This window comes from Mucilaginibacter sp. P4_A11, assembly GCF_056402535.1.
On record NZ_JBFUHE010000005.1, the window covers coordinates 115,343 to 173,013 of the forward strand.

General features: G+C 41.6%; 46 protein-coding genes and 1 other RNA gene (1 of these 47 cut by a window edge). 29 read left to right on the plus strand and 18 right to left on the minus strand.

Annotation, left to right across the window (positions count from 1 at the left end):
* On the minus strand, nt 1-1,456 hold the 5' portion of the coding sequence (locus tag AC1DUD_RS11715; protein WP_477374806.1) for a Na+/H+ antiporter. The gene continues 158 nt to the left of window position 1, outside the view; 1,456 of the gene's 1,614 nt are visible here — the first part of the coding sequence; its start codon is at nt 1,454-1,456; the stop codon falls past the left edge of the window.
* Between the two features lie 248 nt (nt 1,457-1,704).
* Here AC1DUD_RS11715 and AC1DUD_RS11720 point away from each other — a divergent pair, with 248 nt between their 5' ends.
* From AC1DUD_RS11720 to AC1DUD_RS11745, 6 genes are all read left to right on the plus strand, one after another.
* Nucleotides 1,705-2,106, plus strand: coding sequence for a hypothetical protein (locus tag AC1DUD_RS11720; RefSeq protein ID WP_477374809.1), 402 nt, complete (start codon nt 1,705-1,707; stop codon nt 2,104-2,106).
* Between the two features lie 115 nt (nt 2,107-2,221).
* A complete protein-coding gene (locus tag AC1DUD_RS11725) occupies nt 2,222-3,364 on the plus strand; it encodes an efflux RND transporter periplasmic adaptor subunit (protein WP_477374811.1) in 1,143 nt (380 codons plus the stop codon).
* A 76-nt stretch (nt 3,365-3,440) separates the two neighbouring features.
* Nucleotides 3,441-6,605, plus strand: a complete 3,165-nt coding sequence (locus AC1DUD_RS11730; RefSeq protein WP_477374813.1) for an efflux RND transporter permease subunit — start codon at nt 3,441-3,443, stop codon at nt 6,603-6,605.
* 12 nt (nt 6,606-6,617) lie between these two features.
* Nucleotides 6,618-8,063 carry a TolC family protein gene (locus AC1DUD_RS11735; protein ID WP_477374815.1) on the plus strand — a complete coding sequence of 482 codons (1,446 nt, stop codon included), beginning with the start codon at nt 6,618-6,620 and terminating at the stop codon, nt 8,061-8,063.
* 319 nt (nt 8,064-8,382) lie between these two features.
* Nucleotides 8,383-11,241, plus strand: coding sequence for a M16 family metallopeptidase (locus AC1DUD_RS11740; protein WP_477374817.1), 2,859 nt, complete (start codon nt 8,383-8,385; stop codon nt 11,239-11,241).
* A gap of 271 nt (nt 11,242-11,512) precedes the next feature.
* Entirely contained in the window at nt 11,513-12,106 is a 594-nt protein-coding gene (locus AC1DUD_RS11745) for an RNA polymerase sigma-70 factor (protein WP_477374819.1), read from the plus strand.
* Nucleotides 12,107-12,139: 33 nt separating this feature from the next.
* Here AC1DUD_RS11745 and AC1DUD_RS11750 read toward each other — a convergent pair whose 3' ends face one another.
* The 4 genes from AC1DUD_RS11750 to AC1DUD_RS11765 form a co-directional block, all read right to left on the minus strand.
* Nucleotides 12,140-13,480, minus strand: coding sequence for a PhoH family protein (locus tag AC1DUD_RS11750; protein ID WP_477374821.1), 1,341 nt, complete (start codon nt 13,478-13,480; stop codon nt 12,140-12,142).
* 651 nt (nt 13,481-14,131) lie between these two features.
* A complete protein-coding gene (locus tag AC1DUD_RS11755) occupies nt 14,132-14,890 on the minus strand; it encodes a TIGR03915 family putative DNA repair protein (protein ID WP_477374823.1) in 759 nt (252 codons plus the stop codon).
* Between the two features lie 2 nt (nt 14,891-14,892).
* Complete coding sequence (locus tag AC1DUD_RS11760; protein WP_477374825.1) at nt 14,893-16,149, minus strand: putative DNA modification/repair radical SAM protein; 1,257 nt, start codon at nt 16,147-16,149, stop codon at nt 14,893-14,895.
* 151 nt (nt 16,150-16,300) lie between these two features.
* Nucleotides 16,301-16,741, minus strand: a complete 441-nt coding sequence (locus AC1DUD_RS11765; protein WP_477374827.1) for an Hsp20/alpha crystallin family protein — start codon at nt 16,739-16,741, stop codon at nt 16,301-16,303.
* Between the two features lie 136 nt (nt 16,742-16,877).
* Between AC1DUD_RS11765 and AC1DUD_RS11770 the strand changes: the two genes are divergently transcribed.
* Complete coding sequence (locus tag AC1DUD_RS11770) at nt 16,878-17,324, plus strand: acyl-CoA thioesterase (protein ID WP_477374829.1); 447 nt, start codon at nt 16,878-16,880, stop codon at nt 17,322-17,324.
* A gap of 112 nt (nt 17,325-17,436) precedes the next feature.
* Here the strand turns inward: AC1DUD_RS11770 and AC1DUD_RS11775 are convergent, their stop codons facing one another.
* Both AC1DUD_RS11775 and folB read right to left on the minus strand, forming a co-directional pair.
* Nucleotides 17,437-18,834: an FAD-binding oxidoreductase gene (locus tag AC1DUD_RS11775; RefSeq protein WP_477374831.1), complete on the minus strand. Its 1,398-nt coding sequence runs from the start codon at nt 18,832-18,834 to the stop codon at nt 17,437-17,439.
* Between the two features lie 2 nt (nt 18,835-18,836).
* On the minus strand, nt 18,837-19,196 hold the full coding sequence (gene folB / locus AC1DUD_RS11780) for a dihydroneopterin aldolase (RefSeq protein ID WP_477374833.1): 360 nt from the start codon (nt 19,194-19,196) through the stop codon (nt 18,837-18,839).
* A 237-nt stretch (nt 19,197-19,433) separates the two neighbouring features.
* On the opposite strand from folB, the gene AC1DUD_RS11785 reads away from it, so the two are divergent.
* The 3 genes from AC1DUD_RS11785 to AC1DUD_RS11795 all read left to right on the plus strand — a co-directional run bounded on the left by AC1DUD_RS11785 (nt 19,434) and on the right by AC1DUD_RS11795 (nt 25,065).
* Nucleotides 19,434-20,615: an acyl-CoA dehydrogenase family protein gene (locus AC1DUD_RS11785; RefSeq protein WP_477374835.1), complete on the plus strand. Its 1,182-nt coding sequence runs from the start codon at nt 19,434-19,436 to the stop codon at nt 20,613-20,615.
* A gap of 104 nt (nt 20,616-20,719) precedes the next feature.
* On the plus strand, nt 20,720-22,816 hold the full coding sequence (locus tag AC1DUD_RS11790; protein WP_477374837.1) for an ATP-binding protein: 2,097 nt from the start codon (nt 20,720-20,722) through the stop codon (nt 22,814-22,816).
* Between the two features lie 473 nt (nt 22,817-23,289).
* Nucleotides 23,290-25,065: a tetratricopeptide repeat-containing sensor histidine kinase gene (locus AC1DUD_RS11795; RefSeq protein ID WP_477374839.1), complete on the plus strand. Its 1,776-nt coding sequence runs from the start codon at nt 23,290-23,292 to the stop codon at nt 25,063-25,065.
* 4 nt (nt 25,066-25,069) lie between these two features.
* Here the strand turns inward: AC1DUD_RS11795 and AC1DUD_RS11800 are convergent, their stop codons facing one another.
* A complete protein-coding gene (locus tag AC1DUD_RS11800; protein WP_477374841.1) occupies nt 25,070-26,428 on the minus strand; it encodes a GH1 family beta-glucosidase in 1,359 nt (452 codons plus the stop codon).
* 315 nt (nt 26,429-26,743) lie between these two features.
* Here AC1DUD_RS11800 and AC1DUD_RS11805 point away from each other — a divergent pair, with 315 nt between their 5' ends.
* From AC1DUD_RS11805 to AC1DUD_RS11840, 8 genes are all read left to right on the plus strand, one after another.
* A complete protein-coding gene (locus AC1DUD_RS11805) occupies nt 26,744-27,190 on the plus strand; it encodes a DinB family protein (RefSeq protein WP_477374843.1) in 447 nt (148 codons plus the stop codon).
* Nucleotides 27,191-27,233: 43 nt separating this feature from the next.
* Complete coding sequence (locus AC1DUD_RS11810) at nt 27,234-27,647, plus strand: hypothetical protein (RefSeq protein ID WP_477374845.1); 414 nt, start codon at nt 27,234-27,236, stop codon at nt 27,645-27,647.
* Nucleotides 27,644-28,291 (plus strand): SCO family protein, encoded by a 648-nt coding sequence (locus tag AC1DUD_RS11815; protein ID WP_477374847.1) that lies wholly within the window; start codon nt 27,644-27,646, stop codon nt 28,289-28,291. The genes AC1DUD_RS11810 and AC1DUD_RS11815 overlap by 4 nt, the downstream gene beginning before the upstream one ends.
* Nucleotides 28,288-28,704: a c-type cytochrome gene (locus AC1DUD_RS11820; RefSeq protein WP_477374849.1), complete on the plus strand. Its 417-nt coding sequence runs from the start codon at nt 28,288-28,290 to the stop codon at nt 28,702-28,704. Before AC1DUD_RS11815 ends, AC1DUD_RS11820 begins: the two co-directional genes overlap by 4 nt.
* Before the next feature lie 125 nt (nt 28,705-28,829).
* Nucleotides 28,830-29,215: RNase P RNA component class A (rnpB, locus tag AC1DUD_RS11825), an RNA gene on the plus strand.
* Nucleotides 29,216-29,395: 180 nt separating this feature from the next.
* Nucleotides 29,396-30,778, plus strand: a complete 1,383-nt coding sequence (locus AC1DUD_RS11830) for a sigma-54-dependent transcriptional regulator (protein WP_477374851.1) — start codon at nt 29,396-29,398, stop codon at nt 30,776-30,778.
* 97 nt (nt 30,779-30,875) lie between these two features.
* A complete protein-coding gene (locus tag AC1DUD_RS11835; protein WP_477374853.1) occupies nt 30,876-31,343 on the plus strand; it encodes a hypothetical protein in 468 nt (155 codons plus the stop codon).
* Nucleotides 31,344-31,628: 285 nt separating this feature from the next.
* Entirely contained in the window at nt 31,629-33,401 is a 1,773-nt protein-coding gene (locus tag AC1DUD_RS11840) for a hypothetical protein (protein WP_477374855.1), read from the plus strand.
* On the opposite strand, the gene AC1DUD_RS11845 is transcribed toward AC1DUD_RS11840, so the two are convergent.
* Nucleotides 33,398-34,264, minus strand: a complete 867-nt coding sequence (locus AC1DUD_RS11845; protein WP_477374857.1) for a fructosamine kinase family protein — start codon at nt 34,262-34,264, stop codon at nt 33,398-33,400. The genes AC1DUD_RS11840 and AC1DUD_RS11845 overlap by 4 nt on opposite strands.
* 93 nt (nt 34,265-34,357) lie before the next feature.
* Between AC1DUD_RS11845 and lepA the strand changes: the two genes are divergently transcribed.
* Both lepA and AC1DUD_RS11855 read left to right on the plus strand, forming a co-directional pair.
* Nucleotides 34,358-36,145 carry a translation elongation factor 4 gene (gene lepA / locus AC1DUD_RS11850; protein WP_477374859.1) on the plus strand — a complete coding sequence of 596 codons (1,788 nt, stop codon included), beginning with the start codon at nt 34,358-34,360 and terminating at the stop codon, nt 36,143-36,145.
* A 385-nt stretch (nt 36,146-36,530) separates the two neighbouring features.
* A complete protein-coding gene (locus tag AC1DUD_RS11855; RefSeq protein ID WP_477374861.1) occupies nt 36,531-37,412 on the plus strand; it encodes a tetrahydrofolate dehydrogenase/cyclohydrolase catalytic domain-containing protein in 882 nt (293 codons plus the stop codon).
* Between the two features lie 73 nt (nt 37,413-37,485).
* Here AC1DUD_RS11855 and AC1DUD_RS11860 read toward each other — a convergent pair whose 3' ends face one another.
* The 3 genes from AC1DUD_RS11860 to AC1DUD_RS11870 all read right to left on the minus strand — a co-directional run bounded on the left by AC1DUD_RS11860 (nt 37,486) and on the right by AC1DUD_RS11870 (nt 39,382).
* A complete protein-coding gene (locus AC1DUD_RS11860; protein ID WP_477374863.1) occupies nt 37,486-37,818 on the minus strand; it encodes a Rieske (2Fe-2S) protein in 333 nt (110 codons plus the stop codon).
* Nucleotides 37,815-38,537, minus strand: a complete 723-nt coding sequence (locus AC1DUD_RS11865; RefSeq protein ID WP_477374865.1) for a hypothetical protein — start codon at nt 38,535-38,537, stop codon at nt 37,815-37,817. Before AC1DUD_RS11865 ends, AC1DUD_RS11860 begins: the two co-directional genes overlap by 4 nt.
* Before the next feature lie 80 nt (nt 38,538-38,617).
* On the minus strand, nt 38,618-39,382 hold the full coding sequence (locus AC1DUD_RS11870; protein ID WP_477374867.1) for a hypothetical protein: 765 nt from the start codon (nt 39,380-39,382) through the stop codon (nt 38,618-38,620).
* A 309-nt stretch (nt 39,383-39,691) separates the two neighbouring features.
* On the opposite strand from AC1DUD_RS11870, the gene AC1DUD_RS11875 reads away from it, so the two are divergent.
* The 3 genes from AC1DUD_RS11875 to AC1DUD_RS11885 all read left to right on the plus strand — a co-directional run bounded on the left by AC1DUD_RS11875 (nt 39,692) and on the right by AC1DUD_RS11885 (nt 42,975).
* On the plus strand, nt 39,692-40,315 hold the full coding sequence (locus AC1DUD_RS11875) for a 7-carboxy-7-deazaguanine synthase QueE (RefSeq protein WP_091206038.1): 624 nt from the start codon (nt 39,692-39,694) through the stop codon (nt 40,313-40,315).
* Between the two features lie 38 nt (nt 40,316-40,353).
* Nucleotides 40,354-42,258: an OmpA family protein gene (locus AC1DUD_RS11880; RefSeq protein WP_477374870.1), complete on the plus strand. Its 1,905-nt coding sequence runs from the start codon at nt 40,354-40,356 to the stop codon at nt 42,256-42,258.
* 63 nt (nt 42,259-42,321) lie between these two features.
* Entirely contained in the window at nt 42,322-42,975 is a 654-nt protein-coding gene (locus AC1DUD_RS11885; RefSeq protein ID WP_477374872.1) for a carbohydrate-binding protein, read from the plus strand.
* A 53-nt stretch (nt 42,976-43,028) separates the two neighbouring features.
* On the opposite strand, the gene recQ is transcribed toward AC1DUD_RS11885, so the two are convergent.
* The gene (gene recQ / locus AC1DUD_RS11890) at nt 43,029-45,221 is read right to left on the minus strand and encodes a DNA helicase RecQ (RefSeq protein WP_477375112.1); all 2,193 of its coding nucleotides are present in this window, start codon (nt 45,219-45,221) and stop codon (nt 43,029-43,031) included.
* 261 nt (nt 45,222-45,482) lie between these two features.
* On the opposite strand from recQ, the gene AC1DUD_RS11895 reads away from it, so the two are divergent.
* The gene (locus tag AC1DUD_RS11895; RefSeq protein WP_477374874.1) at nt 45,483-46,568 is read left to right on the plus strand and encodes a mannose-1-phosphate guanylyltransferase; all 1,086 of its coding nucleotides are present in this window, start codon (nt 45,483-45,485) and stop codon (nt 46,566-46,568) included.
* Nucleotides 46,569-46,678: 110 nt separating this feature from the next.
* On the opposite strand, the gene rlmB is transcribed toward AC1DUD_RS11895, so the two are convergent.
* Entirely contained in the window at nt 46,679-47,452 is a 774-nt protein-coding gene (gene rlmB / locus AC1DUD_RS11900; protein ID WP_477374876.1) for a 23S rRNA (guanosine(2251)-2'-O)-methyltransferase RlmB, read from the minus strand.
* Nucleotides 47,453-47,757: 305 nt separating this feature from the next.
* Between rlmB and dnaB the strand changes: the two genes are divergently transcribed.
* Nucleotides 47,758-49,326 carry a replicative DNA helicase gene (gene dnaB, locus AC1DUD_RS11905; protein WP_477374878.1) on the plus strand — a complete coding sequence of 523 codons (1,569 nt, stop codon included), beginning with the start codon at nt 47,758-47,760 and terminating at the stop codon, nt 49,324-49,326.
* Nucleotides 49,327-49,405: 79 nt separating this feature from the next.
* On the opposite strand, the gene chrA is transcribed toward dnaB, so the two are convergent.
* Together chrA and AC1DUD_RS11915 are read right to left on the minus strand one after the other, a co-directional pair.
* The gene (chrA, locus tag AC1DUD_RS11910; RefSeq protein ID WP_477374880.1) at nt 49,406-50,605 is read right to left on the minus strand and encodes a chromate efflux transporter; all 1,200 of its coding nucleotides are present in this window, start codon (nt 50,603-50,605) and stop codon (nt 49,406-49,408) included.
* A 99-nt stretch (nt 50,606-50,704) separates the two neighbouring features.
* Complete coding sequence (locus AC1DUD_RS11915; protein WP_477374882.1) at nt 50,705-51,046, minus strand: tetratricopeptide repeat protein; 342 nt, start codon at nt 51,044-51,046, stop codon at nt 50,705-50,707.
* Between the two features lie 45 nt (nt 51,047-51,091).
* On the opposite strand from AC1DUD_RS11915, the gene AC1DUD_RS11920 reads away from it, so the two are divergent.
* The 4 genes from AC1DUD_RS11920 (at nt 51,092) to AC1DUD_RS11935 (ending at nt 54,935) form a co-directional block, all read left to right on the plus strand.
* Nucleotides 51,092-51,829, plus strand: a complete 738-nt coding sequence (locus AC1DUD_RS11920; protein WP_477374884.1) for an electron transfer flavoprotein subunit beta/FixA family protein — start codon at nt 51,092-51,094, stop codon at nt 51,827-51,829.
* 29 nt (nt 51,830-51,858) lie between these two features.
* Nucleotides 51,859-52,836 carry an electron transfer flavoprotein subunit alpha/FixB family protein gene (locus AC1DUD_RS11925; RefSeq protein ID WP_477374886.1) on the plus strand — a complete coding sequence of 326 codons (978 nt, stop codon included), beginning with the start codon at nt 51,859-51,861 and terminating at the stop codon, nt 52,834-52,836.
* Nucleotides 52,837-52,858: 22 nt separating this feature from the next.
* Entirely contained in the window at nt 52,859-53,458 is a 600-nt protein-coding gene (locus AC1DUD_RS11930) for a bifunctional nuclease family protein (RefSeq protein ID WP_477374888.1), read from the plus strand.
* A gap of 217 nt (nt 53,459-53,675) precedes the next feature.
* A complete protein-coding gene (locus tag AC1DUD_RS11935) occupies nt 53,676-54,935 on the plus strand; it encodes a nucleoside permease (protein ID WP_477374890.1) in 1,260 nt (419 codons plus the stop codon).
* Between the two features lie 132 nt (nt 54,936-55,067).
* Here AC1DUD_RS11935 and AC1DUD_RS11940 read toward each other — a convergent pair whose 3' ends face one another.
* Both AC1DUD_RS11940 and AC1DUD_RS11945 read right to left on the minus strand, forming a co-directional pair.
* Entirely contained in the window at nt 55,068-55,787 is a 720-nt protein-coding gene (locus tag AC1DUD_RS11940) for a ThuA domain-containing protein (protein ID WP_477374892.1), read from the minus strand.
* Nucleotides 55,788-55,931: 144 nt separating this feature from the next.
* Nucleotides 55,932-57,641 (minus strand): GMC oxidoreductase, encoded by a 1,710-nt coding sequence (locus AC1DUD_RS11945; protein ID WP_477374894.1) that lies wholly within the window; start codon nt 57,639-57,641, stop codon nt 55,932-55,934.
* Nucleotides 57,642-57,671 lie beyond the last annotated feature (30 nt).

The window sequence follows — 57,671 nt, forward strand, 5'->3', positions numbered from 1 at the left end:
CATGGTAAAAAGTATCGGCACGCTGCTCGCTATTGTCCTGTTCCCAATCCTTCAGGAGCTCCATATCAGCGCTCAGCCTCAGCTTAAAGGCCTTAACCATATCATTGCCGGCCAAATGATCGGCATATTTATCTTCAAGTATTTGTAAAGCCAATTTCGATAACTTCTTCCTAACAAGTTGTTTTTGTTGCTCAGGTGAACCTATATAATCATGATCGGGGATATTTACGAGCTTAACCAATATAGGTAAAGTGAGGCCCTGCACAACCAGGGTAAACATGATCACCACAAATGTGACAAACAGGATAAGGTTCCGCTGTGGAAAGGCAGCGCCGGAAGGTAAAAGTTCAGGAATGCTCAGGGCAGCAGCAAGCGAAACCACGCCGCGCATACCTGCCCATCCAAACAACAAAGGGGTTTTCCAGCCGGGATTCGGGTCGGCAGTGGTAATGTACCGGCTGATAAACATCGTAAATATTGTAGCCCCATACGTACTGGCTAAACGGGCTATTATCAATACACCTGTTATGATCAGGCTATAGTTTATTGCCGGTTTAAGGCCTTCGGGGCCAAGTGCTTTTATAACAACCGGAAATTCTAACCCTATTAGTATAAATACAAACCCATTTAAAACAAAAGCAACAGTTTCCCAAACATTAATTCCTTGCAACCTGCTCCTGTAATTTAATATCACCTGTCTTTGCGACGATAAGAACAATCCTCCGCTTACCACAGCTAATACACCTGAAAAGTGAAATTCTTCAGCTGCCATGTACATGGCATATGGTGTAATAAACGTAAGGATAATATCAATATTGGCCGTAGTTGGCAGCCATCGGTGTGTAGCGTAAAATATCAGTGCAACGGCCAGCCCGATAACAATACCCATCACGATAACCAATACAAAACTTAAGGCAGCCTGCCCCATGGCAAATTTACCGGTAATAACTGCCGCAAGTGCAAACCTGAATATCACCAGGCTCGATGCATCATTCATGAGGCTTTCGCCCTCAATAATCGCTATAAACCGTTTGGGTACTTTTATATTTTTCAGTACAGTGCTGGCCGATACGGCATCGGGGGGCGAAATGATCCCCCCAAGCAGGAAGCCCAGCGGCAAGGTAAAACCCGCTATAAGGCTATTTGATACAATGGCTATCAGGCATGATGTTAAAATTACGATCAAAAACGCAAAGCTGGAGATGACCCTGCGCCATTTCCAGAAGTCTTTCCAGGAAGTATTCCAGGCCGACTCATACAGCAAAGGAGGCAAAAAGATCACGAAGATCAGGTCGGGTTGGATTTCGATACCTTTTAAAAAAGGAACAAAGCCAAGCGGCAGGCCAACCAAAACCAGTAATATGGGATAGGCTATTTTGATTTTTTGCGCCAGCATTACCACAAAGAGGATAACTACTAAAAGGCAGGCACATTGAATAATAACATGATGCAGCATATAGCTAAAATACAATTATTCGTTGAGTAAAGGTTATTTGCAATTATTAAGCACACATTAATAAAACATGAACAAATAATCGTTTTGGCCGTTATAAAAACGTTAAAAAGAGCGATTAAAGTAAAAATGAGGTTTAAAAAGATAACATCTTAACAAACAAGGATAAAAAATAAAAATAAAACCATTTTATATCAAAAAAAATACAAAGTCATTTGAATAGCTTCAAATATTTTGGTAAATTCGCAAACATGGCGTCGACGATAAAAAAAATATTCTTTGCATTATTTTTTTTCCAGCTTGCAATAGCTGTTGCCCCTGCTGGCGCCGAATCAGTTTTAACTCACTATAAAAAATCAGGCCCTGCAGCTGATGTTATTTCCCTTACGCATCAAAGGATTATAGGGCAAATCCAGCAGCAGGAAGTACAAGATGATGCGTCTGATTCGGATGGTAACGAAGCCAGCCACACACGCCACATCATCCGTTTTCTACCTGGCCGTGTTAGTTACTCTTCAGCACTATTGCCCGGACAACAGCTTTTACTGGAAGATGTTATTTCAATAGTCGAAAAACAACAAAACCAGAATAAATCCACCAAAGGCTTTCTGCCTGCGTATTACAATTTCCTCTTCAGGCTCAGCCCGTTCTGATCCATTTTCGCTTTAGATGTCCCTTGCGGGAAATCCCTGTTTTACAAAATCAAATTTTAACATTGGCTAATAGTACGTGATATGTACTGCTATGCCCTATTTATCTATCCGAAAAATGAAAAAGATCATCATTTATATCCCCCTGCTGGTCATGGCTGCCGGCATACTTGTCACGGGCTGCTCAACGAAAGCTAAAACCAATAGTGAAGCTGCAGCTTCTGATACACTGCAACTCCCGGTACTTACTTTAAATACACGGGATACAGTTCTGCAAAAATCATACGTCGCCGATATCCAGGCGCAAAAGAATATTGAGATCCGTTCACGCGTTCGCGGGTTTCTCGAAAAAATATACATTGACGAAGGCAAGCAGGTTAAGAAAGGTCAGCTTTTGTTTAAACTTAATGACCAGGAATTTAAAGTAAGCCTGTCAAAAGCCAAAGCTGCTTTAAGCAACGCCATGGCCGATGCCAAGGCAACCGAACTTGAAGTAACACGGGTTAAACTACTGGTTGATAAGAAAGTAATCTCGAAATCAGAACTGGAAGTAGCTGAATCAAAGATGAATGCTGATAAGGCAACTATTGAAGAAGCACGCTCCATGGTGCAAAGCGCCGAAGACCAACTGGCCTACACTTACATCCATGCGCCATTCGATGGTATCGTCGACAGGATCCCACTTAAATCGGGCAGTTTGATTGATGAAGGCACTTTACTTACCAGTCTGTCTGATATCAGCTCGATGTATGCTTATTTCAGTTTCCCTGAAAATGAATACCTGCAATATATCCGCAAAAAAGAATCGGCTCCCGGACAAACAAGTGATAAGGTTAAACTGGTATTAGCCGATGGACTGGATTTCCCCTACCAGGGCGAAATAGAAACTGTGGAGGCGGAAATTGAGCAGAAAACAGGTTCTATTAACTTCAGGGCAAAGTTCCCTAATCCGCAAAAACTGTTAAGGCATGGTGCTACCGGTAAGCTTTTCATCTCGACTAAAGCTGATAGCGTGATCATGGTGCCACAGCAATCGGTGTTTGATATCCAGGATAAAAGTTACGTATACATAGTTGACAAGAACAACAAACTGCATATGCAGGCCTTTTCGCCGCAAACCCGTTTTTCAACCTATTACATTGTAAAGGATGGTTTAAAAGCGGGCGACAGGATCTTGTACCAGGGAGCACAGAACGTACGTGATGGCATGATCATTAAACCAAGGAAACTGGCCAAGGACTCGTTGCTGGCGATGAAGTAACCGGTTGCACATGTTTCCATTTCCGGCTGCATAAAATGTGCGGCACAGGTTTATTGTACACTTACCCTAACAAACTATGTTCGAAACTTTTATAAAGCGGCCTGTGCTGTCGCTTGTTATCTCATTGATAATTACCATGCTGGGTGTGCTGGCGTTGATAACGCTGCCGGTTACCCAGTTCCCTGACATTGTACCGCCATCGGTAACCGTAACCGCCAACTATACAGGTGCAAATGCCGAGGTGTGTGCCAAAGCCGTAGCCACCCCGCTGGAACGCGCCATCAACGGCGTACCAGGCATGACCTACATGTCTACCGTTTGCAGTAATGACGGTTTAACGGTGATCCAGATCTATTTTAATGTGGGCATTGACCCCGACCAGGCGGCGGTGAACGTTCAAAACCGTGTAGCCACAATTATTGACGAAATGCCGGAAGAGGTAATCAAAGCCGGCGTTACTACCGAAAAAGAAGTGAACAGTATGCTGATGTACCTGAATATCATGAGCCAGGACACCAGCATGGACGAAAAATTCATTTATAACTTTACCGATATCAACGTTTTACAGGAGCTTAAACGAATTGATGGTGTAGGCAGGGCCGAGATCATGGGCGCTAAGGAATACTCCATGCGTGTATGGCTAAAACCCGACAGGATGATGGCTTACAAGGTATCAACCGATGAGGTGATAGATGCCATTCGCGCCCAAAACGTTGAAGCTGCACCAGGTAAAACCGGCCAAAGCTCAGATAAAACCCCGCAGATGCTGCAATATGTATTGCGCTATCCGGGCAAGTTTTTTGAGCCCAAGCAATACGAAAATATTGTGATCCGCGCCGAAGAAGACGGTTCGGTATTAAGATTGAAACAAATTGCCGATGTTGAATTTGGTTCATTAACCTACAGTATGGTATCCAATACCGACGGCAAACCCTCAGCATCAATCATGATAAAACAGCGTCCGGGTTCTAATGCCCGCGAGGTGATAAATAACATCAGAACCCGTATGACCGAGCTCAAGGAAAGCTCCTTCCCTGCCGGGATGACCTTCAACGTAAACTATGACGTATCACGCTTTTTAGATGCGTCAATACATGAAGTGTTACGTACGCTGGTGGAGGCTTTTATATTGGTTTTCATCGTAGTATTTATTTTCCTGCAGGATTTCCGGTCTACATTGATCCCGGCTTTGGCTGTACCCGTAGCCCTCATCGGTTCGCTGTTTTTTATGCAAATGCTGGGCTTTTCTATCAACCTGCTCACACTCTTTGCATTGGTGTTAGCTATCGGTATTGTGGTAGATAACGCGATAGTGGTAGTGGAAGCCGTGCACGTAAAAATGACCGAAAACCACATGAACGCTATGGATGCCACTGTAAGCGCTATGCGCGAGATCAGCGGGGCTATTGTGGCTATTACACTGGTTATGTCGGCGGTATTTGTACCGGTGGCCTTTATGTCGGGGCCGGTTGGTGTGTTTTACCGGCAGTTTTCGCTTACGCTGGCTATCTCTATTGTGATATCCGGCGTTAACGCGTTAACCCTCACCCCTGCCCTTTGTGCTATTATGCTTAAGCATGATCCCGCGCCTAAAAAGAAAAACCTGGTGCAGCGTTTTTTTGGTGGCTTTAATAAAAGGTACGATGGGTTACAGAACAAGTATTCTACCTTCATGACTTACCTGTCGCCGCGTAAGGGCATTACGTTGATATTGCTGGGCGGCTTCTTTGTGCTTACGTGGGGTACAAGCGCCATTTTACCAACAGGTTTTATCCCTACTGAAGACCAGGGTATGCTTTACGTTAATGTGACCACCCCTGCAGGCGCGACCGTTGAACGTACAGAACAGGTATTGAAAGAGATTGAAGCCAAAACCAAATCGATGAAATCTATCGAATCGGTTTCAACCCTTTCCGGATATAGTTTGGTGAATGAGATTGCCGGCGCTTCATATGGTATGGCCATGATCAACCTTAAACCATGGGACGAGCGCAGCGAATCATTAGATGATATCATTGCCGAGCTGACTGAAAAAACAAAGAATATAGGTGATGCCTCCATCCAGTTCTTTCCTCCGCCTACTGTACCGGGCTTTGGTAATGCCAGCGGTTTTGAGATCCGTGTACTTGATAAAAGTGGCCAGGGCGATCTGCAAAAAGCCGCAGAGGTTACCAAAAGCTTTGTTGACGCGCTTAATGCTTCGCCCGAGATTGCGGGAGCATTTACCAGTTTTGACCCTAACTTTCCGCAGTATATGATCTCTGTTGATCAGCAAACGGCGGCGCAAAAGGGTATCACTGTTGACAAAGCCATGTCGACCCTGCAAACGCTGATGGGCAGCTTTTACGCATCCAATTTTATCCGATTTGGGCAGATGTATAAGGTAATGGTGCAAGCCTCGCCCGAATACAGGTCGCGCCCTGAAGATGTGTTAAACCTACAGGTTAAGAATGATAAAGGCGAAATGGTACCATTCTCCACATTCATTAAAATGGAAAAGGTATTCGGGCCGGAGCAGCTTACCCGGTATAATATGTATACATCGGCCATGGTTACTGGCGATGCTGATAAAGGTTTTAGCAGCGGCGACGCCATTAAGGCAATTGAACGTATCGCTGCCGAAAAACTACCCAAAGGTTATGCCTTTGAATGGTCGGGTATGACCCGCGAGCAAATCCTGTCGGGAAACCAGGCCATTTATATTTTTGTGATCTGTTTGATATTTGTTTACCTGTTGCTGGCCGCCCAGTATGAAAGTTTCCTATTACCACTTTCAGTTATCCTTTCACTGCCTACCGGTATTTTCGGTGCATTCTTCTTTTTAAAGATCACAGGGCTCGAAAACAATATTTATGCGCAAGTTGCATTGGTAATGCTTATTGGCTTGTTGGGCAAAAACGCCATCCTCATAGTAGAGTTTGCTATCCAACGGCAAAAAGACGGCCTCAGCATTGTAAAAGCGGCTATTGAAGGCGCAGTTTCCCGGTTACGGCCGATCCTCATGACATCGTTGGCATTCATTGCAGGCTTGATCCCGCTTTGCGTAGCCAGCGGTGCTGGCGCTATGGGGAACCGCTCTATTGGCACTGCCGCCGCCGGAGGTATGTTAATGGGCACCATATTCGGACTGGTACTAATTCCAGGACTGTATGTAATCTTTGCGGGATTGGCCGAGCGGAACAAAAAGAAAAAGCCCACAGAAGAGGCGGTTCATCATGAACTGGATATCGTTAATAATTAATCAAGATCAACAATGCTAAAAAAAGCAATTTTCTATATACTTAATACGGCTCTTTTGATGGTAGTTATGGCCGGCTGTAAAAGTTACAAGCCGGTCGCGGGCCAGGATGTGGCCGCCAATCTGCCGTCAACATTTAATAATAGCACAGATACCACAACTATCGCCGCCCTACCTATAAGCCAGTTCTTTGCCGATCAAAGGCTCGTTAACCTGATCGATACAGCACTTAAAGCAAATCCTGATCTGCTGAGCGCCCTGCAAAGGGTTGAGGCAGCCAGGGCCAATTTACGGTTCAACACGTCAAAGCTGCTGCCAACCATAAATCTTGCTGCTAACGCAGGAGTCGAAAAGTATGGTGACTACACACAAAACGGCGTAGGTAATTACGATACCAATTTTTCAAACAACATTAACAGCGATCAGCATATTCCTAACCCGGTGCCTAATTATTTCCTGGGTTTTCAAAGTTCATGGGAAGTTGATTTGTGGGGCAAGCTAAACAACCAGAAAAAAGCTGCATTTGCCCGCTTCCTGGCCAGCCAAAGCGGCTACCGTTTGGTAACTACCGCTCTCACAGCCCAAATTGCCGGGCTCTATTACCAGTTACTGGCTTATGATACCGAATCAGGCATCATTAAAAAGAACATCAAGCTTCAGGAGCATGCATTGGAGATAGTTAAAATTCAGAAGCTTGGCGGTCGTGCCACCGAGCTGGCCGTACAGCAGTTTGAAGCCCAGTTAGCGCGTACCAAAGGCTTAGCGTACACTACCCGTCAGCAAATTACCGAAACTGAAAATCAGCTTCATTTTTTAACCGGAAGCTATTTGGGTACCATAACACGGGATACTTCTATCATGAAAACCAAGCTACCTGTGGTGGTTGGTACAGGTGTCCCCTCACAAATGTTGTTGAATCGGCCTGACATCCGTGGCGCTGAATTGGAACTTACCGCCATGAATGCCGACATTAAAGCAGCAAGGGCAAACTTCTTTCCAACTTTAACTTTAACCCCGTACGTAGGTTACAACAGCTTCAGGGCAAACCTTTTATTTGATCCGGCTTCGTTTACTTATGGTATTTTAGGAGGCATTACTGCCCCCATCTTTAACCGCAAAGCTATCAAGGCCGAATATGAACGTACTATAGCAGAGCAGAAAATAGCGGTGTACAACTATCAAAAAAGTATCCTCTCTGGTTTCCAGGAAGTAAAAAATAATTTGAGCGGGATAGAGAATTTCAATCATGCTTTTGAATTTAAACAACAGGAACTGCAATCGCTCAACAACGCCTTATCCGTAGCTAATGACTTATACCTTGTTGGGCGGGCTAATTACCTCGAAATCATCACGGCCCAGCGCAGCGTACTTGATGCCGAGCTTGAGCTTGCCGGGATTAAACGTAATATATTTTTAAGTTCGGTTAATTTGTACCAAGCCGTAGGCGGCGGCTGGAGATAAGCAGTTGTTCAATCAAAGCTTTTAAATTAAAGTCGTCATTGCGAGGTACGAAGACAACCGACCGGAGGCTTATTAATACCTATAAAAAACAATTATAATTATTAATAAGCCCCTATAAACAGAGCTGCTCTGTGTAGTTCGCGATTGCTTCGTACCTCGCAATGACGTTTTTTAATCATCAGTCACAAATTCGTTACAAAAATCAAATTACATTGCAACAATATTAACCAGCAGGATAAATTGCTTAATATAGTAACTTTCGGTGCTTACTGAATGAAGCACCAGTTGACTGACTCATTACTTAAACTAATTAACACAAATGATCAAACTTTTAAAGCATGCATTGATCACCCCATCAATTGCTGTAATGGCGCTTAACGCCGCTGCGCAAACAGGCACACAGCCCAAACTTATTGAAAAGGTTACCCGTAAGGGAAGCGAGCTGGTGATCCCCTACGAAAAGTACGTACTCCCTAATGGACTTACAGTTATTTTGGCCGAGGATCATTCCGATCCGCTGGTTCACGTAGATATCACCTATCACGTAGGTTCGGCCCGTGAGGAGATAGGTAAATCGGGTTTCGCGCATTTCTTTGAACACATGATGTTCCAGGGCTCAGACCATGTAGAAAATGGTGATCATTTTAAAATCATTACTGAAGCCGGCGGTACCCTGAACGGCTCAACCAACCGCGACCGTACCAATTACTATGAAACTGTGCCTGCCAATCAACTGGAAAAAATGTTGTGGCTGGAGTCGGATAGGATGGGTTTTCTGCTTGATGCGGTTACTCAGAAAAAATTTGAAGTACAGCGCGCAACCGTAAAAAACGAACGCGGGCAAAACTACGATAACCGTCCGTATGGTTTAGCTGGGCAATACGCTTCAAAAACGCTTTACCCATACGGCCACCCCTGTTCATGGCTTACTATCGGCTACATTGAAGAGCTGAATAAAGTAGGTGTAAATGATCTTAAAAACTTTTTCCTGAGATGGTACGGTCCTAACAACGCTACACTTACCATTGGTGGCGATCTTAACGCTAAGCAAACGCTGGCGTGGGTAAGCAAATATTTTGGCAGCATCCCAAGAGGCCCAGTTGTAAAAAACATGTCGCTACCAGCACCAGTATTAAAGGCCGACAGGTATGTATCTTACACGGACAACTATGCCAAATTCCCGTTATTGTCGATAAGCTATCCGGGAGTTAAGATCTATGATAAGGATATGTCGCCACTTGATGCTTTATCAGCTATCATTGGTCAGGGCCGCAATTCTATCTTTTATAAAAACTTTGTAAAAACCCGCAAGGCAGCACAAGCCACTATGGGTTCATCAAATACAGAGCTGGCCGGAGAGATCAGTATGCGGGTTGTGCCTTTCCCGGGTCAAACTTTGGCTGATGCCAAGAAACTGGTGGATGAATCATTAGCCGAGTTTGAGAAAAAAGGTGTAAGCGACGATGATTTGGCTCGTTTCAAAGCAAGTTCAGAAGCCGATTACATCAACAGCTTATCGAGCGTGAGCGGTAAAGTATCCGAACTGGCACAGGCACAAACCTTTACCGGCAATCCTAACCAGATCGGCCGCGAACTGGATGCCATCCGTGCAGTTACCAAAGAGGATGTGATGCGCGTTTATAACCAATACATTAAAGGTAAGCCTGCCGTAATATTAAGCGTACTACCTAAAGATGGTAACCTGCAGCCTGTTGCGCCTGATAATTTCACTGTTGATACCACTGGCTACAAAGCGCCCGATTATGGCTACAATGGCTTAACCTATCACAAACCCAAAGACAATTTTGACCGTGCTGTAAAACCCGGCGTAGGCCCTAACCCGGCTATCAAAGTTCCTGCTATCTGGTCAACCAATACGCCTAATGGTATCAATATCATTGGCACGCAAAACAGTGAAATACCTGCCGTATCTATTTCTATGTCGGTAAAAGGTGGTGGTTTATTTGCTATTAACAATCCTGCTAAAGCCGGTGTGGCTGGCATAGTAGGCCGCATGCTGAATGAGGATACTCAAAATCATACCAGCGAACAGTTTACGTCCGAATTGGATAAACTGGGCAGCAGCATAAACATTTTTGCAAGTTTTGATGAGATCTCTGTTGAGGTATCATCTCTTACAAAAAACCTGACCAAAACGATGTCGCTCCTTGAAGAGAGATTGTACCATCCTAAATTTACCCAGGACGCACTCGACAGGATCAAGAAACAAACCCTTGAAGGTTTTAAACAAGCTAAAACCCAGCCCGCCGGTGTAGCATCAACTGTTTACAACAAAATACTTTACGGAACAGACAACGTACGCACTTATGCAGCGGGCGGCAACGAAGAAACCGTAGCGGGTATTACGTTACAGGATGTTCAGGATTACTATGACAGCAACTTTGCACCATCGGTAACTAAAATTGTGGTGGTTGGCGATCTTAATGAGGCTTCAGCAAAAAGTGCGCTTTCTTTCCTTAATACCTGGAAAGATAAAAAAGTAACTATCCCTGCTCCTGTTGAAGGTAAATCATTTGATAAAACCACATTGTACCTTGTTGATATCCCGGGTGCGGCTCAATCCGAGATCCGTATTGGCTATTTAGATAAGCTGAACTATGATGTAACCGGCGATTATTATAAACTGAACATTGGCAACTACATTTTAGGCGGCGCGTTCAACAGCCACATCAACCTCAATTTAAGAGAGAAAAAAGGCTGGACTTACGGTGCACGTTCAACTTTCAGCTCGGGCAAATATGGTGGCGACTTTACTGCCTCTGCAGGTGTATTAGCTACCGCTACCGACAGCTCTGTAGTTGAATTTATGAAAGAGATCACCAATTATCAAAAAACCGGCATCACTCCGGAGGAATTGAAATTCACTCAAACTTCCATTGGCCAAAGTGATGCACGCCGTTATGAAACCAATGCACAAAAAGCGGCATTTTTATCACGAATCCAGGAGTATGGTCTTAAGCCCACTTTTGTTGACGAGCAAAACAAGATCTTATCGACTATCACTCCTGCCGAGATCAATAGCCTGGCTTCAAAATACCTTAATCCCGATAACATGATCATTCTGGTTGTTGGCGATAAGGCAAGGATCTATCCCGGCTTACAAAAACTGGGGTACCCTATTGTTGAACTTGATGCCGATGGCAAGCCGAAGCAATAAGTTAACATAGCATCAAATTATAAAAGCCCTTATGCCTATATTGGTATAAGGGCTTTTACGTTTGAAAGTCAACATCTTTGGTCAGAAGCTAAAAACCTATAATTCAATTTTCACTGTTGTTCTGCAACTGAAAAGTTACCATTAAAATCTCATTTATTAACGCCAATTTAACCTAAATTAAACACGTAAAATCCAACTTTGGATCAGGTTTTTATCGGCACAAATGGTGCTGTTTCGTTGGGTTCAGGTTTTATTTCTGCCAGAAAAATAAATGAGTATTGTAAAGGGAATTTTTGGGCAAAAAAATAACGCTACCACTTCAGCAGAAAATGTTGATCTGGATGTTCTCTTCAAAGAATATTACGACCGGCTGGTATACTTCTCCCTCCAGCTTATTAAAGATAAAGACCAAGCCGAAGATATTGTACAGGACGCATTCATCAAATACTGGAACCAGCGCGAAGCCGTAATGCAGGACAAGACCGCGATAAAAAATTTCCTGTACAGCACCGTTCGCAATGCAAGCTTAAATACGATAAGGCATGGCAAAGTTGTTGAAGCCTATATAGGATATTTAGGCAATACCGAGCCTGAAGAACCACCCATAATTGAAGCCATTATCACTGCAGAAGCGGTAGCCGAAATTCACGCTGCATTACATTCCCTGCCCGAAAGTCATCGCGCTATATCCATCATGGGGTATTTTGATGGCAAAAAGAACCAGGAAATTGCTGATGAGCTTGATATGTCGGTAAATACAGTAAAAAAGCAAAAACAACGCGCGCTTGAACTGATGCGCGTAAAACTCTCGCCCGAAATGTTTACTGCGTTCATCATGCTTGGAATTGGCTTTTTTAAAAGGTAAACACTCCGGTATACCTAAAACAAAAAAGTATAATTACAGCAACTCCGTAGCCAGATTAGCCAGCTCACTCCTTTCCCCTTTTTGCAGCGTGATGTGTGCGTAAAGCGGATGTCCTTTTGCTTTATCTATTAAGTACGACAGTCCGTTACTTTCTGCATCAAGATATGGGGTATCTATCTGGTAAATATCACCGGTAAATACAAATTTGCTATTTTCACCTGCCCTTGATATGATGGTTTTTACTTCGTGGGGGGTTAGGTTTTGCGCTTCATCTACAATAAAGAAGATCTTGCTGAGCGTACGCCCGCGGATAAAGGCCAGCGGCGCTATCGAGATCTTGTCGTTATTGACCAGCTCATCAATTTTTGCCTGCATTTTTTCGTCATCACCAAACTGATCTTTTATGAATTTCAGGTTATCCCATATCGGGGCCATATACGGATCTATCTTTGATTTAATATCACCGGGCAAAAAGCCGATGTCTTTATTACTCAAAGGCACTATAGGGCGGGTAACAAAGATCTGGCGGTAGTATTTACGCTGTTCAAGGGCACTTGCGAGTGCTAATAGTGTTTTACCCGTGCCTGCGTTGCCTTGTATGGTTACGAGCTTAATATCAGGATGCAATAAGGCATGGATGGCAAACGACTGCTCCATGTTGCGCGGAAAAATATTAAGCACTGGCTGCTCGGTAACTTTTTCAAGCTGTTTACTTTGCGAATTATAAAAACCTACTGTATCGCCCTTTTTACCTTTTAATACATAGAAATGATTATTGGTATAGGACGCGATCTTTAAATTTTCGGCCGGTACATTCTCGTTTTTATTAAGGTGGGTAATAAATTTTTCGGTGACCTTATCTATATCTGTTTTGCCTGTATAAAGCTCTTCCAGGTTTTTGATCTTACCTGTTTCATAGTCTTCAGCGTGCAGGTTGAGGGCTTTTGCTTTGAGGCGAAGGCAGATGTCTTTTGATACCAACACTACCTTTTTGCCCGGATTTTCTTCCTGCAAGCCGAGGGCTGCGTTCAAGATGCGGTGATCTGTTTTATCAGAACCAAAAATCTGCTCGGCATCCAGTCCTGTAGTTTTAGTGTCCATGGCAACTTTAAAGCTGCCTTTAGTTTTGCCGTTAAGCGGGATCCATTCATTGATCAGCCCATTGTGCGATAATTCATCCATAAGCCGGATAAAGCTCCGGGCTTCGAAGTTGCGGGTATCATTACCGTTCTTTTTATTGTCAAGCTCCTCCAATACCTGGATGGGTATGGCTACATCGTGCTCCTGAAAGTTTTGAAATGCGTTGTGATCATACAGGATCACAGAAGTATCTAAAACAAATATTTTCTTCTGGTTACGCTGGCCGTCCTTCATATCCGCCTAAAATAACGATTTTAAGGTTTGAAGAAAAATTTCTCCCCAAACAAAAAACCTGTAAAAGCGAAAACGGGAGTCATCTCTTGCGATTTGAACTCCCGTTTCCAAACTGTTGCTTAACCGTAGTTGCCCAACAGCATCAAGTTTTGTGTATCCTTAACCGACATGATCTTCGTCAGTTGCTCTCACGAGCGGTCGACTATTCTCAATATCTCCGGTTTCTGTTGTTTCCCTCCGTAGAGTTCTTCTTCTTAATTCCGGCACCTCCTTTAATCACTTTCTTTTTTCAAAAGACTTTCGCCTTCTTCGTTTTTCATGCGACTCAGGGACTTCTTTCGATCTTTAGTTCCCCCGAAGGTTCACCCGATTCAATTTCTGTTTTCCTGAAAGGTTGTCAAAGTACGTCGTTCTTGATGATTTCAATATCGGGACATTATCATGATTTGGCAAATATTTTTGATTGTTTTTATTAACAGGTTATTAACAATAATCCCGCACTTATCAACATTGATTTTCAAGCCATTTCAAGTACGAATAGTCCTAATTCATTGAATTACAGCCATCATTATTAACATTGCTCTATATTAACAAACAACGTGAAAACTGCTCGCTCTTAAAAATAAAAAAATGCGTAAAATCTCAAAAACGTTAAATTTTCTCTGTTAAATGCCGCCAATATCGCTTGGGAATATGGCGTATATGGAGCTTGGTATTTTTACGTGAAGCAATGTTTACGCTGTCAAAATAGTTTTTCCAAAGGTTTTGATAAATACTCTCGTCCTCACTATAAGCAGCAATTACGTCAACTGGTTTATTTAACTCATCAAAATCCATTTCTATAAATTGAGTATCGTGAAGGTCGTAATATATGCCATAACCTCTTTTAATATCATAGATCATCCATTTTTGATCAGCATATCTACTTTTGAAATGTTTGATCAATAACGGTAGTACATTAAAATCAGGTTCGATGACTGCATAAAACGTACCATCATTCAGTTTTTGAAAACGGACAAAGGCTTCCATCCTGTGCTTTTCGCGCCTAACCATTTTCAAAATCTCCGACAGGCGCATCACATACCTGTTGCTATAATCTTCCTCTATATTTTGCTCGCTGTCAAAAACATAACGAATAAATCCAAGCACATTACAATCCTCACCGGCAATTTCAGCCATGTGGCTGATGTAAAGGCGCTGTACTCCAGCCGCCGAAAGCTTTTTACGCAATCCGCTTAGTACCCGGTTGGCGCGGGCCTCATCGGTAACAATAGGAATTACCTCTTCAAAAAGGGCGCTATTGCGCCACTCCCCTTTTAATAACTTTACAGGGTACAGTTTACGCTCATAAATCTCAAACACAGCGGTAAGCAGCCCCTCAAACGTTCCGTCGTAAACCAGTGTATTCATTGTTAAAACAGGTTAAGTTGGGTTTGTGTATTCCTGACGTATTTACTTTGCGATTGGGCCATGATAAATTGTTTTATGTTTTGCCCGGTTAAGTCACGCCGTTCAAATTCATTGCTTTTGCAGGTTACAAAATATCGAGCCCTGTTAACGGCCACTCCTATTTTTTTTAGTTGATCCCAACCCAGTTTGGCAAACTTGCGGGCTGCTACAATTTTTTGTGCCGATAATAAACCAATACCCGGCACCCGGAGGATCAATTGCAGATCTGCCTTATTTATATCAATAGGAAAAGCCTGCATATTGCGGATAGCCCAGCTTAATTTTGGGTCGATATCCAGATCAAGCAAAGGGTTTTGATTATTAACGATCTCATTTACATGAAAACCATAAAAACGCATGAGCCAGTCGGCCTGGTAAAGGCGATTTTCGCGTACCAGTGGTACAGCGGTATTCAAGGCTGGCAGGCGTTGATCGGCAAGTACAGGAACATAGCCAGAATAGTAAACCCGTTTTAAATTGAAATTTTTATAAAAATAATTGGCGGATTGAAGCACCTGCTGATCACTTTCGGGCGTAGCACCAACAATTACCTGTGTACTTTGCCCGGCGGGCGCAAACATAGGTACGTTTTTGAAAAGCTTTTTTTCTTCCGTATTCTTGATGATCTCATTTTTCAGAAAATGCATTGGATCTATCATGTCCTGCCGGTTTTTATCCGGTGCCAGCAGCTTCAGCCCGGCTTCGGTAGGCATTTCTAAGTTCACACTAAGCCTGTCGGCATATAAACCGGCTTCCCGCATCAGTTCTGCACTTGCCCCGGGGATAGATTTCAGATGGATATACCCATTGAAATTATGCTCTATCCGCAACTTTTTAGCTACACGCACCAGGCGCTCCATGGTATAATCGGCATCTTTAAAAATGCCCGAGCTTAAAAACAAACCCTCGATATAATTGCGGCGATAAAAGTTAATGGTAAGGTCAACCACTTCCTGTACCGTAAAGGCAGCCCGCTTGATGTCGTTATTTTTTCGCGATACGCAATAAGCGCAATCAAAAATGCAATGATTGGTAAGCAGAATCTTCAACAACGAAACACATCGCCCATCTTCCGTATAGCTATGACAAATGCCATTGCTGGCATTCCCCAAACCTTTGTTCTTATTTTTCCTGTTGCTCCCGCTCGATGCGCACGATACATCATATTTGGCCGCATCCGCCAGTATATTGAGCTTTTCCGTTATCCTTTCCACATCCATATTAAATCAAAAATACTAATATTTTTAGTATTAATTAAAATGCGGATAGATTTATTTTACAACCATAGCTTGGTTAAGTGCATAAAAAAAGACCGCCCCAAACAGGGCGGCCTTCAAACCAAACTAACTACTTTATGAAAACAGTCTTTAATTATTTTACAGCTATTTCTCTTGTTTGAAATTTAGCTTCTTCTTTTTTTGCTATTGTTAGTCTCAAAATACCATCAACATAATCGGCAGCGATTTTTGACTGATCGGCACTTTCAGGTAGTGTGAACGACCTTACAAATGAATTGTAGCTATACTCGCGTTTGCTGAATTTTTTACCTTCTTCAACATTTTCGGCTTTCTTTTCGGCAGATACGCTTAATACATTTTTGTCAAGATTGATCTTGAAATCTTCTTTCTTTAAACCAGGTACAGCCAGTTCAACATGAAATTCGTTTTCGGTTTCTGCAATGTTTACGGCAGGTACACGGGCAATTAATTTATCGCTTATAAACGAATCATTGATCAGTGAATCAAACACATCGCTAAAGAATGGGTTAGCTGAAGTATTTTTAAGGCCGTTGTTAAATTTTACTAATGTCATTTTTATATCCTCCTAAAGTTTTGTTTTTTGTTAACTTCGTAACCTATTGATCAACTGCTGTACCAACAGCAAAAACGCCTAAAACAAGCGACAAAAAGTCATCAATAAATACTTTAGGCAGACAAAATGACTGAAAATGGCTGAAAAACTTGCTGATTACAAATATAGAACCCCTATCCCTATCCGTTTTTCGGATATCGATTCATTTGGACACGTAAATAACGCAGTATATTTAACTTATTTTGAGATAGCCCGGATCGGCTACTGGAAAGAAATCATCAATTGGGACTGGAGCAATACCGGCATTATCCTGGGCCGGTCAGAGATCAACTATCTGAAACCCATTACCGTTCAGGATAATATTGCCTGTTATGTACGCACCATCCGTATAGGTAACAGCAGCTTTGATATGATGCATGTATTGGTGAAGACAACCCCCAACGGTGAAGAAATTGTAACAACCGGCAAAACCGTTTGCATCAGCTATGATTATTCGGCTAATAAATCTGTATCTATTCCCACACCCGAAAGGCATAGGATGATCAATTATGATGAGCCGAGGCTGATTTTGAATACGAATTGATTTGTAGATGTGATTCTTAAATCGTCATTGAGAGGAACGAAGCTGATTAACAGAGCCGCGCTGTATAGTTAGCGATTGCTTCGTTCCTCGCAATGGCGATTTGTATTTTTAACTAAAATATCTTCCCCGGATTCAATATCCCTTTGGGATCAAACACTTGTTTTATCCCCTTCCACAATGCAAAATGTACATCCGAATATTTTATCGGCATAAATTCCTTTTGCACGAGGCCAATGCCGTGTTCTCCCGATAACGTACCACCAAGCGATACTGTCAATTCAAATATTTCCTGGATGCCAAATTTCAGCTTGTTATTCCAGTCTTCATCACTCATATTGGCTTTGATGATATTGACATGCAGGTTACCATCCCCGGCATGGCCATAACAAACCGACTCAAAGCCGTATTTAGCCCCGGTTTCTTTTATTCCTTTAATCAATTGAGGTAAGGCGGCGCGCGGCACAACGGTATCTTCCTCTTTGTAAATCGAGTTTGATTTTACGGATACCGCCATGGTGCGCCTTAAACGCCAAAGCTCTTCTTTTTGAGCAGTAGAGTCAGCAAACAATACATCGCGGCAATCAAACGCTTCAAGTACAGTATTTATCTTTTCGCAATCGGCAAATATTACATCCTGGTTAGTTCCGTCAACCTCAATCAACAGGAAAGCTTCAATACCATCCTGCAAATCAAAAGCAATATCATCATGCTCCTTAACCCACTCTACCCCTCTCCGTTCCATAAACTCCAGTGCGGATGGAATAATCCCGGCCCTGAATATAGCAGAAACAGCCGCGCAGGCCATTTCATTGCTGGGGAATGAAGCGAGGAGTAAAGCATCCCGTGTTGGCGCTGGAACGAGTTTTACCACTATTTTGGTAACAATACCAAGCGTACCTTCCGAACCGATCATCAATTGGGTCAAATTATAGCCCGATGCATACTTAAGGGTGTTTGCACCTGTCCATATAATCTCGCCCGAGGTTAAAACTACCTGGAGATTTAACACATACTCTCGTATCGTTCCATATTTAACAACCCTTGGCCCTCCCGAACCATGTGATACATTACCCCCAATAAAGCAACTACCCTTACTGGCTGGATCGACAGGATATAGCAACCCTTTTTCAGCCACCGCGTTCATAAACTCTTCGGTTATCACGCCTGGCTCAACAGTGGCCTGCAAGTTTTGCTCATCTATCGCAAGCACTTTATTAAAACGCTCCATCGCTATCAGCAAGCCACCCTTAATAGGCAAAGCGCCACCACTTAAACCCGTACCGGCACCTCGCGGAGTTACCGGAATAAAGTTTTCGTTGCAGATCTTTAATAAAGCCGAAACCTCTTCAGGTGTTTGCGGACGGACTACAACTTCCGGATAATAAACCAGGTCTTCGGTTTCGTCGTGACTATATTTTTCCAGGCTGTCATGGCTCGTCAAAACATTATCAGCACCAACAACCGCGGTGATAGCTTCTAATACTTGAACCGATATTTTATTGAATTCCATGATCAGGATTTCTTATAGTTAATAATAACAGCCGAATGGGCCACTTTACCGCTCAATGGCGGGGTAAGTTTCTTAATAGTAACCTCAATGCTTTCCAAAAATGCATATTTCTTTTTAATACGGTCAATAATTGACTGACCAACGGTTTCTATCAGTTTGCGCGGATGTTTCATCTCTTCACAGGCTATGATATACACACGTTCATAATCAACTGTTTTATTGAGGTTATCTTCCAGCAGATCTCCGGGAGGTACAAAACCTACATTTACATCAACTAAAAAGCGGCAACCTATTTTTTGTTCTTCGGGATAAAATCCGTGGTACGCGAAAAACTCCGCGCCTTGCAAGGCTATATTGATCATGTTCAAAAGTAAAAAAAAGCCCTATCTAAATCTCATCCTTAGCATAAAGACTTTTCAAGATATTTGTATTTCGCCTAATCTTCAATGCATCAAAAAATATTTTTCAGCCAAAAACATGCTTTAAACCGTTTAAACCTACTTTTTGTAATAAAGTGGCCTCACATATAAAAAAACAGCGTTTTTGGCTTGCTTTTACCGGTAATAAATGCTTTATATTTGCCCACCAACTATAATGTTATGGCCAAAACAGATCTGTACGAAGCCCCTGATTATTATTTATTAGATGAGTTGCTAACCGACGAACATAAGCTGATCCGCTCATCCGTTCGCGATTGGGTAAAGAAGGAATTAAGCCCCGTTATTGAGGATTACGCTCAAAAAGCCGAATTCCCTTCACAGCTGTTAAAGGGGCTTGCAGAAATTGGCGCATTTGGCCCAACTATACCGGTTGAATATGGCGGCGCGGGTTTGGACTATACCGCATATGGCATTATTATGCAGGAGTTGGAACGCGGCGATTCGGGCATCCGTTCAACAGCATCTGTTCAGGGATCACTGGTGATGTACCCTATTTATGCCTACGGCAGTGAAGAACAACGAAAAAAATATCTCCCCAAGCTGGCCAGCGGCGAATTAATGGGTTGCTTTGGCCTTACCGAGCCTGACCATGGCTCAAATCCTGGGGGCATGACCACCAACATTAAAGAAGCAGGCGATCATTATATCCTTAATGGTGCCAAAATGTGGATCTCCAACTCTCCTTTTGCTGATATTGCCGTTGTTTGGGCTAAGGATGAAGAAGGTAAAATTCGCGGGCTGATAGTTGAGCGCGGCATGGAAGGTTTCACAACACCTGCAACCCATAACAAATGGTCGTTAAGGGCATCGGCAACCGGTGAGCTTGTTTTTGATCATGTTAAAGTACCAAAAGAAAACCTGCTGCCTAATGTAGCCGGCATAAAAGGTCCACTGGGTTGTTTAAACCAGGCCCGCTACGGTATTGCCTGGGGTGCCCTGGGTGCGGCTATGGATTGTTACGATACCGCCCTCCGTTATACTAAAGAACGTGAGCAGTTTGGCAGACCGATAGCAGGTTTTCAGCTTCAACAAAAAAAACTGGCCGAAATGATAACCGAAATTACCAAAGGGCAGTTATTAGTTTGGCGTTTAGGCACACTTAAAAACGAGAACAGAGCGACCCCTGCTCAAATATCAATGGCTAAACGAAACAGTGTTGAAACAGCTATTACTATAGCCCGCGAAGCTCGGCAAATGCTTGGCGGCATGGGTATTACCGGCGAATACCCTATTATGCGGCATATGATGAACCTTGAATCGGTAATAACCTATGAGGGTACACACGATATCCATCTGCTTATTACCGGTATGGATGTTACCGGACTTGATGCTTTTAAGTAGCAGATAATCAATATGCTTTAACTTTTAGTAACATGCGTGTTATTCGTACGCAAAAATATTGTTCGTTATAATTATGAGCATTATATTTGTTGCGTAACCGCTTAATGTTGGCAACCCCTGATAGCCCTATTAGTTTAAACAAATTACTGACTAACCATTCAATTTGGCTGGCCCTGTGTATTCTATTGCTACTTAATTCCTGCACAAGCAACATTAAGGATACAGGCGAATATTCAGAACAATTTAAACCGATATTTGATACAGTAAACCTATACAATGGTGAAAGATCCCAGCCGCAGAAAGGCCTCGAATATCTTGATTCGGCCTATAAAACTATAAAAGCCCCTTTTGTAAACGACAGGTTCCGTTTTTACGCTTTCCATTTTCTTTATCATCTAAAAGCATTACATGACCCTAAAAAGGCCATGCCTTATGCTGATACTATGCAGGCCATAGCTGCTGAAAGTGTTACGCCTGACCAACACATTAAATTAGCTTCAGAAGCGGATTTTGCCACCGGAGATGCTTATTCAGACATGGTGAAGTATGACCAGGCCTACCGGTATTTTTACAAAGGCTATTCTATTGGTAAAAATGCTATCAACGATGCCATACTTGCCGAATACACTTACCGTATGGGCATGATCATGTTTAAACAAGGTCATTTTAGGGAGGCTGCTAATTACTTTAAGATCAGTCATGTTCAAAGCTATGCATATACCGATGATTTTCGTGCTTTTTACCAGCGACAGGAGCTTTTAGGTAATATCGGCGAAAGCTATAAAAATAGCGGTGATATCGACAGTTCTAAGCTCTACTTAAATAAAGCACTTGCTTATATCGATGAAAACAGCGTAAGGTTCGCCGAGCGGGCAAACCTGCTTGAAGTTGCCCGGGGTGTTGTTTACGGTAACCAGGGCGATCTGGCATTGTTAACCCATAATTATAACGAGGCAAACGAACTGCTGAAAAAAAGTATCGCCATTAATTTAAAACCCGGTAATGATAACCGCGATGCCGAATTAACCGAAATAAAGCTTGCCCGCTTATATTCAATTACCAATAAACAAAACGAGCTTTTTGAATTACTGAACAGATTGCGCGCTCAGCTCGATACCATCAAAAATGATGATGCTGAAACCAACTGGAACAATTTAATGAGTGCTTATTATCTGCAGAAAAATGACTACCAAAATAGCCTGTTGTATTTAAAAAACTATTCAGCGTTAAAAGATTCAGCATTAAAAAGAACATCTTCATTAAAACGCACGGATGTTAACCAGCAACAGGCCAGTTTTGACAAAGAAAATCAGATAGAAAACCTTAAAGGCCATAATACGCTACAATTGATCTACATCTCTCTTGCTGTGCTTTTTTCAGTAATGGCAGTGATCATTATCTTCCTTGTTTTCCGTAATCTCAGGAGGTCGAAACGGGATATCGTAGCAATAAAGAAGCTTAACGATCAGATCCAACAGCAAAAAACGGAATTGGAAAACACCCTTGAAGAGGTAAACCAGGGAAGCCGCGAGAAAGACAGAATCCTGCGGGCTGTTGCCCATGACCTTCGTAATCCGCTTGGGGGCATTGCATCATTATCCGCAGCGATGGTTGAGGATGCAATGGATGAGGAGCAAACAGATCTGATCAACCTCATTAAGGAAACCTCTTATAATTCCCTCGAGCTTATCAATGAAATTTTAGAAGCGGCAAATACTGCTAACGTTGCCTTCAATAAAGAATGGATTGAAATTAACAGCCTAATTAATAACAGTGTCGATCTGCTGCGGTTTAAAGCGGCCGAAAAAGACCAGGATATCATGCTTAGCTTATTGGAAGCCCCTACCGAGCTATTGATAAACAGGGAAAAGATATGGAGGGTTATCAGTAACCTGATCAGTAATGCCATAAAGTTTAGCCCCAGAGGTGCCGTTATTTATGTTATCGTGAACCGAAAGCAGCTGGGGGTTGAGATATGTGTGAAAGATTATGGCATAGGTATTCCTGACAAATTACAACAACAGGTGTTTAACATGTTCACTGAAGCTAAAAGACCTGGTACCGACGGCGAAAAATCATTTGGCCTCGGACTTTCTATATGTCGGCAAATAATTGAAAAACATAGCGGCAGGATCTGGTTAAAAAGCGACTTAAATAACGGGTCGAGTTTCTACGTTTATCTTCCAGCCCAGGCATCATAATATAACGGTTACCTCAACAGTCGGATTTAGCTTTTATGCAGATCAAAAAAATTTCATTATAAATAATTAATTAAAAAAATTAGCAAAAGCAGTATGGTCTTTTTGAAATTTTTCATAGTTTACCCTTGTTTTACAACCAACTCTAAACCTGGCATAATTTCATATTGATGTTTACATACAAAGGCATTAAACAAATATGGCTATCCGGTAATATTCGGACGTGTTTGTTTTTTGCGTGTTTTTTGCTGATAATCAGTTCATGCCGGCAACAGCCAAAAGGCTTTCTTTCCTCCTCCGCATATAATAAGGCAGTTGATACTGCTACCATAATGTATGACAATGGGCGCCATAAGGCAGCTGTAGATTATCTTGATTCAGCCTTCCGTCGTTCAGATGATCTAGGCTTTAAACAGGTGTATAATTACTATTTCTTCATCTATAACTATGCATCTCATGTAAAAAACGATCGCAAAATGGCTTTGCTATATGCAGATAGTATGCTTTACATTTTCGATACCCCCGAGAAGAAACTAAAATTCACCAGCGAGTATGGGCAAGCGCATCTTTCAAAAGGTGATGTATTGTTTGATGATCATCGTTACAACGAAGCTTATGGCTATTTCTATGAAGGGAAAGTAATCGCCAATAACAATCTTGACGATTGTACAATGGGTGATTATAGCTACCGCATGGGTATGATCCTGTACAAACAGGAACATTACAGCCGTGCCGCTGAATATTTTAAGAAAAGCTTTGATGAAACCAGTTCGTGCGAGGGTAGCTTCAACTATTTTTACCGCAGGCAGGAGTTGTTAAACAATATAGGTTTAAGCTACAGTAAAATGCTGATGAATGATAGTGCCATGTATTTTTACAACAATGCCCTTGATTACATTAACACCAATGCTGTAAGATTTAAAGACCGCCCGCAAATGGGCGAGGTTTCTAAAGGAGTAGTGTATGGCAATATGGCTGATATCAGTATCAGGCAAAAAGATTACAACAAAGCCAAAAATCTGCTCAAAAAAAGTATAGCTATCAATCTGCGTAAAGGAAACGATAATAATGATGCGCAATACTCCGAATTGAAACTTGCATCGATATACGACAGGCAGAATGCCAATGATTCTTTAATAAACCTTCTGGATGTTATCAGGCTCCAGTTTGACAGCGTTAAAAGCCCTGAAACAAGGCAGGACTGGCACTTATTAATGTCAAACTACTTTGAGAAACAAAATGATCACCAGCAGGCCATGATGCATTATAAACAATATGATGAGCTTAAGGATACTATAACAAGTGAAAACAGAAAACTGAAAGAGGCTGATGTTGCCGAGCAGGTTAAAAGCCTTGAAAAAGATAATGAGTTTAACAACCTGAAGAAAAACAATGAATTGCAACATGTTTATCTGAGGGTAACCATTGTTTTCGCCCTGATGCTCATTATTATTATTTCACTGGTATTTTTAAACTGGCAGAAATCAAAAAAGAATATTAAAACGCTTGGAAATCTTAATGATCAGATAAACCATCAAAACCATCATTTGGAAAACGCTCTCAGCGATTTAAAGCTTAATAACCAGGAAAAAGACCGTATTCTGCGTACTGTAGCACATGATCTGCGTAACCCAATAGGTGGCATTGCTTCGCTTACAAGCGTAATGACTGAGGAAAATTACAGCGAGGAGCAAAAAGAGCTTTTAAACATCATAAGGGAAACTTCGTTTAACTCCATTGAACTGATCAACGAAATACTGGAAGCCACCGAATCCGCTTCGGCTGTATTGAACAAAGAGTCGGTTGAGATTAATTCCTTATTAAACAATAGCGTTGAATTGATGCGCTTTAAGGCTGCTGAAAAACGACAGGTTATCAATCTTGCCCTATTAAGTTCGCCACTTGAGCTCTATATCAGTCGCGAAAAAATATGGCGGGTGATCAGTAATCTGATTAGTAACGCCATTAAATTCAGTCCGGAAGGATCGGCTATTTTAGTTATGGCAGTTGAACAGGAAAACGAGATCCAGGTTTCTGTTAAGGATCATGGCATTGGGATCCCCGATAAACTCAAAAACCAGGTATTCAACATGTTCACAGATGCCAAACGCCCAGGAACCTCGGGCGAAAAATCATTTGGTCTCGGTCTTTCTATCTGCAGGCAAATTATTGAGGATCATGATGGTCGCATCTGGTTTGAGAGCGATACCGAAAATGGCACGTCCTTCAACTTCACGTTGCCTAAAAATTAACAGCTTATTTTAAAAATTCAGCATACCATCTACCTGAAGCTTTAACCGTACGTTGCTGGGTAGAATGATCAACATGGATCAATCCAAAACGAGGATGATAGCCTTCGGCCCATTCAAAATTATCGGTGAGGGTCCATACAAAATAGCCGTTAACTTTGCAGCCTTCGTTTTTTGCCGTTAAGACCTGGCTTATGTAATCCTTCAGGTATTTCAATCTTTTGGGATCATTTACTTCACCATCAGTAACCTCATCCGGAAAAGCCGATCCATTTTCGGTAACGATGATCTTTTTAACGTTAGGATAGGCATCAAATTTTTTGATCATATGATAAATAGAAGGCGGATAAACCTCCCAACGCATAGCGGTGAGATCCACGCTCCTATTTTCGGCTTTGACCATGCTGGCGTGGATATAGGGCGTAAAAAAAGAGTATTTTACAATTTCGCGGGTGTAATTCTGAATACCGATGAAGTCAAAATCAAAACTTAGCTTATCCTCGTCGCCGGGGTAAAAATACTTTTTGAGATCTTTAAGTGCGGGAAGGTCATTTATCGGGTACCCCATGCCCAGCAGCGGTTCAATATACAAGCGATTGATCAAAGCATCGGCACGAACAGCCGCGGCCACATCTCTCGGCTTACTGGAAAAAGGCTCTATTTGCGAGCAAGAAAATGTTGTACCGATTTGTGCTGTTGATGGCAATAATTTCCGCAAGATCCTTCCACCTTCGGCAATACTCATGGTAACGTGATGAATGGCGGGAACAAAATTTTTCATACCGCTACGGCCCGGTGCATGAATGCCGAAGAAATACCCTGCGCCTGTAAACACAACAGGCTCATTCATTACCATCCAGTGCTTTACCCTGTCACCAAAATTCTGAGCGCAAATAGTGATAAACTCGCTAAACCAGCTTATTGCATCGCGATTTGTCCAGCCGCCTTTAACTTCAAGCACATGAGGCAAATCCCAATGATAAACAGTTAACCATGGTTCCACGCCTTGTTTAATGCAATAATTAATTACACGGTTATAATAATCGATGCCTGCCTGGTTGATTTTGCCAGTACCTTCGGGCAATATACGGGTCCAGGATATGGAGAAGCGAAAATTGGGAATATGAAGTTCTTTGATGAGGTCGATGTCGCGCTCATAAAGGTTATAAAAATCACAAGCAGTTTGTGCGTGATCGCCGTTCAGGATCTTGCCCTTTTTGGCGGTAAAGGTGTCCCAAACAGACAATCCTTTTCCATCGGCGTCGTGTGATCCTTCAATCTGAAAAGCAGCAGTCGAAACGCCCCATTCAAAGTCGTTGCCAAAAAGATCTTTGCTTAAATGTATTTCCCGGTCAGTAAGTTCCATTAATTTGAGCTACAAAAGCCCAAAAGTGCAATTATATTTATAAATGAAAAATTATATGTGATAACTTAATGTATGAACGACGAACGCATACTTTTAAGCATCATCCACTGACGGAAATTTGTAAGCAACCTTGAAATATTGATAATGAATTTCATAACCTTGTGTTTTAGCTATAAAATAAAGGTAACAAGCAGATGTTTGCTGAATATGACAACTATGTTATTTAATTGTTAACCAGCATCTTTACCAAGATACTAAATTGCTTTGATACATTAGCCGATAACTCTGTGCATCGTGAAAAATTACTTCATAAAAATGTTTGCCTACAATCGTTTTGCCAATCAGCAATTGATACAGGCTATGGAAAGCGGCGGTGTGCCAGGTATAACCCTGAAACTGATGGGGCACCTGCTTGCTGCCGAGCAAGCCTGGCTTGAAAGGTGCAAACTCATCCCTCCTTCCATGCCGAACGCATGGCCCGAAAATATTACAATTGAGCAATGCAAACAACAGACATCTGAACGTTACAATGCATGGATAACGTTTTTAAATGAAACAAATGAAGAGGACCTTGATAAGATGATCCCCTATCATAGCTTTACCGGCGACTATTTTGAAACCCAACTGAGCGATATCGTGACGCATGTACTTAATCACGGCACACATACCCGGGCGCAAATTGGGCAGCAATTGAAATTTGCCGGTACAAAAACTTTACCTGTAACAGACTATAGTTATTATTTAAGACTATTAAACAGCTAAACATTTAGCATATTTGCCAAGTTTTATCACGCTATCAAAAACCATGAAAAAATATCTATTTATAGCCCTCGGAGCAACTTTGATACTGGGTTGTACAGACACAAAAAAACAGGAAAAAGATCTTTTAAACCAGGTAATTGCCGTACATGATAAAGTGATGGCCAATGATGAGCAATTGATGAAAAACAAGATGCTGCTCGATAGCCTGGTAAAACATAATGCTCCTAATATCAATAAAGATACAGCCGAGGTATATTTAAAACTGGTTGATGATGCTGATAATGCCATGAGCGATTGGATGCATAAGTTTGACGCCGAAACAAAAGGTAAATCGCACCAGGAAATCATGGATTACTTTGAAGTTCAAAAAAAGCTCATCAGTAAGATAGATACGCAAATCAATGTGGCTGTTACAGGCTCAACTAAATACATTACCCAAATACCGGTAAAACAATGAGGAAACTTTGGATAGGCGTTGTAATATTAACGCTTTTTAATGCATGCAAATCAAATACAAAAACCGCTCTTCCTATATTAGGTTATAAAACACCGGTAACTAAAACGGTTGATGGTAAAACCGTAACTGATACCGAGTATGCCACCATCCCTCCTTTCAAGTTTGTAAACCAATACGCTGATACAATTACGCAGAAAAACCTGGATGGGAAAATTTATGTGGCCGACTTCTTTTTCACCACCTGCCCTTCCATTTGTCCGGTGATGCACCGCAATATGCTCAACGTGTATAAAGAGTTTAAGGCCGATGATAATTTCAGGATCATTTCGCACACTATTGATCCTAAATATGATACTATTCCTGTACTAAAACGTTATGCCGATAAATTAAGTATTGCCGGCAATACCTGGTGGCTGTTACACGGTGAAAAGGGCGATACTTATAAAATTGCCAAAAGCTATCTGCAAAGTGTATCCGAAAAAAATCCAAAAGGTGAATATATTCACGATGGTTTCTTTATCCTGATAGATAAGCAAAAACGACTTCGCGGCACTTATGAAGGGACTGATCCGGCAGAGGTAACCAAACTTATAGCCGATATCAAAACCCTGAAAGCCGAACCGGATCAAATTGCTGTTAAATGAGGATCAAAGTAATTGGCGCTATAGCTGTTTTGTTAGTTGTAATTGGTGCATCATGCCAAAGTGACGAGCAGATTGAGTTTAAACGTTATTACTCTGCAGGTAGCCTTGTTTATCAACAGCATTGCCAAAATTGCCATGGCGACAAAGGACAAGGCCTGTCTGCGCTTATCCCTCCTTTAACAGATTCTACCTATTTAAAAAACAATAAAACAGTACTTGCTTGCTTCATCAAAAATGGTCTAAAAGGCAAGATCACTGTAGCAGGCCGCACATTTGATGATGAAATGCAGGCTGATGATATAGCTCCCCTTGAGATTGCTAAAGTGCTTACCTACGTTACCAATTCCTTCGGTAACAAAATGGGGACTATTACATTGCAGCAGGTTCAGGATGATTTGAGAAATTGCAGATAGTTTTTTGTTCGTAGATCATAGTTCATCGCAAGAAGATAGTGATCGGCTGTTGTTCTACGATGATCTATTTTACTATGATCTATGAACCATCAACTATGAACTAAAGTAATTTCCCTATCTTTACAACCGCAAAACGTTCTATCGCTGCTAATTTTTAGCGGAGGAAAGTCCGGGCAACATAGAGCATCCTGCTTCCTAACGGGAAGGCGCCGGCAGCCGGCGACAGCAAAGTGCCACAGAGAAAATACCGCCCGCTTAGGTGGGTAAGGGTGAAAACGTGAGGTAAGAGCTCACGGCATAACCGGGCGACCGGCTATGACGGTAAACCTCAGGAGTTGAAAAACCAAATAGGTCCTGAAAGCGGAGTTGCTCGCTCCCGTATCTGCCGCAAGGCAGGTCGTTAGGATGGGTAGGTTGTTTAAACCTGTTAGTGATAACAGGGCCAGATAAATGATAGAAGTTGCCCTTTAACAAGGCAAAACAGAACCCGGCTTACAGGTTTGCTGCTGTATAACCCCTTGCTGTAAAGTGAGGGGTTTTTTATTTGCATCCATCTATTTTCAATAATTTTCAAAAACCTGCAAACATTTACCAAACTTAAACCTTTATATGCACATTAAAAGTGTTTGTTTTTCTATACAAACTCATATATTAGCAAACAACAATTACTATCGGTACATAACTATAAAACATGGCTAAGATTTTAATAATTGATGATGAGCGGTCGATCAGGAATACGCTTCGCGAGATTTTAGAGTATGAAGATTACGAGGTTGAAGACATAGATAACGGGGTTGACGGCTTACAGTTAATTGAAAAAAAAGACTATGACCTGGTACTGTGCGACATTAAAATGAACCGCATGGATGGTATGGAGGTGCTTACCGAGGGCCTCGCCATTAAACCCGATCTCCCTTTCATCATGATATCAGGCCACGGCACGGTTGAAACCGCTGTGGAGGCCAGCAAGAAAGGCGCATTTGATTTTATATCAAAACCACCTGATCTGAACCGTTTGCTTATTACCGTTCGCAACGCGCTTGACAGGGGAAGTTTAGTTGTTGAAGCCAAGGTACTTAAACGTAAAGTATCAAAGGTACGCCCCATTTTAGGCGAATCGCAGGCTATTATTAAGATCAAAGAAACCATTGACCGAGTTGCCCCTACCGATGCACGCGTGTTGGTTACAGGCGCCAACGGTAGCGGTAAGGAATTGGTAGCACGCTGGCTGCACGAAAAATCAAACCGCTCGGGTGCGCCTATTATTGAAGTTAACTGCGCTGCCATCCCGTCAGAGTTAATTGAAAGTGAATTATTCGGTCACGAAAAAGGCTCGTTTACATCAGCCATAAAACAACGCATTGGCAAGTTTGAATCGGCAAATGGCGGAACCCTGTTCCTGGACGAGATCGGTGATATGAGCCAATCGGCGCAGGCGAAAGTATTGCGTGCCTTACAGGAAAACAAAATCACCCGCGTAGGCGGCGAGAAGGAAATTGATGTTGATGTACGCGTAGTAGCGGCAACCAACAAAGACCTGCTTAAAGAAATTGAAGCAGGCAATTTCCGTATGGACTTGTACCACCGTTTAAGCGTAATATTGATCCATGTACCACCACTTATCGAACGCAAGGACGATATCACTTTGTTAACTCAAAGCTTTTTGGATGAGATCTGCAATGAATACGGCATGCCGGTTAAAAAGATTTCTGACGCTGCTCTGGAGGCACTTAAAGCCCTTCCGTGGACAGGCAATATCCGTGAGCTACGTAACATGGTGGAGCGTTTGATCATCCTAAGTGATAAAGTTATCACTGATAACGATGTAAGGGCGTTTGCCAATCCTTCGGCACCCGTTGCCATTACTGCGGGTACAGCGGCTCCTGCCCCGCAAACAGATTTTGATCAGTTCAATAACTTTCAGGAGTATAAAGATTTTGCTGAGCGCGAGTATATCAAATTTAAGCTGGAGAAAAACAACTGGAACGTTTCAAAAACAGCAGACGATATCGATATCCAACGTAGCCACCTTTACAGTAAAATTGAAAAGTTTGGACTGAAGCGCGGCGAATAGCATAAACTTTTGAAATTATTTTAAAAAGCATCGGCAAATATGATTGTCGGTGCTTTTTTTATGCTATTATTGTATATCAATAACCTTTATTAACACCATGAAAACCTATTACTTAGCATCTATTGTATTGCTTGTGCTATCCTCGTGCAGCAATCCTCCAAAACAAACTACAGAAGCTACTCAACCTGGCGATAAGCTCGACGGAACCTGGCACCTGATATCAAGCAAAAGTATCGCGAAGGGAGATACGACAGTAACTACACCGCCGAAAGATCAGGAAATGTTTAAGATGTTTAACGCCACCAACTTCGCCTTCTTTACGCATGACCTGGTACGTGGTAAAACAGCCAAGCCAGTTTATTCGTCGGGAGCGGGCACTTATACCCTATCTGGCGACGATTATACCGAACACCTGGCCTATTGCGACGCCCGCGATTGGGAAAACAAGGATTTCAAATTTAAGCTCACTATCAAAAATGACACTTTAATTCAAAAAGGAATTGAGAAAATAGATAGCCTCAAGGTAGATCATGAGATTATTGAAACTTATGTAAAAGTTAAATAAGTTATAAAACTATATTTTTAAAATGAGGCTGCAGCATCAATGATCAGCCTCATTTTTTTTGACTTATTCAGCTACTTAGCGATATATAGTTTGGGATTGACTCTACTAATAAAAGGGGGTTAACAGGGTTAACACAATCCAGGGTTAACACTTACATAAATAGCTAATAATCAATTAATTGTGTGTTTTTCATGCAAAGAACATGTAAACCCCCTTTTTGCATACATATTATCGGCTAAATTTCAATTCATAGGTAACAAAATACCAAGGAGGGCAATTGAATTTATGACACATCCCCCCTTGGCATTTTATCTCATCGGCTATATCGAAATCCATAATTATACTTCACACTTTTGGCAGCAACTGCGCTTTGATGTAATAGTTTTTATAAATCTTAATTATATTGTAGCTTATGAGCTCAAATCAAAAGGCGATATGACTATTTTATTGCATTGTAAAACACTGATAACCTTATCATTATTCACCTTATCGCTCAATCGCTGCCACACAAATAAAACAGATAGTCTCAAAAAAAGCGCAGAAACAGTAACAACAAAGAAGTCAAATACACAGCAAGCAAAAATACCCTTAAAAAACATGTTCGGGATAAATGCTTATGAATGGAACTTTTTACAGGATCCTGCAAACCCCAACCTCAAGAGCACCATTTACGAAAAAAACATGTTGCTCATAAAATCTTTTAGTGGCATAAGGCATTATCTTAACTGGGGGCGTATGGAAGGTACAAAAGGTAGCTATACTTTTAGCCCTGCCCATGAAGGCGGCTGGGATTATGATCTTATCTATACACGCTGTAAGCGGGATGGCATTTTTGTTTTGGCAGATATAAAAACATGCCCACCATGGTTAATTGAAACCTATCCTAAAGATTTGCGGGATAATGAGAATGCTCCGCTCCCATACGGTTCAAGCAAAGCCGATCCGGCAAGTTACGTTGACCAGGCGTATATGGCTTTTCAGTTTGCAGCAAGGTATGGTTATAATGCTAATATTGACAGATCATTAATTAAAGTCGACACAAGTACAAGATGGACAAACGATCCGCCGAACAAAATAAAGGCGGGAATGGGGCTTATAAAATATGTTGAATGTGATAATGAGCGCGATAAATGGTGGAAAGGCCCGGCAACAAAGCAAACCGCCGAAGAATATGCGGCCAACATGTCGGCCTTTTACGATGGAGATAAAGGCAAGCTGGGCAAAAATGCCGGTGTAAAAAACGCAGATCCTAACATGCAGGTTGTAATGGGTGGATTAGCTACGGATGATGTTAATTTTGTAAAGAAAATGGTTGAGTGGTGCCGTGTAAACCGCGGTTACCATACCGATGGTAGTATTGACCTTTGTTTCGACATCATTAACTATCACTATTACAATAATAACGGAAACATTTTGACACATCAATCGGCCACCTTCGGTCTCCCTCCTGAACTTTCTATGGCTGGCCAGATTGCCGATTCATTTGTTCAATATGCAAATTCTTTGGTTAAACCTATTCCTGTGTGGGTAACAGAATCGGGATATGATATTAACCAGGGAAGTTATCAGAAAGCGTTGCAAGTAGGTCGCAAATCACCAAAAGACACCCAGGGAGATTGGATTTTAAGGACATCCCTGCTCTATATCAGGCATGGCATACAGCGGGTGTTCTACTATCAGCTTTTGGATGATACCCCAAATGCTGATGTTCAGTATGCTACATCCGGTTTAGCTGAAAATGGTAAGCGCCGGCCAGCTGCCGATTTTATATTACAAACATCAAAATTAATGGGTGCCTATACATATGCCGGAACTATCAACGCTGATCCGCTGGTTGATAAGTATATATCAGGAACACAAACCACATATGCACTTACCATACCCGACTTTAGGGCCCGTATCACTACATACACCCTTGATCTCGGCACTCCCAAAGCAAATATCTACACTTTAAAAACAGGCGCAGACGAAGCTGTGAAAATCCAGGTAAATACAGTTGACGGTAAGTTAACTGTAAATGTATCTGAAACGCCAACCTTTGTACAGGGTACAAACTAAACAAATACCGAAAGGTTTTCCCTCACCTGTTTGGCGTACATACCGCCAAACAGGTTTACATGAATCAACAAGGGATACAGGTTCCAAAGCTTAAGTCGCTGCTGCCAACCCGGTAGCAAAGGAAATTCCTGGCTATAAGCTTCGTAAAAGACATGATCAAAAGCACCGAAAAGCGTGGTCATTGCCATATCAAACTCTCGGTTGCCATAACTAACCGCCGGATCGATGAGGTAAGGTTTACCTTCGGTGCTAATTAAATAGTTGCCGCCCCAAAGGTCGCCGTGAAGTAATGCCGGTGGTTCTTCTGTAAACAGATCGGGGAGTTTCTTACAGAGCTCGTTAAACTGATGCATATCGCTTTTAACAAGTTCTCTTTTATCCACCGCTATTTTAACCATTGGTTGCAACCTTTCTTCAATAAAAAATTGCGCCCAGCTATCATGCTGCCTATTGCTTTGATGGAGCGATCCCATATAATTATCGGCCTCAAACCCAAATCGCGCCGATGTAGTACGATGCATTTGAGCAAGCAGACGTCCCAACTGTTGCGATGATGTTCTGCTGCTTTGTCCCACTTCAATCCATTGCAATATGAGATAACTTTCGCAGTCGGTATCACCCTGTAAAATAATCTCTGGTACAGCTATTACATTTGTATTACGGATAGCAGCCAAACCTCTTTCCTCGCTTTCAAACATACCCGGAAATTTATGGCGACTATTTTTTTTAACAAAGAAATTGCCCAATGTGGTTTGTAAACGATAGGCCTGGTTAATATCGCCTCCGGCAACGGGGGTTATTCTCTTAATTTTGGCATTCAACCTAAGTTCAATATCATTTATTACATCTGCCGATACAGTCATTTCGCCTGGATATTATTTAAATTAAACATTTCAAAATAGTTAATTTATTAGCCGATACAAATTATCGGTTTAAAAAGTTATTTTTGCGGTTCAATGGAGCACATTCGTAATTTTTGTATCATAGCACACATCGACCACGGCAAAAGCACACTTGCTGATAGGTTATTAGAATATACTAACACCATAACGCAGCGCGAGTCGCAGGCACAATTGCTTGACGATATGGATCTGGAGCGCGAGCGCGGTATTACCATTAAAAGCCATGCCATACAAATGGACTATGAGCTTGATGGGCAAAAATATGTGCTCAACCTGATTGATACCCCCGGTCACGTAGATTTTTCATATGAAGTATCTCGTTCTATCGCGGCCTGCGAGGGTGCTTTACTAATAGTTGATGCAGCACAGGGCATACAGGCTCAAACTATTTCAAACTTATACCTTGCTTTAGAGAACGACCTGGAAATTATCCCGATCCTTAACAAAATGGACCTTCCCGGCGCTATGCCCGAGGAAGTAAAAGACCAGATTGTTGACCTTATTGGCTGCAAACGCGAGGAGATCCTTGCCGCGTCAGGTAAAACAGGTATGGGGGTACACGATATTCTTCGTGCTATTGTTGAACGTGTTCCTGCTCCGGTAGGTGATCCCAAAGCTCCGCTGCAGGCCTTGATATTCGATTCGGTATTTAACTCATTCCGTGGTATCATTGCTTACTTTAAAGTAGTTAACGGAGAGATTCGTAAGGGCGATAAAGTAAAATTTGTTGCTACCGAGAAACAATATCTTGCTGATGAAGTTGGCACGTTGAAATTACGTCCGCTGGCTAAAGATGTGATCAAAACGGGCGACGTAGGTTACATCATATCAGGCATAAAAGAAGCAAAAGAGGTTAAAGTAGGTGATACAATTACCCAGGTTGACCGTCCTTGCGAAGTTGGGATCCAGGGTTTTGAAGAGGTAAAGCCAATGGTATTTGCCGGTATTTACCCTGTTGATACCGAGGACTATGAAGAGCTGCGCGAATCAATGGCCAAACTGCAGTTAAATGATGCTTCATTGGTATTTGAACCGGAATCATCTGCGGCATTAGGCTTCGGCTTCCGTTGCGGCTTCCTGGGCATGCTTCACATGGAGATTATCCAGGAGCGTTTGGAGCGTGAGTTTAACATGACGGTAATTACTACCGTACCCAACGTATCATACGTAGCTCATAACACCAAAGGCGATGAGTTTATCGTAAATAACCCATCCGACCTTCCTGATCCAAGTAAAATTGATTTTGTTGAGGAGCCATATATCAAAGCAACGATCATTACTAAATCTGAATTTGTTGGCCCGGTAATGTCGCTTTGTATCCAAAAACGCGGTACCATTACCAATCAATCATACCTGACATCTGAACGTGTTGAGCTGATCTTCGAGATGCCAATGGGCGAGATCGTATTTGATTTTTATGATAAATTAAAGACCATTTCAAAAGGCTATGCTTCTTTCGATTATCATCAGATTGGTTACCGTCAATCTGACCTGGTAAGACTGGACATCCGCTTAAACAGCGAACCTGTTGACGCATTGTCATCACTTATCTTCCGCGGTAACTCATACGATTTTGGTAAAAAGATCTGTGAAAAGTTGAAAGAACTTTTACCGCGTCAGCAGTTTGAGATCATTATCCAGGCCTCTATTGGTGCCAAGATCATAGCCCGCGAAACGGTGAAAGCTTTACGTAAAGACGTAACAGCCAAATGTTATGGTGGTGATATCTCCCGTAAACGTAAACTGTTGGAAAAACAGAAACAAGGTAAAAAACGCATGCGCCAGGTAGGTAACGTTGAGATACCACAATCGGCATTCATGGCAGTTTTGAAGTTGGATTAAGCCCCGGTTCCTTTGATGGGAAGTGAGGGTGAGTAAATTGATATATTCTGTATAGGTTAGTTACATATTTTACGATAAAAGGGCTTGTTAAATACATTTATTTAGGAGACTTTGTTTATGGTAAATGGATTGTGTACGATGCCGGAGAACCGAAATATTACATTGATGCTTTGAATAAAAAGGCAGATTCAAATAAAATTATATTTGAAATGCTCCTGAATAATAAAACGGAAACCATTGAAAGTATCATTAGCAAAATCAATCAAAATCAAGGATTAAAATTATCCCTGGATAGCAGGCCTTTTATAAAAGTACGAGTAAAATCAGAGTCGGTAGATTTAAGTTTGCCGCCCTTACCTGATCACTTCGTTAAAAATATCTAACAATGCAGCTTTTAGACGGAAAATACGTATCAGAAAAACTTAAGATTGAAATAGCTGAGGAAGCAGCTAAAATATTGGAGAGAACCGGCCGCAAGCCACATTTGGTTGCGGTTTTGGTTGGCCACGATGGTGGCAGCGAAACTTACGTTGCCAGCAAAATGAAGAATTGCGAGAAAGTAGGCTTCAAATCATCGTTGGTACGTTATGAAGATGACGTTACTGAAGAAGAGTTACTAAAAAAGGTAGAAGAATTAAATGCAGATCCTGATATCGACGGCATTATTGTACAGCTTCCGTTACCAAAACATATCGACCCAGAAAAAGTAACCGAGCGTATCGATCACCGTAAAGATGTTGATGGTTTTCATCCGGTTAACTTAGGCCGTATGCAGCGTAATCTACCCTCATTTATTCCGGCAACGCCTTATGGTATCACTTTAATGCTTAAAGAATACGGTATTGAAACAGCCGGTAAACATTGCGTAGTGGTCGGCCGCAGTAATATTGTTGGTTCGCCAATGAGCATCCTGATGGCACGCAACACTACTCCAGGTAACTGCACGGTAACCATTTGCCATAGCCGTACACCTGATATCAAAAAATTCACGCTTGATGCGGATATCCTGGTCGTTGCTATTGGTAAAAAGAATTTCATTACTGCCGATATGGTAAAAGATGGTGTTGTAGTAGTTGACGTAGGTATGAACCGTGAAACCTCGACCACAACCAAATCAGGCTTTAAGCTTTATGGTGATGTTGACTTTGACAACGTAGCACCAAAATCATCGTGGATCACCCCGGTACCGGGCGGTGTTGGCTTGATGACCATTGTTGGTTTGCTTAAAAACACTTTGGCTTCGGCTAATAAAGAAGTTTATAAATAGTGAGTGGTTTATTGGGTTGATTAGGTGAGTGGTTCTCTTTTTTTAACCATTCACTTAATCAACCGCTCACTACTCATCTCCCCATCAACTTATCCCAAACGGAGTTTACGCCAACATAAACGCCGTCATCTCTCATTTCAACCGGGTAAGTTTCAATAAAATCATTTTGCCCCTCTCCTCCTTTACCTGTTTCCAGATCGTAAGTATAGCGATGATACGGACAAACGATTAGTTTTCTGACACACAAACCTTCACTCAAATCTGCACCTGCATGCGGGCATTTGGCCGATACCGCATAGAGTTTGCCATCAAAACCTACCAGGCAAATACTTTTACTGCCAGCTTTTGTCTTTTTTATGAATGGTTTTCCAATCTCAATTATGCCCGAAGCTTTATACCATTTCATTTATAGAATGTACTAATTGATGAATTTAGATCGCGATAACCCTGGCCAAAATTAAATTTTTCATAAATAATGCGTGACAATAAAATTTTAACCGGCAGGGCCTCCCTAAATTCTTTTATATCATAGTGATAAACTAATACCTTGTTATCAGCACTCCACTCAAAAGCAAGTTTTTCTAATGGATGACGATATGCATCGTCGTCATCGTCGCCAAAATGTATCGCATAGTCATAGTTGCTGGATTCAAAATCAGGCTGGTGTGTTATACGCAAAAGCTCTCCGGTAATTTCAAAATCAATGTTAAAATTATCTTCCTCATTCAGGCATAGTCTAAACTTTCTAATTCGCCTTTCATACAAATCAAACAAAGCTTCGTCAATTACCTGGCTATCATTAAAATATTCAATAACCCGATCTCTGCTTAACTTTTCAAGTGCCAGTTTTCTTTCTGCTATATTACGTTTATAAAAACGTCCGGAATCAGTATTTTCGAAACGGCTCATCCATTCTATCGAGCTTTCAATATCTCGTTTTTTATTAAAAAGAGGATCTCTGAATTGTTTTAATGTATTAAGATGGCTATTCAAACGCCAAAGGCCTTCCTGCTGATAATGGGCATACAAGTAATCATATTCAGCCAGGTTTTCTTTGATCGACAATTCAAGTAATTGCTTTTCACTTTCAAAATATTCAATAATTTGATCAAGGTCAGATTTCATGAGCACAAGTTATGTACTGCAAATTTCAAAATCTAATATTATTCAAATATTTCTAAATCTTAATATGGGGTAGCAGATCCTTAAAAATCAATTTTTAGGTTCATCACATTCGGATTTTTGATCACTTCATCCATACTGGTAACAAGCGTAACTTCCCTCCTGTCGGCCGAGAGCATAGCCTTTGAGTTATTGATCTTTTTTACCGGGTGGGCAAACCTCAGGATCACTTTATAAGGCATGTCGATAAGCATTGCCTTGGCCATCATAAAAGTAGCCCGGGTTTTCTTTAAAAAAGCGTTGAATTTAACTTTATCAATTATGCGATAAAATCTATGAGGGGTTATGTCGTACGAATAATAATCCTGCCCGCCTACCATTTGCCGCGCATCAAATGGTTTATTGGTTTTATCCGTAGTAGTTATAGCACTGATTTGGGTATTGAGCGCTATTTTAGATACATTTTGCAAATAATATTGCAAATCGGCAGCGTTTTTTGCCGTATGATTAAGTGTTACTTTCATAACACTCTTTTTAAGGTTCATATTGACTGTTAGCTCACTGCTTTTGGCCATTTCAATTTCCTCTGCTTTCAACTTTTGCTGAGCGCTATCGGGTATTGCACTGTAAAAATTAAGTGTTGTATCCTTGACTAAACTAAATTGAGGGGTTTCCTTAACCGAATCAGACATCAGGTTAACCAGTACTGATACAGCCCTGCTCATATCAAAAGCATAAGCAACCTTACAGGTTCCATCGCTTTTGAAATCGTAATGTTCTTCTATATCCACACATGAACTAAAACAAAGCACTACCATTAAAATTAAAGGAAAGTAAAGTTTTTTCATCTCCGGATATAAAATTAAGCGTTACCGATACAGTTATAACATTTTACGAAATTAAGGCTAATTGGTTATCTTGAAATTAAAAGTAATAATAACAATTATTAATGAAAATAAAAAAGGTGAAAGGATAAAGGTAAAAGGTAGTTTAGCGTGTTACTTATATTATAGAGGCTACTTGGTGGTGATGGCAAAACCTTTCGCCTTTTACCTTTATTCTTTCACCTAAAAACAACTTCCATATTAGTGTAACCTTTTAGCTTTCGGCTTTCAGCTTTCACCTATCTTTCAGTACCTTTGCACCCTTAAATAACTATGGCACACCAAATACCAGACGACGGCACGTTGCTTCCTTTAATGGAAGAGTTTTATACGATACAAGGGGAAGGGTACAACACAGGTAAAGCTGCGTATTTCATTCGCCTTGGTGGCTGCGATGTAGGTTGCCATTGGTGCGATGTTAAAGAAAGCTGGGATGCCGAACTGCACGCACTCACTGCAGCCGATACTATTGTAAGTAATGCGGCCCTTCATCCGGCAAAAGCTGTTGTTGTAACTGGAGGCGAGCCCCTTATTTACAACCTTGATTATTTAACTCATCAGCTGCACGAAAAGGGAATAAAAACATTCATTGAAACTTCAGGCGCATACCCGCTTTCGGGCGATTGGGATTGGATCTGCCTTTCACCAAAAAAATTCAAAGCGCCTACACCTAACGTGGCCGAAAGCGCCCATGAGTTGAAAGTAATCGTTTTCAATAAGTCAGACTTTGAGTGGGCCGAATATCATGCCAAAATGGTATCGCCTGATTGTAAGCTTTATCTGCAGCCCGAATGGTCAAAGTCAAAAGAAATGACCCCGCTTATTGTTGATTATGTAAAGGAAAACCCGCAATGGGAAATTTCACTACAAACACATAAGTATCTGAATATTCCATAATCTTTGTAACTTACGATATTAATTATCCTAAGTTATAAATGAAAATTGCAGTATTATTGGTGCTTGCATTGTGTTTACCTGCTTTGCTTTGCGCCCAGCAGCCAAACAGGTATTCGTCATCCAATAAAGAAGCTGTAAAATTTTTTGTTAGCGCCTATCAAAATCTCGATGAACATCTTTATGATGAGGCTATTCAAAATTCACTAAAAGCCATTGGTGAAGATTCAAAATTTATAGAGGCACATTTATTACTTGCCGACTTATACCGAATGAAACGGATGTATAAGCCTGCTGTTGAACAGTATGTTAAAGTCATTTCACTGAGCCCTGAGTTTAACAGGGGCGCATATCTTAAAGCCGGTGAAATGGAAATTCACAGTGCAAGCTATACACAGGCCCAGCAGCATCTCGAAAAATACCTCACCTATCCCGACCTTAGTTCTGAAAATATCACGTATGCAAAAAAAATGCTTGCCGACGCTAAATTCAGCATCCAGGCTATGACTCACCCGGTACCCTTTAAACCAATAAATATTGGGGCTGAAATAAACACTGCTAACGATGAATACCTTCCGGTTGCGACTGCCGACGAAAACACTTTAATATTTACCCGAAAAATTAATAACAACGAAGATTTTTATAAAAGTGAGAAAACAAATGGAAAATGGAGCACTGCCACTTATCTAAGTAATCAAATAAATACTGAAAAATATAATGAAGGTGCTCAATCCATATCACAAGACGGCAAATATCTTTTTTTTACTGGTTGTAACCGCCCCGATGGTTTGGGCCGTTGCGATATATATATAGCTCAAAAAAAAGGCAATGATTGGGGAAAACCCGTTGACCTGAACCCACCGATAAACACATCGGGCTGGGAATCTCAGCCGTCTATAAGCGCCGACGGACGCACACTTTATTTTATAAGTAACCGCAAAGGGGGATATGGAGGTTATGATATATGGAAAAGTACGCTGGGCGAAAAAGGATGGGGCGAACCAGAAAACCTCGGCCCTAATGTTAATACTCCATATAACGAACAATCTCCGTTTATTCACCCTGACGATAGTACGCTTTACTTCAGTAGCGATGGCTGGCCGGGTTTGGGCAGTAAAGACCTATTTGTTAGTCGATTAGGAAATGACGGCAAATGGCAAAAGCCCGAAAATCTGGGTTATCCCATCAATACCAGCGATGATGAGGGGGGCCTATCATTAACTGCTAATGGGGATTATGCTTTCTTTTCGTCAAATAGTTTAAACGGTTTTGGCGGCTATGACATATATAAGTTTGAACTCCCGATACATATACGGCCTCGGTTGGTTACTTATGTTAAAGGCTTCGTAAAAGATATTAAAACAAAACAGCCTCTTGAAGCCGCTGTTGAGATCATTGATCTTGACACCAATCAACCCGTTTACCAGGATTACAGCGACGAGGATCAGGGCGATTTTTTAGCCACGCTAACATCTGGCAAAAATTATGGGCTTAATATTTCAAAAAGCGGTTACTTGTTTTATTCAGAAAACTTTTCGCTTAAAAACTACAAAACCAAAAATCCTTTTAACATTGTGGCCTTGCTATCGCCTATTGAAATCGGGAATAAGGTGATACTTAAAAATATCTTTTTCGATACCAATAAATATGACCTTGAAAAGGAATCAAAGGCAGAGCTTATCAAACTCATAGAGTTTTTAGGTGTAAATCCAACCGTACGCATCGAAATTTCCGGTCATACCGATAACGTAGGCAATCACCAGGGAAACCAGGTGTTATCCGAAAATAGGGCTAAGTCTGTTTATCAATATCTTACATCAAAAGGCATTGCTCCTGCCCGCCTTGTTTATAAAGGCTATGGCGAAACACAACCTTTAGCGCCCAATACAACAGATGAAGACAGGGCTAAAAACAGGCGTACAGAGTTTATGATCATAACTAAATAAGCTTTTTACAATTTACACACCATATTTTCTTTACCTTGGTTTAACTCCAATTGTAAACCTTAAATGAGAAAAACATTCCTGATCATTACTGTTACGGCATTAGTTTCATGTGCGTTTATTTATAAAAATATTGGTAAACCATGGCAGGGAAAAATGCAGCAGCTCCCGGGAAGGCTGGAATGCGAATATTATGATGAAGGCGGCGAGGGAGTTGCCTATCACGATACCGATAGTATAAACAATGGCAGCGGAAAACTTAACTCTGCAAACGGCACATTTTTAAACGAATTCAGGATGCGCGAAGGCGTTGACATTTCCTATACCAAGACAGGCAATATCGATAACAATCCGTACAGTAAAGTTCCCCGGGATCTTAACAAGTTCTATGTTGGCTGGACACAGCCAGGCGAATGGATCAATTATACCGTCAAAGTAAATAAAGCGGGCACCTACCTTATCGGAGTATTATATACATCAAATGGAGATGGAGCAATTTCGCTTGATATTGACGGCAAGGATGCCACCGGACCGATGAAGATAGCTTCAACACATGATAGCCGTGATACCATACCATGGCGGCAATGGCACCATTGGAATGCCTCTGACTCTATTGGTTCAATAACGTTAAGCAAAGGCGTACATGTACTAACTCTCCATATAGTTGCTAACGGCAATATGAACCTTAACTATATCAATCTCGGAACGGTAACAAAATGAAAAGCCTTCAGAATTTAATCCGAAGGCTTCTTGTATTTAAAAGTCTTAAACTGTTAGTTCCCTAACTCCGACATGAATTTAATACGCATTAACTGCACCTCTTCGCGGGTATAATCATCGCTGCCAAGTTCGGCTAAAGCTTCATCAATAGAGTCGGCTTCGGCAGTGCGGAAATAATCAAATACCTCTTCCTGCTTATCCTCGTCAATTACCTCATCAATATAATAGTTAAGATTAAGCTTGGTTCCTGAGTTAACAATAGTTTCAACCTCTTTCAAGATCTCCTCATAAGTAAGCCCCTTTGAAGCAGCTATATCATCAAGGTTTAAATGCCTGTCGATATTTTGAATAATGAACACTTTAAGCGCCGATTTATTGGCCGCGCTTTTGATCACCATATCGATTGGCCTGTCAATATCATTATCCTCTACATATTTCTGGATCAGATCTGTAAAAGGTTTACCGAACTTCAGCGCCTTACCTGCACCAACACCCGAAATTTGTTTAAGCTCTTCGGTATTAATAGGGTAATGGGTACACATCTCCTCTAAGGATGGATCCTGGAATATCACAAACGGAGGCAGTCCTTTTTGCTTGGCCAGCTTTTTACGCAACTCCTTAAGCATTTGCAAAAGCTGAGTATCAAGCGCGCCGCCACTTTGTTTTGGCCCGTCATCATCACTGTCATCATCAGTAGCTTCCATTATTTTGTTTAAAACAAAACGGATGCTATGCGGATTCTCAATAAAGCCGTTACCGCTTTTAGTAAGCCTTAAAAGTCCGTACTGATCAATATCTTTTGAAATATAATTATTGAGCAAAGCCTGCCTTAAAAGTGAATTCCAAAGATTTTCACCTAATTCTTTGCCCGAACCATAATAATCAAGCTGGTCATGCTCATAATTTTTGATCTGCGCATTTTCCTTACCCATTAATATGCTGATGATATGATGGTCGTCAAACTTCTCGCCAATATGCTTGATCAAACTCAACGCCCTGTGCAGATGTTCTTCACCATCAAAATGCTCCTTGTGAGTACAGCAGTTATCGCACATGTTGTTACAGCCGGCTTCATTAAAATTTTCGCCAAAATAATGCAACAGCTGTTTACGACGGCAAACCGACGACTCGCAATAATCAATCACTTCCTTCAGTATCTGAGTACCTATTTCGCGTTCTGAAACAGGTTTGTCTTTCATGAACTTCTGAAGTTTATCAATGTCCTTTTCTGAATAAAAAGATACACAAACACCTTCTCCGCCGTCGCGCCCGGCCCGACCGGTTTCCTGGTAATACCCTTCCATGCTTTTAGGCACATCGTGGTGTATTACGTAGCGAACGTCAGGTTTATCAATCCCCATACCAAATGCTATAGTGGCAACAATAACATCAACATCTTCCATCAGGAATTTGTCTTGTGTATCGGCACGCACTTTAGGATCAAGGCCGGCATGATATGGCAGCGCCTTCACCCCGTTTAGATTAAGAACCTGTGCTACTTCCTCAACCTTTTTGCGGCTGAGGCAATATATAATTCCAGATTTTCCCTGGTTTTGCTTTACAAATTTTACAATCTCTTTTATAACGTTACGCTTGGCCCTTACCTCGTAAAAAAGGTTACCGCGGTTAAATGAAGATTTAAATACGGTAGCATTATTCATTTGCAGGTTTTTTTGAATATCCTGCTGAACTTTAGGGGTGGCTGTGGCCGTTAAGGCTATGATAGGGATGTTTTCGCCGATGTTACTGATCACTTGCCGTATTTTGCGGTATTCGGGCCTGAAATCATGCCCCCATTCCGAAATACAGTGCGCTTCATCAACCGCAACAAATGATACATGGTTCAAGCGTAGGAAATCAATATTTTCCTGCTTGGTTAACGATTCAGGTGCTACATACAATAACTTTGTTTTTCCTGCCAGTACATCTTCCTTAACCTTGCCTATTTCTGATTTTGTAAGTGATGAGTTTAAAAAGTGGGCTATACTATCTGATCCTCCAAACGCCCTGAGCTGATCTACCTGGTTTTTCATCAGGGCTATCAGTGGTGAAATTACGATTGCCGTGCCATCACTCATTAAGGCCGGTAACTGATAACACATCGATTTGCCGCCCCCGGTAGGCATAATAACAAATGTATCATTACCAGCCAGGATATTGGTTATTATCGCTTCCTGCTCTCCCTTAAAATTATCAAACCCGAAAAAATTCTGGAGATTGTCAAATAGCGATTTCTTTGTTTCTATCATTATTTTAACAAATTCTTAAATTGTATTTAAAAGTTTAAAGTAACAAAAATTTCTAAATAAACGCTGGATTTACTTTTAAATTTTATGTAAAAATGATGATTAAATGAAAAACAATTTCTTTACTTGACCATTTAAAGAACCAGACAAATTTGCAGTTATGAGTACTAATAAATTATTTAGGTACACTTAATGGATAATTAACAAATTATTACACATTTTTACGGTCGATATACCAAATTAAAATTTCTTTACTTTCTCATGAATAAAAACTATTATGCGATAATTATGGCTGGAGGGATTGGGAGCCGCTTTTGGCCGATAAGCCGTACTTCGCACCCAAAACAGTTTATAGATATTCTTGGAACAGGTAAAACCTTAATACAAAACACCTACGAACGTTTCCTAAAAGTATGTCCGAAAGAAAACATATACATTGTTACTAACGAAAACTACACCAAGCTTGTTAAACAACAGCTTCCCGATCTGGAGGATCAGCAGATCCTCACCGAACCGGTAATGCGTAACACGGCACCCTGCGTTGCCTACGGCTGTTTTAAAATTGAAAGCCTTAACCCTGATGCTGCCATTGTTGTGGCCCCTTCTGATCAGCAGATCCTGGATGAAGAAGCTTTTGTTACCGCTATCGAAAAATCGCTGCAAACCGCAGCCTCAAATGATTACCTGATAACCCTGGGCATTAAACCATCAAGGCCTGATACTGGTTATGGATATATTCAATACACCGATAACGTTATCAACGATGACTTTCATAAGGTAAAAACCTTTACAGAAAAACCAACGCTTGAAATAGCTAAAACATTTATCCAAAGCGGCGATTTTTTATGGAATGCCGGTATTTTTGTTTGGTCGGCAGGAGCTATTGTAAAAGCGTTTAGCCAGTTTCTTCCCGAAATGCATGAAATATTTGCTGACGCGAGGCCTGTTTATAATTCGGATGAGGAGAAGGCTTACGTTCATAAAGCATACCAGCAATGTATTAACATATCGATAGATTACGGCATTATGGAAAAAGCCGATAATGTATATGTATTGCCTTCAGATTTTGGATGGAGCGATCTGGGCACGTGGGCATCAATATATGACCTGGCGGATAAGGATTATGTAGGCAACGCTGTTATCCCTGCCGAAAAAGTGATCATGTATGACTCATCAAATTGTATGGTAAATGTGCCAGGCGAAAAGCTGGTGATATTACAGGGCCTGCATGATTTTATTGTTGTAGAATCGAACAACTCCCTCCTCATTTGCCCCCGCGACCAGGAGCAAAACATCAAGCAGGTTGTGGCTGATGTAAAAAGTAAGTTTGGGGCAAAGTATATTTAGTTATTTAAGAGTTGTTGATTAGGTGAATGGAGAGTAGTTACTTCTTGTTCATCTAATCAACAACAATATTTAACAGCACTAGTGCATTCTAATACCCAGCTAATCAGCTATTAACCAGTCACCGACGTCGACCGTTGTCTAATCGCCTCGTATAAAATCACCCCGGTTGATACCGACACATTTAACGATTCTATTTCGCCAAACATCGGTATTTTGGCCAGGTGATCGGAAATGCGGATGATCTCATTACGGATCCCATCTTCTTCCGAACCCATAATGATAGCCGTAGGCGCGGTGTAATCAGGTTTGTAAATATTGTCCTGCGTTTTTTCGGTACAGCAAACCAGTTGCAGGCCCGATTCCTGCAGAAAACGTACGGTTTGCATAAAATTATCATGGCGGCAAACAGGGATCTTGTATAAAGCGCCTGCCGAAGTTTTAATAGCGTCAGGATTGATCTGGGCCGAACCTTTGGCCGGTATTACGATTGCGTGCGCACCTGCGCATTCGGCAGTACGGGCAATAGCCCCCATGTTCCGAACATCGGTAACGCCGTCTAAAACCAAAATCAAAGGTATTTCACCTCTCTCAAATACCTCGGGGATAATGTTCTCTATTTTTTGATAAACAATCGGTGAAATTACCGCTATAACTCCCTGATGATTTTTCTGAGTGATACGGTTAAGTTTTTCAACGGGAACCTGTTGTGCCGTTATCTGGTACTCGTTCATTAACTCTTTAAGCTCCTGGATCAGGCCGCCGCTAATGCCCCTTTGTATAAATAATGCCTCGATCTCCTTACCTGAACGGATAGCTTCCACTACCGCCCTGATACCAAAAACCATTTGATTGCTTTCGCGCTGAGGCCTTGAATTAAATGCCATTTTATGATTTGAATTTTGGCAAAAGTAGCTATATTAATTGATTAAGCCCTTATTGAACTGATAACCCTTTTGGGTTTAACAGGATTTGAGTGCGGATGCTATCAACATTTCAAAACTTTATTAACATTGGTTCAATTACCTGAAAATCAAACCTTCCATATTTCGTTAAAAAGTTATCCACACTCGGGTGTTTATTAAAAACCTTTAAATTATCACCCTGTGTATGATTATTTTAAAATGCCGATACACTATGTTAGGTGTTTACTTTGCCGGCCGACGCATTTTTTGTATATTTTTGTACCCTTATGAGTTTTGAGAATAACAACCAGTATAACAAGCCGAACACATTTGAACGCCGTAATAGGATCACCAATCCAACTCCTTTCATTGCAGGTGGCAAATTGCAACCGCAAGCTACGGATTTGGAAGAGGCCGTTTTGGGCGCACTTATGCTGGAGAAAGACGCACTTTCATCAGTTATTGATGTTTTAAAACCCGAAGTTTTTTACCAAACCAATCACCAGAAAATTTTTTCTGCGATAAAACTGCTGTTTGAAAAAACACAGCCTGTAGATATCCTAACTGTAACTGCCGAATTGCGCAGGTTAGGCGACCTTGAAATGGTTGGTGGAGCCTATTATATCACTGAGCTTACCAGCCGCGTTGCTTCGGCGGCCAATATCGAGTTCCACTCACGGATCATCATTCAGAAATTTATCCAGCGGGAACTGATCCGTATCTCCACAGAGGTGATCAATAGCGCTTATGAAGATACAAGTGACGTATTCGACCTGCTGGATATGGCCGAAAAAAACCTGTTTGAGATTGCACAGAGTAATTTACGCCGTGATGCCCGAAATATGGACGACCTTGTTCATGAGGCTCTCCGGGATATTGAAGCGCTGAAAGATAAAAAAGACGGCTTAACAGGTGTAGCCTCTGGTTTTACCAATCTTGACCGGATGACCTCAGGGTGGCAAAAATCAGATTTGGTGATTATCGCGGCTCGTCCGGCGATGGGTAAAACAGCCTTCGTACTAACTTGCGCCCGTAACGCTGCGGTTGATTTTGACAAACCGGTTGTAGTGTTTTCTTTGGAGATGTCCTCAGTACAGTTGGTTAATCGTTTGATAGCCGGTGAAGCGGAAATTGAGCAGGAAAAAATACGAAAAGGCACACTTGAAGAGTGGGAATGGCAACAAGTACACTCTAAGATAGGCCGGCTTGAAAAAGCTACCTTCATTATTGATGATACTCCTGCCTTAAATATCTTCGAGTTCAGGGCAAAATGCCGTCGACTTAAATCGCAATATGATATCCAGTTAATCATCATTGACTACCTGCAGCTGATGCATGGCAAATCCGACGCTAAAGGCGGAGGTGGTGGTAACCGGGAGCAGGAGATCAGTAGCATTTCACGTGCTTTAAAGTCAGTTGCCAAAGAACTCAGTGTACCGGTTATTGCACTTTCGCAGTTAAGCCGTGCGGTTGAAAGCAGGCCAGGTAACTCCAAAAGGCCAATGCTTTCAGACTTACGTGAGTCGGGCGCTATTGAGCAGGATGCTGACATGGTTCTGTTCCTTTATCGACCTGAATATTATGGCTTAACTGAAGATGAGGACGGCAACCCAACCCAAGGCGTAGGTGAAGTAATTATTGCCAAACACCGTAACGGTGAAACGGGTACAGTGCGACTGAAATTTGTTGGTAAATACGTTAAGTTCACCAACCTTGAAGAAGGTATGGATGGCTTCCCTCCTCCCGCAGGTAACGCTTTCGCAGGCCTTGCTCCTTCACAGGATTTTGAGAAGCAAAGCAACTTCATCATCCGTCCTTCAAGAATGGACGATATTGATGATGAGCCGCCATTTTAATCTCATTTCGGATGTGGGATTTTCGATTTCGGATTTATTTAAAGACAAATATCCGAAATCGAAAATCCGAAATCCCAACTTAAAATATCATCCCCAAAGCCACACCGATAATGATCAATATCGGTGTTTTTATTTTGGTAAAATGCAGCACCAGGAAGGTGCCGGTCATTAGTACGTAAGCCATCCAGTTTAAGCCAAAGGGTTTTACCAATAAGATCAATGCAGTTGCCATAAAGCCTACTGCTACGGCATTTATACCACTCAGGGAATTTTTTATACGTGTTATCTTCTTCAGATCTTCCCAAAAGGGAACAATAAAAAGGATCAGGATAAGGCCCGGTGTATTGATACCAATAACAGCAACAAGGCTACCTATTATTTGGCCCCAAATGCTGTAGCCTTTGTTGCCAAGCGTAATCCCGCCCAAAAACGATGTAAATGAAAATGTAGGTCCGGGTAAAGCCTGCTGCAAGGCATAACCCGATAAAAACTCCGACCGGCTTAAATAATGCTTAACCTCAACAAATTCGGTATACATAAGCGGCACAAGTACCTGCCCTCCTCCAAAAATAAGGATGCCATTTCGATAAAAGTTTTCAAACAAACGGATTGGTAAGCTGAATGGTGAAGTTTGATTTACTACTGAACCCAAAGCTGCAAAGAAAAGCAGGATACCAATAAAGTAAGCCACCTTATTAGGGTTCACGTTCGAATATAGCTTTACCCTCAATTCGTTTTCATGTTGCTGAGTTTCCATAGCCGATGATATAATACCGCCAAGTAATATCAGTATCGGGAAAGCATATGCATTTTGAAGGATCAGTGTCACGATCAACGACCCAATAGCAAGCATGGTGCTGATCCTGGTTTTCAAAAATTTATTGGCAAACGTGTAAGTGGCGTAAGCAACTATGCCAACAGCCATAGGCTGTATATAACTGATTACATGTGCAAATTTGGCCTTGTTGGCAAACATATTATAGCTGATAGCAGCCATGCACATAATAATAGCTGAAGGCAGGATCCAGATCAAAAAGGTAATAATAGCCAGCCTGAGCCCCCCCACTTTCCAGGCTATTCCTACAAGTGTTTGGGTTGATGACGGGCCGGGCAAAACCTGCGATAAGGCGTTGAGCTCCATTAGTTCATCCTCAGTAACATACCTTCGCTTCTCAACAAATTCGCGCAGCAATACCGCAATGTGGGCTTGCGGCCCGCCAAAAGCGGTAAAAGTGTATATCAGCACATCCCGAAGGAATAAAAGTTGCCGTTTTTTCATTTTTGTGTTTGCAGATAGTTCATAGATCATGATTCATGGAGAAATCGGGTATGGAAGTTACTATGAATTGTCAACCGTGAACCTAAAAACCATCAACTACTAATAATCGTCATCGTCTTCTTCAAATCCCATCGCCTGCCTGTATACGGCCTGCAACTCAGAAAAAGCATGGTTATCACGCTTTTCTTTGGTCACTTTCATGCCGTTTTCGTAGATTTTGATGGCATCATCCTTACGGTTTAAAGCCTCATAAAGTTTGCCTAAATGATAATAGGTACCAGTATAACCGGGGTGGTTATTCACCAGATCTTCGTAATACGAAAGGGCCTTATCTGTCTCATTCAGACGCAGATATTCTGTTGCCAGGGCATATTTCAGAAACTCATCATCCGGTTCATTTTTTATAAATTCCAACAGCTTATTCAATCTGCTTAACTCCATTTTAAACTCTATCTTTTTTAACTAAATTTGCAAAAACCTATTGATATGAAGATTCTGGTATGTGTAAGTAATGTTCCTGATACCACCACAAAAATAACTTTTACTGATAATAACACGCAATTTAATACAAACGGGGTACAGTTTATACTTAACCCTTATGATGAAATAGCACTTGCGCGCGCCATTGAACTAACCGACGGCGGTAAAGGTACAGTAACTGTAATAAATGTTGGGGAGTCAAACACTGAAGCTACGATACGTAAAGCCCTGGCTATTGGCGCTACCGATGCGGTGCGAATAAACGCTAAACCGCACGATGCCTGGTACGTAGCCTATCAGGTTGCGCAATACGTAAAAGCAAACCCTTTTGACCTGATCCTGACCGGTCGTGAATCCATTGATTATAATGGCTCCAAAGTTGCTGGCATGTTGGGAGAACTGCTTGATCTGCCTTCGGTATCCATTATCAAAAAATTAGATTCTGCTGACACCGAAGCAACCGTTGAACGCGAAATTGAAGGCGGTAAAGAAGTTTTAACTATCCCCTATCCATTTGTAGCCGGTACTGCCGAAGGGGTGGCTGAACCCAAAATACCCAATATGCGTGGTATCATGTCTGCCCGAACCAAACCGCTTGCCGTGGTAGAGCCAGTTGAAGTAAAAACATTTTCGGAAATTATCAGTTATGAAACACCTGCCCCGCGCGGCCAGGTGAAACTTATACCTGCCGATGACACAGCCAAACTGGTTGAACTGTTGCATGCCGAAGCACGTGTTATATAAATTATGATCTAAATCACTAAGAGATAACTATGTCAGTTTTAATATATGCGGAAAATGCCGGGGGAAAATTCAAAAAATCAATTTTTGAAGCCGTTTCTTACGCCCGCGCCATTGCCGATCAAAATAACACTTCCCTTACTGCTGTTTCAATAGGCAATGTTGACAGCGCCGAATTAGCTTCATTAGGTAAATATGGCGCTGATAAAGTGCTTAATGTATCAGGTGATAAGCTAAAAGATTTTGTAAACCAGGCCTATGCCTCTGTTATAGCCGAAGCTGCTAAAAAAGAAGGCTCAGCTGTCGTGGTATTGTCCAACACCTTCTCGGGTCGTGGGTTGGCTCCCCGCATCGGTGTAAAACTGGAAGCCGGTGTTGCCGACGGTGCGGTTGCTTTACCTGATCAAACTGGCGGCTCATTTAAAGTAAAAAAGACGGCCTTTTCGGGCAAAGCTTTTGCAATCGTTGAGCTTACTTCGGCCATCAAGGTTATCGCGCTTGTACCTAACTCTTATAAAGTTATTGAAACAGGCGGTACAGCCCAGGTTGAGAATTTTAGTACTGAGACTAAAGCATCTGATTTTAAGGCTTTAATCAAAGAGATTGTTCGTTCAACCGATAAAGTTTCCCTTCCTGATGCCGAGATTGTTGTTTCCGGAGGCCGTGGCTTAAAAGGTCCTGAAAACTGGGGCATGATAGAAGAACTTGCCGAGCTTTTAGGTGCTGCTACGGCATGTTCAAAGCCGGTATCAGATGCCGGATGGAGACCACATAGTGAACACGTTGGACAAACCGGTATAGCTGTCAGTCCAAATTTGTATATTGCAGTCGGTATTTCAGGTGCCATTCAGCACCTGGCCGGGGTAAGTTCATCAAAAGTTATCGTAGTAATAAACAAAGATCCCGAAGCGCCGTTTTTTAAGGTAGCTGATTACGGGATTGTGGGCGACGCTTTTGAAGTACTCCCTAAATTAATAGCAGCCGTTAAAGAATATAAAGCTTCAGCATAAATACAGTGTGATGGGGAATAACATGAAAAAAATAAAGCTTGATATTGTAGGCTTATCATACAGTCAAACCCAATCAGGCGCATACGCACTTGTTTTGGGCGAAGTAAGCGGCCGCCGCCGTTTGCCTATCATCATAGGCAGTTTTGAGGCTCAGGCTATTGCTATCGAAATAGAAAAAATGACCCCAAGCCGTCCGCTCACGCATGACCTGTTCAAGAGTTTTGCCCAGGCATATCAGATTGAGGTGCAGGAAGTGATCATCTACAATTTAGTGGATGGTATATTTTACGCCAAACTGATTTGCGGTGATGGAAAACGCTCTGTAGAGATTGATGCCCGCACTTCTGACGCCATCGCCGTAGCAGTACGCTTTGACTGTCCTATCTTCACTTATGAATTTATTCTTTCAACTGCAGGCATTGTTATAGAAGGCAACGATTTTGTTTATCTGGAAAACATCAACGAAACGCCCGAAGAAAAATCGGTTAGCACATCGGTAAGTGGTTACGCCTCTATCAGCACTGAAGAGCTCAAGACCAAGCTCCAGGAAGCGCTTGCCGAAGAATCATATGAAAAAGCCGCCAAGATCCGTGACGAACTGAATAAACGGAAAGCATCGTGATGATTTTAGAATCCGGATTTTCGATCTCGGATCTATCTGGATGTTCTATTTTTAAAGAGTAATTTACAACATGAATAATATTTAAACAGAAACTCAATCCCGGGTTTCTGTTTAACAAGCGTAATTTCTGTAACTGTAGCTTTCTGATTTACATTTATTTCACTACTTTCCGTTTTTTAATTTAACACTGACTAAATTTATTTAAACCCGGCACCATATGAATATTAAGTTCCGCTTAATACTGATGAATTTTATGCAATTTTTTATCTGGGGGGCATGGTTGCTTACTGTAGGTGCCTACTGGTTTCAAAATAAAGGCTGGTCAGGAGCACAGTTTGGGGCAATTTTTTCAACCATGGGTATTTCATCGATATTTATGCCTGCAATTGCGGGCATAATATCAGATAAATGGATACACGCCGAAAAACTATATGGTGCATTGCATATTTTGGGATCAATAGTACTGTTTTGTGTACCAATGGTAACAAGTCCAACCGTATTTTTTTGGGTTATATTACTTAACATGCTCTGTTATATGCCAACGTTATCTTTATCTATAAAAATTGCCTATTCAGCTTTAAAAGACGAAGGTAAAGATGTAGTGAAAGTTTATCCTCCGATACGTGTGTGGGGAACAGTTGGATTTATTGCTGCTTTATTAGTGGTAGATGCAACGAAAAGCGAAACCAGTGCCAATCAATTTTATATTGCCTCTGCTGTAGCATTAGCGCTGGGTTTGTTTTCATTTACCCTGCCCAAATGTCCTCCGCTTTTGGGCAAAACCGGTAAAAAAACATTAAGAGATGCTCTTGGTTTAAATGCATTTGAGCTATTCAAAACACCCAAATTTGCCATTTTCTTTACCTTCTCACTACTTTTAGGTGCGGCATTACAACTTACAAATGCATATGGCACCACTTATATTTTAGACTTTGCAAAAGTCCCTGCTTATAAAGGTCTGTTCGCAGTTGAGCATTCGGGTGCGATCATCTCAATCTCCCAAGTATCTGAAACACTTTTTATTTTAGCTATACCTTTCTTTTTGCGCAAATTTGGTATTAAGAATGTGATGTTGTTTAGTATGCTTGCCTGGGTTTTACGCTTTGGCTTATTTGCATTTGGCGACCCTGCCAATGGTTTGTGGATGATCATTTTGTCATGCATTGTTTATGGCATGGCATTCGATTTCTTTAACATATCAGGCTCATTATTTGTGGAAACACAAACAACTCCTGAAATAAGAGGTAGTGCTCAGGGCTTATTTATGATGATGGTAAATGGCTTTGGCGCTTTTTTTGGAAGTATTGCAAGCGGTTTTATTATCGATAAATTTTTTATCCATGCTGATGGAAGTAAAGACTGGCACGGCATCTGGCTTACCTTTGCCGGTTATGCTTTGGTAATCGCTATTGTGTTTCCGTTTATATTCAGGTATAAACACAATAAGGCGCTTGTTGAAGCGATACAACATGCGTAAAGAACTATGAATCTTAGGATTTTGGGATTGCTATGATAGTTGTGATAGATAAAAAAGACGGCCCACAAATTTGCGGGCCGTCTTTTTTTATAACGAGGATCGTAGCAATCCTTAAATCCTAAAAATCATGGTTCAGTTTTTCCTCCCCATCGCATACTTAATTCCACCTAACAAGTGATTCAAATACAGCGGATCAGCATATGATTCATCAGTGTGACCAAGCTCGGTGTAAAAAGCCCTGCCGCCATCATAGTTATGATACCAGGCCATTGGATGATTATCACCATTTTCGCCGCCGGTATAACTTTTTTCGTCTATTTTGATCAGTACATGCAGGTCATCGCTTATCCATTTGTAGTTGTACCATTCGTCAAGTCGTTTCCAGGTTTCTGGCAGGTGTTTGGTTGCAATGAAATTACGGTCAACTACATTCAATATAGCTTCCTGTTGTTTACTCGGGTGACTTTTAAAATAAGCACCCACCAGTTTACCATACCACGGCCAGTTGTATTCGGTATCTGTTGCGGAGTGTACACCAACAAAACCGCCACCGGTTTTAATATATTGCTCAAAGGCAACCTGCTGGATATCATTTAAAACATCACCTGTGGTGCTTAAAAATATCACTGCTTTATATTGTTTTAAATTATCGACAGTAAACTTCTCAGCATTGGTGGTGCTATCCACATCAAAATTATTTTCCTGCCCAAGTTTGATTATTGCAGGCACTCCTACCGCTATTGAATTATGATGAAAGCCGGCTGTTTTACAAAATATCAATACTTTGTCTTTAGCAAATCCCTGGGTTATTGATGCGCCTATCAAGAGGCAAATGGTTAGTAGTTTTTTCATGGTTGGTGAGTGGTTGATTATGTTGATTAAGTGAGTGGTTATTTTATGTTTTGTAAATGGCTAATTGGGTTGATCAAGTAAGCGGTTGATTTTTAATAAACAGCTTTTAACCATTCACCAATCAACCGCTCACTATTCACCATATTATAAATTCCCTTTTTTCAATTCATCTACGGCAAAATGAGCGGCACGTGCCGTCATAGCCATATAAGTTAACGATGGGTTTTGACAGGCTGATGAGGTCATTGCTGCACCATCGGTAACAAAAATGTTTTTGGCGTCCCAAACCTGGTTGTTACCGTTCAACACCGAAGTTTTAGGATCACGTCCCATCCTTGCAGTGCCCATTTCATGGATGCCATCCCCAACGTTGTGCCCGCGGTCATGAATTTCAACGTTTTTCACACCAGCACTTTCCAACATAGCTTTGGCTTCCCTTGTAATATCAAAACGCATTTTCTTTTCGTTTTCCTTAATTTCGGCATCCATTGCTAAAATCGGCAGCCCCCATTTATCCTTGCGGGTTTTATCAAGGGTGATCTTGTTTTCATGATAAGGCAGCAGTTCGCCGAAACCGCCGATACCTATAGTCCACGGGCCTGGTTCAGTAAGTGCATCTTTATATTGAGCCCCAATACTATATTCAGCAATTTCCCGGCTCCAACCCATCCGGCTTGCAGCACCCTGGTAGCCGAAGCCGCGCAGGTAATCTCGCTTATCACCAAATAGGTTTGCAAAGCGTGGTACGTAAATACCGTTGGCCCGACGACCGTAATAGTATTTATCCTCAAAACCTTCAACCAAACCACTTGCACCAAGGTTGTAGTGATGATCCATGATATTGTGCCCAAGTTCGCCGCTGCTACTGCCTAAGCCATCCGGCCAAATGTCGGTAGCCGAGTTCATCAATACCCACGCGCTGTTCAATGCTGAGGCATTAACAAAAACTATTTTTGAATAATACTCATAGGTTTGGTTGGTTTCAGCATCAAGCACCTCTACCCCTTTGGCCTTTTTAGTATCTTTATCATATAATATTTTAGTAACAATAGAATACGGCCTAACGGTTAAGTTGCCGGTAGCCAAAGCAGCCGGCAATGTTGAGGATTGGGTACTGAAATATCCGCCAAAAGGACATCCCTCCCAGCACCTGTTCCTGAACTGGCAAGCCGTACGCCCGGGAATAGCAGCAGTTAAATTGGCCGTGCGACCGATAATCATATGTCTTGTTCCATTATAATTTTTCTTGATCCGGGCAGCCACATCTTTTTCCACCCAATTCATGTCCATTGGCGGCAAATAATGTCCATCGGGTAGTTGCGGTAATCCCTCTAAGGAACCACTAATACCTGCAAATTTCTCTACATGATCATACCAGGGTGCGAGGTCTTTATAACGAATAGGCCAATCGATAGCCCAACCGTCCTTAGCATTGGCTTCAAAATCAAAATCGCTCCAACGATAGCTTTGCCTTCCCCATAAAATGGAACGGCCTCCAAGCTGGTATGAGCGCCACCAATTAAAGGGTTTGATCTCGGTATAAGGGGCAGCCTGCTCATCTGTCCAGTAATCCATAATAGGTTCCGTGGCCCCCCAATTACGTGAAATTACAGGGCGTTGCTTACGCTGGGCTTGGGTTGGTGCACCAGCGTGATGGCGGTCCCAGGGATCCTGGTTAGCGGTTTTATAATCCTTGATATGCTCGAAATTCCGGCCTCGTTCAAGCATAATGGTTTTTAAGCCCAGTTCAGATAACTCTTTTGCCGCCCAACCACCACTAATACCCGAGCCTATTACGATAGCATCATAGGTATTATTAGCCTTGGCATTGCCGCTTACATTACTTAATGGCATATGTTTTAAAATTGGTTTTGAAATTGGATA

What these genes read in the sequence shown, in the direction of transcription:
- AC1DUD_RS11720 (WP_477374809.1), top strand. Translation starts at nt 1,705, where the DNA reads ATGGCGTCGACGATAAAAAAAATATTCTTTGCATTATTTTTTTTCCAG.
- AC1DUD_RS11725 (WP_477374811.1), top strand. Translation starts at nt 2,222, where the DNA reads ATGAAAAAGATCATCATTTATATCCCCCTGCTGGTCATGGCTGCCGGC.
- AC1DUD_RS11730 (WP_477374813.1), top strand. Translation starts at nt 3,441, where the DNA reads ATGTTCGAAACTTTTATAAAGCGGCCTGTGCTGTCGCTTGTTATCTCA.
- AC1DUD_RS11735 (WP_477374815.1), top strand. Translation starts at nt 6,618, where the DNA reads ATGCTAAAAAAAGCAATTTTCTATATACTTAATACGGCTCTTTTGATG.
- AC1DUD_RS11740 (WP_477374817.1), top strand. Translation starts at nt 8,383, where the DNA reads ATGATCAAACTTTTAAAGCATGCATTGATCACCCCATCAATTGCTGTA.
- AC1DUD_RS11745 (WP_477374819.1), top strand. Translation starts at nt 11,513, where the DNA reads ATGAGTATTGTAAAGGGAATTTTTGGGCAAAAAAATAACGCTACCACT.
- AC1DUD_RS11750 (WP_477374821.1), bottom strand. Translation starts at nt 13,480, where the DNA reads ATGAAGGACGGCCAGCGTAACCAGAAGAAAATATTTGTTTTAGATACT.
- AC1DUD_RS11755 (WP_477374823.1), bottom strand. Translation starts at nt 14,890, where the DNA reads ATGAATACACTGGTTTACGACGGAACGTTTGAGGGGCTGCTTACCGCT.
- AC1DUD_RS11760 (WP_477374825.1), bottom strand. Translation starts at nt 16,149, where the DNA reads ATGGATGTGGAAAGGATAACGGAAAAGCTCAATATACTGGCGGATGCG.
- AC1DUD_RS11765 (WP_477374827.1), bottom strand. Translation starts at nt 16,741, where the DNA reads ATGACATTAGTAAAATTTAACAACGGCCTTAAAAATACTTCAGCTAAC.
- AC1DUD_RS11770 (WP_477374829.1), top strand. Translation starts at nt 16,878, where the DNA reads ATGGCTGAAAAACTTGCTGATTACAAATATAGAACCCCTATCCCTATC.
- AC1DUD_RS11775 (WP_477374831.1), bottom strand. Translation starts at nt 18,834, where the DNA reads ATGGAATTCAATAAAATATCGGTTCAAGTATTAGAAGCTATCACCGCG.
- folB (WP_477374833.1), bottom strand. Translation starts at nt 19,196, where the DNA reads ATGATCAATATAGCCTTGCAAGGCGCGGAGTTTTTCGCGTACCACGGA.
- AC1DUD_RS11785 (WP_477374835.1), top strand. Translation starts at nt 19,434, where the DNA reads ATGGCCAAAACAGATCTGTACGAAGCCCCTGATTATTATTTATTAGAT.
- AC1DUD_RS11790 (WP_477374837.1), top strand. Translation starts at nt 20,720, where the DNA reads ATGTTGGCAACCCCTGATAGCCCTATTAGTTTAAACAAATTACTGACT.
- AC1DUD_RS11795 (WP_477374839.1), top strand. Translation starts at nt 23,290, where the DNA reads ATGGCTTTGCTATATGCAGATAGTATGCTTTACATTTTCGATACCCCC.
- AC1DUD_RS11800 (WP_477374841.1), bottom strand. Translation starts at nt 26,428, where the DNA reads ATGGAACTTACTGACCGGGAAATACATTTAAGCAAAGATCTTTTTGGC.
- AC1DUD_RS11805 (WP_477374843.1), top strand. Translation starts at nt 26,744, where the DNA reads ATGTTTGCCTACAATCGTTTTGCCAATCAGCAATTGATACAGGCTATG.
- AC1DUD_RS11810 (WP_477374845.1), top strand. Translation starts at nt 27,234, where the DNA reads ATGAAAAAATATCTATTTATAGCCCTCGGAGCAACTTTGATACTGGGT.
- AC1DUD_RS11815 (WP_477374847.1), top strand. Translation starts at nt 27,644, where the DNA reads ATGAGGAAACTTTGGATAGGCGTTGTAATATTAACGCTTTTTAATGCA.
- AC1DUD_RS11820 (WP_477374849.1), top strand. Translation starts at nt 28,288, where the DNA reads ATGAGGATCAAAGTAATTGGCGCTATAGCTGTTTTGTTAGTTGTAATT.
- AC1DUD_RS11830 (WP_477374851.1), top strand. Translation starts at nt 29,396, where the DNA reads ATGGCTAAGATTTTAATAATTGATGATGAGCGGTCGATCAGGAATACG.
- AC1DUD_RS11835 (WP_477374853.1), top strand. Translation starts at nt 30,876, where the DNA reads ATGAAAACCTATTACTTAGCATCTATTGTATTGCTTGTGCTATCCTCG.
- AC1DUD_RS11840 (WP_477374855.1), top strand. Translation starts at nt 31,629, where the DNA reads ATGACACATCCCCCCTTGGCATTTTATCTCATCGGCTATATCGAAATC.
- AC1DUD_RS11845 (WP_477374857.1), bottom strand. Translation starts at nt 34,264, where the DNA reads ATGACTGTATCGGCAGATGTAATAAATGATATTGAACTTAGGTTGAAT.
- lepA (WP_477374859.1), top strand. Translation starts at nt 34,358, where the DNA reads ATGGAGCACATTCGTAATTTTTGTATCATAGCACACATCGACCACGGC.
- AC1DUD_RS11855 (WP_477374861.1), top strand. Translation starts at nt 36,531, where the DNA reads ATGCAGCTTTTAGACGGAAAATACGTATCAGAAAAACTTAAGATTGAA.
- AC1DUD_RS11860 (WP_477374863.1), bottom strand. Translation starts at nt 37,818, where the DNA reads ATGAAATGGTATAAAGCTTCGGGCATAATTGAGATTGGAAAACCATTC.
- AC1DUD_RS11865 (WP_477374865.1), bottom strand. Translation starts at nt 38,537, where the DNA reads ATGAAATCTGACCTTGATCAAATTATTGAATATTTTGAAAGTGAAAAG.
- AC1DUD_RS11870 (WP_477374867.1), bottom strand. Translation starts at nt 39,382, where the DNA reads ATGAAAAAACTTTACTTTCCTTTAATTTTAATGGTAGTGCTTTGTTTT.
- AC1DUD_RS11875 (WP_091206038.1), top strand. Translation starts at nt 39,692, where the DNA reads ATGGCACACCAAATACCAGACGACGGCACGTTGCTTCCTTTAATGGAA.
- AC1DUD_RS11880 (WP_477374870.1), top strand. Translation starts at nt 40,354, where the DNA reads ATGAAAATTGCAGTATTATTGGTGCTTGCATTGTGTTTACCTGCTTTG.
- AC1DUD_RS11885 (WP_477374872.1), top strand. Translation starts at nt 42,322, where the DNA reads ATGAGAAAAACATTCCTGATCATTACTGTTACGGCATTAGTTTCATGT.
- AC1DUD_RS11895 (WP_477374874.1), top strand. Translation starts at nt 45,483, where the DNA reads ATGAATAAAAACTATTATGCGATAATTATGGCTGGAGGGATTGGGAGC.
- rlmB (WP_477374876.1), bottom strand. Translation starts at nt 47,452, where the DNA reads ATGGCATTTAATTCAAGGCCTCAGCGCGAAAGCAATCAAATGGTTTTT.
- dnaB (WP_477374878.1), top strand. Translation starts at nt 47,758, where the DNA reads ATGAGTTTTGAGAATAACAACCAGTATAACAAGCCGAACACATTTGAA.
- chrA (WP_477374880.1), bottom strand. Translation starts at nt 50,605, where the DNA reads ATGAAAAAACGGCAACTTTTATTCCTTCGGGATGTGCTGATATACACT.
- AC1DUD_RS11915 (WP_477374882.1), bottom strand. Translation starts at nt 51,046, where the DNA reads ATGGAGTTAAGCAGATTGAATAAGCTGTTGGAATTTATAAAAAATGAA.
- AC1DUD_RS11920 (WP_477374884.1), top strand. Translation starts at nt 51,092, where the DNA reads ATGAAGATTCTGGTATGTGTAAGTAATGTTCCTGATACCACCACAAAA.
- AC1DUD_RS11925 (WP_477374886.1), top strand. Translation starts at nt 51,859, where the DNA reads ATGTCAGTTTTAATATATGCGGAAAATGCCGGGGGAAAATTCAAAAAA.
- AC1DUD_RS11930 (WP_477374888.1), top strand. Translation starts at nt 52,859, where the DNA reads ATGAAAAAAATAAAGCTTGATATTGTAGGCTTATCATACAGTCAAACC.
- AC1DUD_RS11935 (WP_477374890.1), top strand. Translation starts at nt 53,676, where the DNA reads ATGAATATTAAGTTCCGCTTAATACTGATGAATTTTATGCAATTTTTT.
- AC1DUD_RS11940 (WP_477374892.1), bottom strand. Translation starts at nt 55,787, where the DNA reads ATGAAAAAACTACTAACCATTTGCCTCTTGATAGGCGCATCAATAACC.
- AC1DUD_RS11945 (WP_477374894.1), bottom strand. Translation starts at nt 57,641, where the DNA reads ATGCCATTAAGTAATGTAAGCGGCAATGCCAAGGCTAATAATACCTAT.